Source organism: Amycolatopsis sp. NPDC049159 (genome assembly GCF_040648295.1).
Lineage (GTDB): Bacteria > Actinomycetota > Actinomycetes > Mycobacteriales > Pseudonocardiaceae > Amycolatopsis > Amycolatopsis pretoriensis_A.
This window is the reverse complement of the sequence record NZ_JBEZDL010000010.1, coordinates 57,672-115,342: the sequence shown is the minus strand read 5'-3', so window position 1 is coordinate 115,342 and position 57,671 is coordinate 57,672. Positions and strand designations below refer to the sequence as shown.

Genomic DNA, 57,671 nt, shown 5'->3' with positions numbered 1-57,671 from the left:
GGCGAATCGTGCCCGAGCACGGTCGCCGCCATGCCCCGGACCAGCTCCAGCACGGTCCGTTGCCGCTCGACGACCGACATTGCCAGCAGCCGCTCCCGAAACGCTTCCATCGTCCCGATAGCGGCGGCGTCGGCCTCCGCTTCGGCGGCGAGGATGCGCCGGACGTCTTCGATCCCGCCGAGCAGCGGGCTCGGCCGCGCCGAGGTGAACGCGGCGGTGAACCGCGCCCAGTCGACGTCGGCGACCGCGACGAAGGTGTCGCCGAGGTCGAGCGCCCGCTGCATCCCGCGCATCCCGGCCGCCGTCGCCATCGGGGACAGGCCGTGCCACTCGGGGTTGAGGTCCATCAGGTCCTCGACCACGACGCCGTCGTCGAGGACGTGCCGGGCGTCCCACACGCCCCAGGCGATCGACGTCGCCGTGCCGCCGTCCGCCCGCCGCCGCTCGGCGAGCGCGTCGAGGTAGGCCGACCCCGCCGCGTAGGCGCCGTGGTCGCCGCTGCCCCACACCCCGGCGATCGAGGAGAAGAGCACGAAGGCGTCGAGGTCGCGGCCGGCGAAGAGTTCGTCGAGGTGCGCGGCCCCGGCGACCTTCGCCGCGAGGACGTCGGCGAACTCGTCCACAGTGGACTCGGCCAGCGCGGTGAGCCGGATCAGCGCGGCGGCGTGCACCACCGACCGGATCGGCCCGTGGTCGGCCTCGGTCTTCTCGACCAGCGTCGCCAGTGCGTCCCGGTCGGCGACGTCGCAGGCCGCGACGGTCACGCCGACCCCGGCCTCGGTGAGTTCCGCGGCCAGCTCGGCCATCCCGGTCGCCGCGCTGCCCCGGCGGCTGGTGAGCACCAGGTGCTCGGCGCCGTCCGCGGCGAGCTTGCGGGCGATCACCGGGCCGAGCGCGCCGGTCGCGCCGGTGACCAGGACGGTGCCGCGCGGCCGCCACGGCGCGGGCGCGGTGGCCGGCTTGGCCGCGCGGACCAGCCGCCTGCCGAAGACGCCGTCGGCGCGGACGGCGACCTGGTCTTCCGGACCGGCGCCGGTGATGGTGGCGAGGCAGCGCCCGAGAGCGGCGTCGTCCGCGTCGGCGGGCAGGTCGACCAGACCGCCCCAGCGCTGCGGCTGTTCGAGGCCGAGCACGCGCCCGAAACCCCAGGTCTGGGCCTGCACCGGGTCCGGCGGGAGGTCCGCCGTCGTGACGCGCACGGCACCGCGGGTCACGCACCACAGCGGTGCGGTGATCCCGGCTTCGGTCAGCTTCTGGGACAGCACGAGGTTCGCGACGAGCCCCGCCGTGACGCCGGGCCGCAGTTCGGAGCGGTCGGCGGCGAGCAGCGAGACGACGCCGGTGAACTCGCCGGCGAGTTCTCCGTCCGGCCCGGCGACCACGACTTCGTGGCCGTGGCGGGTGAATTCCGCGAGGAGCGGGTCGCCGCCGTCCGCGGTGACGACCAGCCAGCGGCCCGGCTCGCCCGCGACCGGTTCGGCGGCCGGCTCCCACTCGACGGTGTAGCGCATCGAGTCCACAGCGGACTCTTCGGCGCGGTCGGCCCGCCAGCGCGCCAGCGCGGGCAGCACCGACGCCACCGCTTCGGAGTCGGCGCCGAGGACCGCGGCCAGCCCGGCCGGGTCGCCCGCGTCCACCGCGGACCAGAATCCGGCGTCTTCCGCCTTCGCCGCCGCGGGCAGCTGGAAGTCCAGCCAGAACCGCTGGTGCTGGAACGGGTACACCGGCAGCTCGACGCGCCCGGCCCCGGGGAAGACCCCGGCCCAGTCGACCGGCACCCCCTGGACGTACAACTCGCCGGCGGACAGCAGGACCCGGTCGGCGCCGCCGGCGTCCCGCCGGAGGGTGCCACCGGTGACGACCGGACGTTCGGCGCGCTCGGCCGTCCCGCCGATCGCCATCGTCAGCACCGGGTGCGGGCTGCACTCGACGAACACGTCGTGCCCGGACTCCAGCAGCGCTTGCGTGGCCTGCTCGAACTCCACGGTCTGACGCAGGTTGCGGTACCAGTAGGACGCGTCGAGCGTGGCGGTGTCGACCGGCTCGCCGGTCACCGTCGAGCAGAACGGCACCCGGCCGGGCACCGGGCGCACCGGGGCCAGCAGCCCGGCCAGCCGGTCCTCGATGCGGGACACGTGGGCCGAGTGCGAGGCGTAGTCCACCGGGATCCGCCGGACGCGCACCCCGTCGGCGGCGCAGGTGTCGTGGAAGCGGGTCAGCTCGGCCGCACCTCCGGACACCACGACCGCACCGGGCCCGTTCACCGCCGCGACCGAGAGGTCCGCGTAGTCCGCCAGCCGGGCACGCACGGCGTCGGCGCCGAGCGCGACCGAGACCATCCCGCCCCGGCCGGCGATCTCACGGATGGCCTGGCTGCGCAGGGCGACCACCCGGGCACCGTCCTCGAGGGACAGTCCCCCGGCGACCACGGCCGCGGCGATCTCGCCCTGGCTGTGCCCGAGCACGGCGTCGGGCCGGACGCCGAGCGACTCCCAGACGGCGGCGAGCGACACGAGGATCGCCCACAGCACCGGCTGCACGACGTCCACCTGCTCGATCGGCTCGCCCGCCTGGACGACGTCGAGCACCGGGAAGTCCACATAGGACGTCAGCGCGGCCGCGCACTCGGCCATCCGCGCGGCGAACACCGGGGAGGCGTCCAGCAGTTCCGCGGCCATGCCGGTCCACTGCGAACCCTGGCCGGGGAAGACGAACACGACCTTGCCGGGTGTCCCGGCCACGCCTTCCGCGACGCCGGGCCCGGTCAGCTTCCCCAGCCGGTCCCGCAGTTCGGCGACGTCCCGGCCCACGACGACAGCCCGGTGCGCGAACTCGGACCGCGTGGTCGCCAGCGAGAACCCGACGTCAGCCGGGTGCGCGGCGTCCACTCGCGACAGCAGGTTGGTGGCCTGTTCCCGCAACGCATCGGCGGTGCGAGCCGAGAGCACCCACGGGACCGCGGGCGGCGTCACGGGCTCGGCCGGCGTCGTTCCGGGCGCCTGCTCCAGGATCAGGTGCGCATTGGTACCGCTGACGCCGAAGGAGGAAACCCCGGCGCGGCGCGGCTTGTCGCCCGGTTCCCACGGCCGCGGCTCGGTGAGCAGCTCGACCGAGCCCGCCGTCCAGTCGATGTGGGTCGAGCGCTCGGCGGCGTGCAGCGTGCGCGGCAGGACGCCGTGGCGCAGGGCCATGACCATCTTGATCACGCCCGCGACCCCGGAAGCGGCCTGCGTGTGCCCGATGTTCGACTTGACACTGCCCAGCCACAACGGCTCGGCACGGTCCTGGCCGTAGGTGGCCAGCAGGGCCTGCGCCTCGATCGGGTCACCCAGCGACGTACCGGTGCCGTGCGCTTCGACGGCGTCCACATCGGACGGCTGCAGCCCGGCGACACTGAGCGCCTGCCGGATCACCCGTTGCTGCGACGGGCCGTTCGGCGCGGTGAGACCGTTCGACGCGCCGTCGGAGTTGACCGCCGAACCGCGGATGACGGCGAGCACCGGGTGGCCGTTGCGCTGGGCGTCGGAAAGCCGTTCCAGGACGACCATGCCGATGCCCTCGGCCATACCCATCCCGTCCGCGTCGGCGGAGAACGCCTTGCAGCGGCCGTCCTTCGCGAGCCCGCGCTGACGGCTGAACAGCACGAACGGCGCCGGCGACGCCATCACGGTCACGCCGCCGGCGATCGCCAGCTCGCTTTCCCCGCTGCGCAGCGACTGCCCGGCCATGTGCAGCGCGACCAGCGACGACGAGCACGCCGTGTCGAGCGTGACGGCCGGGCCTTCGGTGCCGTAGGTGTAGGCGAGCCGGCCGGCGGTGACGCTCATCGAGGTGCCGGTGAGCAGGTGCCCTTCGGTGCCTTCCGGCGGTTCGGCCAGGTTGGCGCCGTAGGACGACGTGCTCGCGCCGACGAAGACGCCGGTCCGGCTGCCGCGCAGGGTGGCCGGGGTGATGCCGGCGCTTTCGAACGCCTCCCACGACGTCTCCAGGAGCAGCCGCTGCTGCGGGTCCATCGCAAGGGCTTCGCGGGGGCTGATCCCGAAGAACGCGGGGTCGAAGTCCGCGACGCCGTCGAGGAAACCGCCTTCCCGCACATACGTCTTGCCGGGGGCGTCCGGGTCCGGGTCGAAGAGGCCGCCGAGGTCCCAGCCGCGGTCGGCGGGGAACCCGGAGATGCCCTCGCCGCCCGTGTCGAGCATCCGCCACAGGTCGTCGGGCGAGCCGACGCCCCCGGGGAACCGGCAGCTCATGGCGACGATCGCGATGGGCTCGTCGGTCCTCGCCGTGGTGACGGAGGCGGCGGTCTCCTGCTCGCCGCCGAGGTGCCGGGCCAGCGCTTCGGGGTTCGGGTAGTCGAAAACGAGCGTCGCGGGCAGCCGCCGTCCGGTGGCCGCCTGGAGGCGGTTGCGCAGCTCGATGGCGGTGACCGAGTCGAAGCCGAGGTCGCGGAACGCCCGGTCGGCGTCGACGTCGGCGCCGGAGTCGTAGCCGAGCACGGCCGCGACCTGCGCGCGGACGACCCCGAGGAAGTCGGTCGCCGCTTCCGGGGCGGCCTCGGCGACGAGCCGCCGGACCTCGGGGATCTCGCGGAACAGCGGGCTCGGCGTCCCGGACACGGCGACGACGCGGGCCCAGTCGATGTCGACGACGACCGCGCTGGTCTCGTCGTGGTCGAGCACGCGCTGCAGGGCCGCGATCGCCAGGTCGGGGTCCATCGCGGGGACGCCGCGAGAGAGCATGCGCTCCTCGACGGCGCCGGTGGCCATGCCGCCCGCGGCCCAGTGCCCCCAGACGACGGCGGTCGCGGGCAGCCCTTCGGCCCGCCGCCGGCGCGCGAGGGCGTCGACGAAGGCGTTGCCGGGGGCGTAGTTGCCCTGGCCCGCGGCGCCGAACATGCCGCCGAAGGAGGAGAACAGCACGAACGCGTCGAGGTCGTGGGTCAGCTCGTGGAGGTTGACCGCGGCTTCGGCCTTGACCCGCAGGACGTGCTCGACCTGCTCGAGGGTGAGCTGCTCGAGGAGCGCGTCGTCGAGCGCGGCGGCGGTGTGCACGACGGCGGTCAGCCCGGCGCCGTCCAGCAGCGCCGCGAGCGCCTCGCGGTCGGCTAGGTCCACAGTGGACACGCTGACGCGGCAGAGTTGTTCCAGTTCGGCCACCAGCTCGGGAGCGCCGGGCGCGTCGAGACCCCGGCGTCCGGTGAGGATGACGTGCTCGGCCCCGCCGCGGGCGAGCCACCGGGCGACGTGCGCGCCGAGGGCCCCGGTGCCGCCGGTGACGAGCACGGTTCCCCGGGGCCGCCACGCCTTCGCGGTGCCACCGCCGGTGGCGTGCGCCAGCCGCCGGGCGAGCACACCGGAGGCCCGGACCGCGAGCTGGTCTTCGCCGCCCGGCGCCGCCAGCACGGCGGCGACCTGGTCGGCGACGTCCCCCGTGGCGGGCAGGTCGATCAGGCCACCCCAGCGCGCGGGGTGCTCCTGGCCGACGACCGGGCCGAGGCCCCAGACGAGGGCCTGCTCGGGATCTTCGACGGGGTCGGCCGGGCCGGTGCTCAGCGCACCCCGGGTGAGGACCCAGAGCGGTGCTTCGACACCCGCGTCCCCGAGTGCCTGGACGAGGGTGACGGTGGCGGCGTGCGCCAGCGGGACGGCCGGGTACGCCGGGTGCCGGCCGGGTGCGGCGGCGAGCAGCGAGACGACGCCGTCGACGTCCTCGTGTCCGGCCAGCAGCGCGGCCAGCGCCGGGCGGTCGGCGGCCGGGTCGACGGGCAGCCGGGTGACCTCCGCCCCGCGCGCGGTGAGCGAGGCCTCGAGTGAATCGGTGCCGCCTTCGGGAACCACGAGCAGCCAGCGGCCGCTCAGCTGGGCCGCGGCGGGCTTCAGCGGCCGCCAGGTGACGCGGTAGCGCCAGCCATCCACAGTGGACTTGTCCTGGCTGCGCCGCCGCCAGGACGACAGGGCCGGCAGCACCGAGTCCAGGGCCGCACGCTGTTCCTCGTCGACGCCGAGTGCGCCCAGGTCCGCGCGCTCGAGCGCGTCCCAGAACCGGTCGTCGACCGGGTTCGCCGTGCGCGGTTCCGGGTCGCTCGGCCAGAACCGCCGGTGCCGGAACGGATACGTGGGCAGCTCGACCCGGGCCGCGCCGGTCCCGCGGAACGCCACCGTCCAGTCGACCGGGACACCGGCCACGAACGCCTCCGCCAGGGATCGGGCGAGCCGGTCGACACCGCCGTCGTCCCGGCGCAGGGTGCCGGTGGCCACCACCTCACGAGCGTCGGCCGTCTCCTCGACGCCCGCCGTCAGCACCGGGTGCGCGCTGCACTCGACGAACGCCGTGTGCCCTGATTCCAGCAACCCGCCGATGGCCTGGTCGAACCGCACGGGTTCGCGCAGGTTGCGGTACCAGTAGGCCGCGTCCAGCCCGGCGGTGTCCAGCACTTCCCCGGTCACCGCGGACACGAACGGAATCCGCCCGGACCGGGGCGTCACCTCGGCCAGTACCGAAGCCAGCTCGTCGGCCAGCAGCTCGACCTGCGCCGAGTGCGACGCGTAGTCGACGGCGATCCGCCGCGCCCGCACGTCCACCGAAGCCAGCAGTTCATCGAGCGCGGCGGCCTCACCGGACACCACGACTGACGACGGACCGTTCACCGCCGCCACCGAGATCCGCCCGTCCCACGGCGCGATCAGCTCCCGGGCCCGCTCGACCGGCGCGGCCAGCGACACCATGCCACCCAGGCCCGACAGCCGCAGGATCGCCTTGCTCCGCAGCGCGACCACACGAGCACCGTCCTCAAGAGACAGTCCACCCGCGACCACCGCAGCCGCGATCTCGCCCTGTGAGTGCCCGACGACCGCGTCAGGCTCGACGCCGTACGACCGCCAGACCTCGGCCAGAGAGACCATCACGGCCCACAGCACCGGCTGCACGACGTCGACCCGCTCCAGATCACCGTCGAGCGCGTCCAGGAGCTTCCAGTCCACAAAGGGCTCCAGCGCCGCCGCGCACTCGGCCATCCGCGCCGCGAACACCGGCGACGAACCGATCAGCTCCCGGCCCATCCCGGACCACTGGGAACCTTGCCCCGGGAACACGAACACCACCCGGCGCCCCGGCCGGGCCACCCCGGTGATCGCGTCGCCGTCGAGGACGACCGTGCGGTGCTCGAACAGTGCCCGGGTGGTGACCAGCGAGAACCCGACGTCCAGCAGATCGCCGCTCAGCGAACCCACCTGAGCTTGCAGAGCCTCCGCGCTCCGGGCCGAGAACACCCACGGCACCACCGGCGGCACCACCCGCTCGACCGCGGCCGGCTCCACCGCGGGAGCCGCTTCGAGGATCACGTGCGCGTTGGTCCCGCTGATCCCGAACGACGAGACCGCCGCCCGTCGCGGCCGGCCCGTCGACGGCCACGGCTCGGGCGCCGAAAGCAGCCGGATCGCGCCGGACGACCAGTCCACGTGCGGGGTCGGCGTCGCGGCGTGCAGGGTGCGCGGCACGGTGTCGTGGCCGAGCGCGAGCACCATCTTGACGACGCCGGCGACCCCGGCGGCGGCCTGCGCGTGCCCGATGTTCGACTTCACCGAGCCGAGCAGCAACGGGTGCGCGCGGTCCTGGCCGTAGGTCGCCAGCAGCGCGTCCGCTTCGATCGGGTCGCCCAGCGACGTCCCGGTCCCGTGCGCCTCGACGACGTCCACATCGGACGGCCGCAGCCCGGCGTTCGCCAGCGCGGCGCGGATCACCCGCTGCTGCGACGGGCCGTTGGGCGCGGTGAGGCCGTTGGACGCGCCGTCGGAGTTCACCGCGGTCCCGCGGACCACGGCGAGCACGGGGTGCCCGAGCCGCCGCGCGTCGGAAAGCCGTTCCACCAGGAGCATGCCGACGCCTTCGGCCCAGCCGGCGCCGTCCGCGTCGGCCGAGAACGCCTTGCAGCGCCCGTCGCGCGAAAGTCCGCGCTGGTGCGAAAACTCGACGAACGTGCCGGGGGTGGCCATCACCGTCGCGCCGCCCGCCAGCGCCATCGTGCACTCGCCCGAGCGCAGCGACTGGACGGCCAGGTGCAGGCCGACCAGCGACGACGAGCACGCCGTGTCGACCGTGACCGCCGGGCCTTCGAGGCCGAACGTGTAGGCGATCCGGCCCGAGGCGACGCTGCCGGAGTTGCCCACGCCGAGGAAGCCCTCGACGTCGTCCGGGCCGTCGGACAGGCGGGGGCCGTAGTCGTGGTACATCAGCCCGGCGAACACGCCGGTCCGGCTGCCGCGCAGCGTGCCGGGGTCGAGGCCGGCCCGCTCGAACGCCTCCCACGCCGCTTCCAGCAGCAGGCGGTGCTGCGGGTCCATGGCGAGGGCTTCCCGCGGCGAGATGCCGAAGAAGCCGGGGTCGAAGTCCGCGGCGCCGTCGAGGAACCCACCCGCGCGGACGTAGGTCTTGCCGGGCTTCGGCTCGGGGTCGTAGAGCCCTTCGACGTCCCAGCCGCGGTCTGCCGGGAACTCGCCGACGGCGTCGACGCCGTCGTCCAGCAGCCGCCAGAGGTCTTCCGGCGAGGTGACCCCGCCCGGGAACCGGCAGCTCATCCCGACGATCGCGATCGGCTCGTCCGACGCGGCCACCGTCGCCGTCTCCCGGGTGGCCGAGGCCCCGCCGAGTTCGGTCCGCAGGAACGCGGCGAGCGCGACCGGCGTCGGGTGGTCGAACACGAGCGCGGCGGGCAGCCGCAGCCCGGTCGCGGCCGAGAGCCGGTTGCGCAGCTCGACTGCGGTCAGCGAGTCGAACCCCAGGTCCCGGAACGCCATCGAGACGTCCACAGTGGACACTTCGGCGTGGCCGAGCACCACGGCGACCTGCGTGCGGACGATCTCGGTCAGCAGACGCTCGCGCCCGGCTTCGTCGAGCCCGGCCAGCCTCGACCGCAGGCCGGGATCGACCGCGGCCGCGCGGGCCGGGACCAGCTTGCGCAGCACCGGCGGCACCGGCTGGTCGCGCAGCGCGGCGACGTTCAGCTTCACCGGCACGAGCACGGCGTCGGCCAGCGTGCGGGCGGTGTCGAACAGCGCGAGGCCCTGCTCGTCGGCCAGCGGCGGGAAGCCGGCGCGGGTCATCCGCCGCCGGTCGAGGTCGGTCATCGCGCCGGTCATGCCGCCGCTGCGCGCCCACAGGCCCCAGGCCAGCGACTGCGCGCCCGGCCGTCGCCGCGCGAGGGCGTCGAGGACCGCGTTCGCGGCGGCGTAGGCGGCCTGCCCGGCGCTGCCGAGCGTGCCGGTCGCGGAGGAGAACAGCACGAACGTCGGGGCGTCGGTGAGTTCGTCCAGGACCAGCGCGGCATCCACCTTGGGCCGCAGCACCTTCTCGAAGTCCTCGGTGGTCAGCGACTCGACGACGCCGTCGGCGAGCGCACCCGCGGCGTGCACGACGGCGGTGACCTGCTCGTCTTCGAGGACCGCGGCGAGCTGCGCGCGGTCGGCGACGTCGCACCCGACGACGCGGACGTCCGCGTCGAGGTCGGCGAGGCCGGGGTGGGGCGCACCGGTGCGGCTGGTCAGCAGCAGGTGGCGGGCGCCGTACTCGGTGACGAGGTGCCGGGCCAGCAGCGAGCCGAGCGCGCCGGTGCCGCCGGTGATCAGGACCGTGCCGCTGACGTCGAACGCGGGCGCGGCCTCGGCGTCCGGCTGCTCGGCGCGGGCCAGCCGCGGTACGAGCACGACGCCGTCGCGCAGGACCGCTTCGGGCTCCTCCCCCGCGGCGAGCACGGCGAGGAGCGGGGTGAGGTCGTCGGTGTCGGTGTCCGCGAGCAGGAACCGGCCGGGGTGCTCGGCGCGGACCGAACGGACCAGGCCCCAGACGGCGGCGGCCGCGGGGTCTTCGCCGGTGGTCGCGCCCCGGGTGACGAACACCAGGCGGCCGTCGCCGTCCAGGTGGTCCTGGATCACCTGGAGCGCCTCGGCCAGGACGCGCCGGACGCTCCCGCCGACGTCGGCCGGATCGCCGGCGACGGGCACCAGCGTCAAGTCGGTGTCCACATCGGACGGCACCGTGACCGGTGTCCACTCCGGACGGAACAGCGAGTCGGTGACGAGCTGCTGCGCGGCGAGCGGCCGCAGGACCAGCGACGACACGGTGGCCACGGCGACCCCGGCGCCGTCGGCGATGTCGAGCGCGACGGCGTCGTCGCCGGCCGGCCGGATGCGGACGCGCAGGGTGGCCGGGCCGCCCGCGTGCAGGACCGCGCCGGACCACGCGAACGGCATCACGGCCCGCTCGCCGCCGCCGAGGGCCGCGGCTTGCAGGGCCGCGTCGAGCAGCGCCGGGTGCAGGCCGAACCGGGCCGCCTCGGGGGCGAGGTCCGCCGGGAGCGCGACTTCGGCGTAGAGCTCCTCGCCGAGCTGCCAGGCCGCGCGCAGCCCGCGGAACGCCGGGCCGTAGGCGAAGCCCTGGGCGGCGAACCGGTCGTGGAGGCCGTCGACGTCGAGGGCGTCGGCGCCGGTCGGAGGCCAGGTCAGCAGGTCCGTGCCCGCCGGCTCGGGGCCGCCGAGCACGCCGCTCGCGTGCCGGGTCCAGCCGTCGTCGCCGTCCCGGCTGAACACGCCGACCGGGCGGCGTCCGGTGCCGTCGGGCGCGCCGACCGAGACCTGGACCTCGAGGGCGCCCTGCTCGGGCAGCACCAGCGGGGTCTCCAGGACGAGGTCCTCGACGACCCGGGTGCCGGTCTCCTGCGCGGCGCGCGCGGCGAGTTCGAGCATCGCCGTGCCGGGCAGCACGACCGAACCGCGGACGACGTGGTCGGCCAGCCACGGGTGCGACTTCGGCGAAAGCCGGCCGGTGAACAGGTAGCCGTCGCCGTCGGCGAGCGCGACGACCGCGCCGAGCAGCGGGTGCCCGGCCGAACCGAGCCCAGCGAGGTCACCGGTGACGGCCGGGGCGTCGAGCCAGAACGGCGTCCGCTGGAACGGGTAGGTCGGCAGTTCGACGCCGGTCGCGTCGACGCCGTCGAACTCGCGGGCCCAGTCGACGGCGACGCCGTGGCCGAAGGCGGTGCCGAGCGAGGTGAGCAGCCGGGCGCGGCCGCCGTCGCCGCGGCGGAGGGTGCCGACCGCGGCGTCGTCGAGGCCGGGGACGAGCACCGGGTGCGGGCTGCACTCGACGAACACGGGCTTGCCGCCGAAGCCGCGCACGGCCCGGTCGAAGTGGACGGTCTGGCGCAGGTTGCGGTACCAGTACGCGGCGTCGAGCGCGGCGGTGTCGAGCAGGTCGCCGGTGACGGTGGAGTGGAACGGGACGTCACCGGCGACCGGGCGGATCGGGGCCAGCGCTTCGAGGAGCTCGGCTTCGATGCTCTCGACGTGGGCGGAGTGGGACGCGTAGTCGACGGCGATCCGCTTGGCCGGGACGTCCTGGGCCAGCAGTTCGTCGAGAGCGGCGGCGTCGCCGGAGACGACGACCGAGGACGGCCCGTTGACGGCAGCGATCGACAGCCGCTCACCCCACGGCGCGATCAGCTCTTCCGCGCGTGCCACGGGAACGGTGAGCGAAACCATGCCACCGCGGCCGGACAGCCGCAGGATCGCCTTGCTCCGCAGCGCGACCACGCGCGCGCCGTCCTCAAGCGACAGTCCACCCGCGACGACGGCGGCGGCGATCTCACCTTGGGAGTGCCCGATCACGGCGGCGGGCTCGACACCGTGGGAGCGCCAGACTTCGGCGAGCGACACCATGACGGCCCAGAGCGCCGGCTGCACGACGTCGACGCGCTGGAGGTCGCCGTCGAGGACGTCGAGCAGGTCCCAGTCCACGAAGGGCTTCAGCGCGGCCGCGCATTCGGCCAGCCGCGCGGCGAACACCGGTTCGGTCGCCAGGAGTTCCTGTCCCATCCCGGCCCACTGCGAACCCTGTCCGGGGAAGACGAACACGGCCCGGCGTGTCCCTCGCGCGGCTTCGGCGCCGACACCCTGCTCGGCCAGCGCGGTCAGCCCGGCCCGTAGATCCCCGGCGACGACGGCCCGGTGCTCGTACACCTGCCGCGTCCGCACGAGCGCGGCCCCGACGGCGGCTGGGTCACCGTCCACAAGTGACAGCAGGTTCCGGGCCTGGTCACGCAACGCCGGCTCACTGCGAGCCGAAAGGACCCACGGCACCACCGGATCCGCCACGGCGGGGGCGGGCTCGGGTCGCGGCCGGGCTTCGAGGATGACGTGGGCGTTCGTGCCGCTCACGCCGAACGACGAGACGCCCGCCCGCCGGACGTCGGTCTCCGGCCATTCCACCGGCTCGGTGAGCAGCTCGACCGCACCGGACGCCCAGTCGACGTGCGGCGAAGGCGCGTCGACGTGCAACGTGCGAGGCAGCACGCCGTGGCGCATCGCCTGGATCATCTTGATCATCCCGCCGACCCCGGCGGCGGCCTGCGTGTGCCCGATGTTGGACTTCAGCGACCCCAGCCACAGCGGCCGCTCCCGGTCCTGCCCGTACGTCGCCAGCAGCGCCTCGGCTTCGATCGGGTCACCCAGGGAAGTTCCGGTGCCGTGCGCTTCGACGGCGTCCACTTCGGACGCGGTCAGCCCCGCGTTGGCCAGCGCCGCGCGGATCACGCGCTGCTGGGCGAGACCGTTGGGCGCGGTCATGCCGTTGGACGCGCCGTCGGAGTTCACCGCGGTGCCGCGCACCACCGCGAGGATCGGGTGGCCGAGGCGCTCGGCGTCGGAAAGCCGTTCCAGGAGCAGGACTCCGGCGCCCTCGGCCCAGCTGGTGCCGTCGGCGGCGGCCGCGAACGCCTTGCAGCGGCCGTCCGGGGCCAGCGCCCGCTGCCGGCTGAACTCGATCAGCGCGGACGGCGTCGCCATCACGGCAACGCCCCCGGCGAGCGCGAGGCTGCAGTCGCCCTGGCGCAGGGCCTGCGCGGCCAGGTGGACGGCGACCAGCGACGACGAGCACGCCGTGTCGACGGTGACCGCCGGCCCTTCGAGCCCGAAGGTGTAGGCGAGCCGCCCGGACGCGACGCTGCCCGCGCTGCCGTTGCCGAGCAGGCCCTCGAAGCCCTCCGGGACCTGGTACATCCGGCCCGCGTAGTCGTTGTACATCACCCCGGCGAACACGCCGGTGCGGCTGCCGCGCACCGCGTCCGTGGTCAGCCCGGCCCGCTCGAACGCCTCGTGCGACACCTCCAGCAGGAGCCGCTGCTGCGGGTCGATGGCGAGGGCGTCACGCGGGCTGATGCCGAAGAACGCCGGGTCGAAGTGGTCGGCGTCGTGCAGGAAGCCGCCTTCGCGGGTGTAGACCTTGCCCGGCTCGTCCGGGTCCGGGTCGTAGAGCCCTTCGAGGTCCCAGCCGCGGCGGGCCGGGAAGCCGGTGACGGCGTCGCCGCCGCGGGCGACGAGGTCCCACAGTGCTTCGGGGGACCCGGCGCCGCCGGGGTAGCGGCAGCTCATCCCGATGACGGCGATCGGTTCGCCCGCCGCCGCTTCGAGCCGTCGGTTGACTTCCCGCAGCCGGTCGCTCTCCTTGAGCGACGCGCGCAGGGCTTCGACGATCTTGTCCGGTGCTGTGGCCATGGTGGTCGGTCTCCGCGGTTTCGTTCTGGTCAGGGAAGATCGAGGGCCAGGGAGACGAGGTCGTCCACGTCCATGGCGTCGATCGAGGCTTCGGCGGGTTCGGCGGTTCGGGTGAGACCGGCGGCCGGGTCGGCGAGCCGCAGCACCGCGTCGAGCAGTCCGGCTTCCCGCAGCCGGTCCACCGGGATCGCCGCGAGCACGGCGGCCAGGTCGGGCTCGGCCGGTTCGACGTGCAGCTCGGCTTCCAGGTGCGTCGCGAGCGCGGTCGCGTCCGGGTAGCTGAACACCAGCGTCGGGGGAAGCCGCAGGCCGGTTTCGGCGCCGATCCGGTTGCGCAGCTCGACCGCGGTGAGCGAGTCGAAGCCGAGGTCGCGGAACGCCTGCCGGGGCGGGACGGCGTCCGGGTCGGCGTGCCCGAGCACGGCCGCCACGTGGGCGCGGACGAACCCGACGAGCACGTCGAGCCGCCCGGCTTCGGGCACCGCGGCCAGGCGTTCCCGCAGCTGCGCGGGTGCGGCCGTGCGGGCCGGGGCCCGCACGAGACCCTTGAGCAGCGCGGGCACTTCGCCGCGCACCGTGAGGTCGAGCCGCATCGGGACGAGCGTCGCGCCGCCGTCCGCGCGAGCCGCGTCGAACAGCGCCAGTCCGTCCTTAGTGGACAGTGCGGTGACGCCGCCCCGGCGTTCGCCGTCGCCCATGCCGTCCGCCCACAGGCCCCACGCGAGGGACTGCGCGGGCAGGCCCGCCGCGCGGCGGTGGGCGGCGAGCGCGTCGAGGAACGCGTTCGCGGCCGCGTAGTTGGCCTGCCCCGGCGTGCCGAGGGTGCCCGCGGCCGAGGAGAACAGGACGAACTCCGTGACGTCGCCGGCCAGCTCGTGCAGGTGCCAGGCGGCGTCGGCCTTGGCCTGCAGCACGGTCTCGACCTGCTTCGGCGTGAGGGTCTCGACGACACCGTCCGCGAGCACCCCGGCGGCGTGCACCACCGCCGTGACGGGGTGTTCCGCGAGCAGCGCGGCCACCGCGTCCCGGTCGGCGAGGTCGCACGCGGCGAGCGTGACGTCCGCGCCGAGTTCGCGCAGCTCGGCGGCCAGTTCGGGGGCCCCCGGCGCGGCCTCGCCGCGTCGGCTGACCAGCACGAGGTGTTCGGCCCCGCGGGTGGCCAGGTGGCGCGAGACGGCCGCGCCGAGCGCTCCCGTCCCGCCGGTGACCAGAACGGTTCCGCCGGTCGCCGGGACTTCGCCGTCGCCGGCGCGGACGCGGGCCAGCCGGGGCACCAGGAGACCGCCGTCGCGGACCGCCGCCTGCGGTTCCCCGGTCGGCACCGGCACGGCGCCCGGGTCGTCCAGGTCGAGCAGCGCGAACCGGTCCGGGTGCTCGGCCTGCGCGGAGCGCAGCAAGCCCCACACCGCGGCCGCGGCGAGGTCCGGCACGTCTTCGCCAGGCCGGGTGGCGACGGCCCCGCGGGTCACGATGACCAGCCGCGCCCCGTCCCCGGCCACCCACTCCCGCACGGTGTCCAGCACGCTCGTGACGGTCTCCCGCACCACGTCCGGCACCGCGCCTTCGAGCCGTGGCACCGGCAGGAACACCACCTCCGGTCGTGAGCGGGAACCAGGGTTGGAACCCTGTTTCCCACTCACGACCTCGGCACCGGACCGCTCCAGGGCACTGACCAGGTCGGGATCGTCTCCGCGCACCTCGCACGTCGTGAACGGCGGCTCGGTGACCGCCGCCGGGACCCAGTCGACGCGGAACAGCGCGTCGCGCACGCCGAGGCCCTCGGCCGAGAACGGCCGCAGGGCCAGCACGTCGACGCCCCCCACCGGAGCACCCGTCCCGTCGGCCAAGGCGAGTGCGAACCCCTCCGGCACCGGGGTGAGCCGGACCCGCAGGCTCGTCGCCCCGGTCGCCGTGAGGTGCACGCCGGTCCAGGCGAACGGCAGCTTCGCGGTGCCGTCGCCTCGCAGCGCCGCCGTGTGGAGGGCCGCGTCGAACAGCGCCGGGTGCAGCAGGAATCCCGCCGGGACGTCGGGCAGGCCGACCTCCGCGAACAGCTCCTCGCCCCGCGTCCACGCGGCCCGCAGGCCCTGGAACGCCGGCCCGTAGCCGAACCCGGCCTCGGCGAACCGCGGGTAGACGTCGTCGACCGCGACCGGTTCGGCACCGGCGGGCGGCCACTCGGTCAAGGCCACCGCGGGCCTGGCGCCCTCGCTGACCGTGCCCTCGGCGTGCCGGGTCCACGGCTCGGCCGCGTCCCGGCGGGCGTGGACCCGCACCGGCCGCGCGCCGGCTTCGGGAGCACCGACCGTGACCTGCACCTGAACGCCCTGCTCCGGCACCACGAGCGGCGCTTCCAGGGTCAGCTCCGTGACGACGTCACAGCCGGCTTCTGCCGCGGTCCGCAGCACGAGCTCCAGCAGCGCGGTGCCCGGCAGCAGCGTGGTGCCGCCGACGGTGTGGTCGGCCAGCCACGGGTGCGTCCGCGGCGAGAGCCGGGCCGTGCCGAGGACACCGTCTTCGTCCGCCAGCGGCACGACCGCCGCGAGCAGCGGGTGGCCGGTCGCGGCCAGGCCCGCCGAGGTGACGTCGCCGGTCGGCGCGGCGGCCAGCCAGAACCGCTCGCGCTGGAAGGCGTAGGAGGGCAGGTCGACGTGCCCGCCGCCGGGGCCGAAGCCGGCGGCCCAGTCGACCGCGCCACCCCGGACGTACCGCCGGGCCAGCGCGGTGAGCAGCGTTTCCACCTCCGGCCGGCCGGCACGCAGCGTCGGGACGGCCTCGCCGTCGCCGACCATCGCGCTCAGCACGCCATCGGGGCCGAGTTCCAGGAAGTCCGTGGCACCGGTGGCGCGCAGGCCGTCGTGGAACCGGACCGGCTCGCGGACCTGACGGACCCAGTGCGCCGCCGTGGCCGGGTCGCCGTCCTCCACTGTGGACACGATCGGGATGACGGCGTCGGCGAAGGTCAGGCCCTCGACGACCTCTCGGAACTCTTCGAGCATCGGCTCCATGAGTCCACTGTGGAAGGCGTGACTGGTGTTGAGCCGCTTGGTCTTGGCGAACGTCGCCGCGTACTCGGTGACCGCGTCTTCCTCACCGGAGAGCACCACCGAGTCCGGTCCGTTGACCGCGGCCAGGGAGACGCCGTCCGGCAACCGGATGTCCACTTCGGACGCTTGGACGGCGATCATCACGCCGCCCTCGGGGAGTTCCTGCATCAATCGACCGCGCGCGGCCACGAGCGTGCCCGCGTCTTCGAGGCTCAGCACCCCGGCGACGTGCGCGGCCGCGATCTCCCCGACCGAGTGGCCCAGGACGACGTCGGGCCGGACGCCCCACGCTTCCAGGAGCCGGAACAGCGCGACCTCCAGCGCGAAGATCGCCTGTTGCGCGAACTCGGTGCGATCGAGTTCGGGGGTGTCGAGAACGGTCTTCAGCCGCGGGTCGAGGTGCGCGCAAACCGCGTCGAACGCTTCCGCGAAGACCGGGAACGCCTCGTACAGCTCACGTCCCATGCCCGGCCGCTGCGAGCCCTGGCCGGTGAAGAGGAACGCGGTCCGGCCGTCCGGCACGACGGCGCCGGTGACGACGCCGGGTTCGCCACGGCCGAGCGCGGCCAGCCCGGCCTCGACGTCGCCGACGACGACGGCGCGGTGGGCGTGCTGCGCCCGCGTGGTGACCAGCGCGTGCGCCACGGCCGGGAGCGGGTGGCCGGCCAGGTGCGCGCGCAGCCGGCTCGCCTGCGCGCGCAGGGCGGCCGGTGACTTGGCGGTGAGCACGACGGGCGGGCACGGGTGCGCCGGGACGGCCGTTTCGGCAGGTGCCGGACCGGCTTCGAGGATGACGTGGGCGTTGGTGCCACTGATCCCGAACGACGACACCGCGGCCCGCCGGACCCCTTCCGGCAGGCTGACCGGTTCGGTGAGGAGCCGGACGGCACCGGTGGTCCAGTCGACGTGCGGGGTCGGCTCGTCGACGTGCAGGGTCTTGGGGAGTACGCCGTGGCGCAGCGCCTGCACCATCTTGATCACGCCCGCGACCCCCGCGGCCGCTTGGGTGTGGCCGAGGTTGGACTTGATCGACCCGAGCCACAGCGGGGTTTCCCGGCCCTGCCCGTAGGTGGCGAGCACCGCTTGAGCCTCGATGGGGTCGCCGAGGCGGGTGCCGGTGCCGTGCGCTTCGACGACGTCCACATCGGACGGTTCGAGCCCCGCGGTCGCCAGCGCCGCCCGGATCACCCGCTGCTGCGAGGGTCCGTTCGGCGCGGTCAAACCATTGGACGCGCCATCGGAGTTGACCGCGGACCCGCGCACGACGGCGAGTACGTGGTGGCCGTTGCGCCGGGCGTCGGACAGCCGTTCCAGCACGAGGACCCCGACGCCTTCCGACCAGCCGGTGCCGTCGGCGGCGGCCGCGAAGGGCTTGCAGCGACCGTCCGGTGCCAGGCCGCGCTGACGGCTGAACTCGACGAACGTCGCCGGCGTCGCCATCACCGTGACCCCGCCGGCGAGCGCGAGCGAGCACTCCCCCTGCCGCAGCGCCTGGGCGGCGAGGTGCAGGGTGACCAGGGACGACGAGCACGCCGTGTCGACGGTGACGGCCGGGCCTTCGAGCCCGAACGAGTACGCGACGCGTCCGGAAAGGACACTGCCGGAGTTGCCGATGCCGACGAACCCTTCGACGCCCTCGGGCACGGTGGTCAGGCGGGCGCCGTAGTCGTGGTACATCTGACCGGCGAAGACACCGGTCCGGCTGCCGCGCAGCGAACCCGGGTCGATTCCGGCGCTCTCGAAGGCTTCCCACGACGTCTCGAGCAGCAGCCGTTGCTGCGGGTCCATGGCGAGGGCTTCGCGGGGGCTGATCCCGAAGAACGCCGCGTCGAATTCCGCCGCGTCGTAGAGGAATCCGCCCTCGCGGGTGTAGGTCGTGCCGGTGCGCTCGGGGTCGGGGTCGTACTCGAGTTCCCAGCCGCGGTCGGCCGGGAACTCGCCGATCCCGTCACGGCCTTCCGCGACCAGGCGCCAGAGGTCGTCGGGGCTGGTGACGCCGCCCGGGTAGCGGCAGCTCATGCCGACGATGGCGATGGGCTCGTCGACGGCCGCGATCACCGGCGCTTCCGAGTCCGCGCGTTCCCCGGTCAGCTCGGCTTCGAGGTGCTCGGCGAGCGCGGCGGGGGTGGCGTAGTCGAACACGACGGTCGCGGCGAGCCGCAGCCCGGTGACGGCGTCGAGCCGATTGCGCAGCTCGACGGCGGTCAGCGAGTCGAACCCCAGCTCGGAGAACGCCTGCCCAGCATCGACCGCGGCGGCCGACGCATGCCCGAGCACGGCGGCTGCCTCCGCCCGGACGACCTCGAGGAGGTTCTCGGTGCGAGGTGCCGAGGCGGCCCGCCGGATCGGCACCCGGACGAGCCCGCGCAGGATCGGCGGGAGGTGCTCGCCCCGGGCCCGCAGGCCGGCGTGGTCGAGCAGCACCGGCCAGAGCACGGGTTCGGCGTGCGAGAGGGCGGCGTCGAACATCGCCAGCCCGGTTTCGGTATCGATCGAGCGCATACCACTGCGCTCGATCCGGCGGCGCTCAGCTGCGGCGACTTGGGCCGCGGTATCGCCACTGCGCTCGATCCGGCGGCCCTCGGCCTCGGTATCGACCGGACGCACACCACTGCGCTCGACCCGACGCCGCTCGGCCGCAGCAACCCGGGCAGCGGTACCACCACCACCCTCGATCCGGCCGCCCCCGGCCGCCACGACCCGAGCAGCGGTACCACCACCACCCTCGGCCCGGCCGCCCTCGGCCGCCACGACCCGGGCCGCGGTATCGCCACCACCCTCGGCCGCGGTATCAACCGCACGCAGACCACCACCGTCAAAACGGCGGGCCTCGGCCTCGGCATCAACCGCACCCACGCCGCCGCCCTCGATGCGGCGCCGCTCGGTCGCTGCGAGCTCGGCGGCCATGCCGCCGTCCAGCCATGGGCCCCAGGCCAGCGATCGGCCCGGGAGACCGTGGGCCGCGCGGTGGGTGGCGAGTGCGTCGAGGTAGGCGTTCGCTGCCGCGTACCCCGCTTGCCCCGCGCTGCCGAAGCCGCCCGCGACCGAGGAGAAGAGCACCAGGTTCGCGTCCGGGGCCAGCTCGTGCAGGTGCCGGGCCGCATCGGCCTTCGGGGCGAGCACCGCGGCGAGGCGGGCCGGGTCCTGGGTGGCGAGGAGGCCGTCGTCGAGGACGCCGGCCGCGTGCACCACCGCGGTCGGGGGCAGCGTCTTGACCAGGTCCGCCACGGCCGCCCGGTCGGCGACGTCGCACGCGACCACGGTGACCTTCGCACCGGCGGCTTCCAGCTCGGCGACGAGGTCCTCGGCCCCGGGCGCGTCGAGGCCGCGGCGGGAGGTGAGCACCAGGCGCCCGGTCCCCTGCTCCGCGAGCCGGCGCGCGATGGCCGCGCCGAGGGCACCCGTGCCGCCGGTGATCAGGACCGTTCCCCGCGGGCCGGCGATCCGCACGGGGTCGCCGGCCGCTTCGGCGCGGGCCAGTCGCGGCACGAGGACGCGGCCGTTCCGGACCGCGGCTTCCGGCTCGCCGGGCAACGCGGGCAGCTCGTCGTCCGGGCCGAGGTCGGCCAGCACGAACCGGCCCGGGTGCTCCAGCTGCGCGGTCCGCAGCAGGCCGCGAGCCGCGGCGGCAGCCAGGTCGGTGATGTCCTCCCCCGGCCGCGTCGCCACGGCACCCCGGGTCACGACGACCAGGCGGGCCGTGGCGGAGCGCTCGTCGGCGAGCCAGTTCCGCACCAGCTCGAGAGCGTTCGCCACCGCCTCGGCCAGGTCACACGACTCCCACTCGACGGCGACCACCGGCACCGGCTCGGTGACGTCGGCCGGGACCCAGTCCAGGCGGTACAGGGGATGCGTGACCTGCGCAGCCGCCACCGGGCGCAAGGCCAGCGAGCGCACGCTCGCCACCGCGCGGCCGGTCTCATCGGCGAGGGTCAGTGTCACCGCGTCCGGGCCCGCGGGCTGGATGCGGACGCGTAGGGCAGCCGCACCGGCCGCCGTCAGGGACACGCCCGTCCACGAGAACGGCAGGTGCGGGCCGTCGACGAAGCCGCCGAGGCCGAGTCCGTGCAGAGCCGCGTCGAGCAGGGCCGGGTGGAGGCCGTAGTCCTCCGGCGCGTACTCCGACGGCAGCGCGACCTCGGCGTACACCGTCTCGCCGTCCCGCCAAGCCGCCCGCAGGCCCTGGAACGCAGGTCCGTAACCGAAACCCTGTTCCGCGGCGCGGTCGTAGAGGTCGTCCAGCGGCACCGCGACCGCGGGCGGCCATTCGGTGAGGTCTTCCCCTTCGACGGCTTCCGCGCTCACCTTGCCGGTGGCGTGCAGCGTCCAAACGTCCTCATCGGACTGTCGTGAGTGGATGGTCACCGTGCGATCGGATCCCACCGCCACGCGAAGAGCGACCTCGCCGCGCAGGACGAGCGGCGCGCCCAATGTCAGTTCGTCGACGACCGGCCAGCCCAGTTCCGCGCCCGCGCGCAACGCCAGTTCCGCGAACGCCGAACCCGGCAGCAACGGCGTGCCGAGCACCTCGTGCTCGGCCAGCCACGGCACCGTCCGGGCCGAAAGCGAACCCGTGAACACCGTCCCCGCGTCGGGCAGCTCGACGGCCGCGCCCAGCAGCGGGTGCCCGGGCGCGGACTGGCCGAGCGCCGTCACGTCCCCCGCGGCCGGACCGGCGTCGAGCCAGTACCGGCTGCGCTCGAAGGCGTAACCGGGCAAATCGACGGGAGTCGATTCGGCGAACACGGCCGACCACCGCGGCGTAACCCCGCTGACGTACAGCCGGGCCAACGCGGACATCGCCGACGCGACTTCGGCGCGACCGGCCCGCAGCACCGGAACGGCACCGTCGACCATCGCGCTCAGCACCGCGTCCGGCCCGATCTCGACGAACGTCCGCGCGTCCGTGGCCGCGACCGCATCAGCGAACCGGACACACTCCCGGACCTGACGCACCCAGTAGCCCGAGCCGTCGCCTTCCACAGTGGACACCCAGGGGATGACCGGTTCGGCCATGGCGAGCCCGTCGATGGCCGCCGCGAACTCGGCCAGCATCGGCTCCATCAGTGCCGAATGGAAAGCGTGACTCGTGTTGAGCCGCTTGGTCTTCGCGAACGTCGACGCGTACTCGGTCACGGCAGCTTCCTCGCCCGACAGCACCACCGAGTCCGGCCCGTTCACCGCAGCCAGGGAAACACCCCCCGGCAACTTGATGTCCGCTTCGGACGCCTGCACCGCGATCATCACGCCACCCTCGGGCAGCGCCTGCATCAACCGCCCCCGCGCCGCGACCAGCGTGGCCGCGTCTTCGAGACTCAGCACCCCGGCGACGTGTGCCGCCGCGATCTCGCCCACCGAATGCCCCACGACGACGTCGGGCCGGACACCCCACGATTCCACCAAGCGAAAGAGAGCCACTTCGAGAGCGAAGATGCCTTGCTGCGCGAGATCGGTATCCGCTGCCCCGGAGAGTTCCTTGACCCGCGGGTCGAGATAGGCGCAGGCAGCGTCGAAAGCAGCCGCGTAGACCGGGAAGGTCTCGTACAACTCCCGGCCCATCCCGGCCCGCTGCGAACCCTGCCCGGTGAACAGGAACGCGACCTTGCCGCTCTCGGCCTGTCCAACGTGGGCACCCGACCCCGCCGCCACGGCCTCGAGCCCGCGCAGCAGTTCGGCCCGGTCCGCACCGACGACCGCAGCCCGGTGGTCCAGCGCCGCGCGTCCGGTGGCCAACGTGCGAGCCACCGCCTCGACCGGCTGCTCCGGCGCCGCAATCAGCCGTCGTGCCTGCTCACGAAGAGCAGCCGGCGACTTGGCCGAGAGCACCCACGGCACGACCGGCAGCCCGGCCGACGCGACCACGGCATCAGGAGCCTCTTCCAGCACCACGTGCGCGTTGGTCCCACTGATCCCGAAGGACGACACGCCGGCCCGCCGAGGCCGGCCGGAAGCCGGCCACTCGACGGACTCCGTGAGCAGCCGAACCGCACCGTCGGTCCACTCGACGTGCGGGGTCGGCTCGTCGACGTGCAGTGTCTTCGGCAAGACCCCGTGCCGCAGGGCCTGCACCATCTTGATCACACCCGCGACCCCCGCCGCGGCCTGCGTGTGGCCGATGTTCGACTTGATCGACCCGAGCCACAGCGGCTCCGCGCGATCCTGCCCGTAGGTGGCGAGCACAGCCTGGGCCTCGATGGGATCCCCGAGTCGAGTACCGGTGCCGTGCGCCTCGACGACGTCCACATCGGACGGTGTCAAACCCGCAGTCGCCAACGCAGCGCGGATCACCCGCTGCTGCGACGGCCCGTTCGGCGCCGTCAAGCCGTTCGACGCACCGTCGGAGTTGACCGCCGAACCGCGGACCACCGCGAGCACGCGGTGCCCGTTGCGCCGGGCGTCGGACAGGCGTTCCAGAACGAGGACGCCGGAGCCTTCACCCCACCCGGTGCCGTCGGCCGCGGCGGCGAACGACTTGCACCGCCCGTCGGTCGAGAGTCCGCGCTGGCGCGAGAACTCGACGAACGTCGCCGGGGTCGCCATCACCGTGACACCCCCGGCCAGCGCGAGCGAACACTCGCCCGACCGCAGCGCCTGCGAAGCCAGGTGCAACGCGACCAGCGACGACGAACACGCCGTGTCCACCGTGACCGCCGGGCCTTCCAGTCCGAACGAGTACGCAATCCGTCCGGAAAGGACACTGCCGGAGTTCCCGATCCCGAGGAAACCTTCGACGTCCGCCGGTGCGGTCGTCAGCCGGGCGCCGTAGTCGTGGTACATCAAGCCGGCGAAGACGCCGGTCCGGCTGCCCCGCAGCGAATCCGGCGCGATGCCCGCGTGTTCGAACGCCTGCCACGACGTCTCCAGCAGCAACCGCTGCTGCGGGTCCATCGCCAGCGCCTCGCGCGGCGAGATCCCGAAGAACGCCGCGTCGAACTCGGCGGCGTCGTAGAGGAACCCGCCTTCACGGGTGTAGGTCGTGCCCGAACGCTCCGGGTCGGTGCTGTGTTCTACGTTCCAGCCGCGGTCTTCCGGGAAGAACCCGATGCCGTCGCGGCCTTCCGCGACCAGCCGCCACAGGTCGTCCGGCGAGGCGACGCCGCCGGGGTACCGGCAGCTCATGCCCACGATCGCGATCGGCTCGTCGGCCGGGACGACCGTCGCCGCAACTTCCGAAACCGAGGTGCCCAGCAGCTCCGCGCCGAGGTACGCGGCCAGCGCGTCCGCGCCGGGGTGGTCGAAGACGAGCGTCGACGACAGCCGGAGCCCGGTCGCCTCGGCGAGCCGGTTGCGCAGCTCGACCGCGGTCAGCGAGTCGAAGCCGAGGTCGCTGAACGCACGCGTGGCGTCGACGCGGGCACCCGGCTCGTGCCCGAGCACGGCCGCCGCTTCCGTCCGCACCAGGTCCAGCAGCAACGTCTCGCGCTCGGCCGCGGGTGCGGCGGCCAGCCGGTCGCCGAACGACGAAACCGGGCGGACGCGCCGGGCCGGGGTGCGCACGAGACCGCGCAACAACGCCGGCACCGGACCGCCGCGCAAGGCCGCGAGGTCCAGTCGCACGGGCAGGGTGACCGCCTGATCCGCGGACAACGCTGCGTCGAACAGCGCGAGACCGTCCTCGATGGACAGTCCGGCGCGGCCGTCGGCCATGCCGGTTTCCCAAGCACCCCAGGCCATCGAGCTGCACCGGAGACCGGCGGCGCGGCGGTGGTCCGCCAGCGCGTCCAGGTAGGCGTTGGCGGCAGCGTAGTTCGCCTGGCCGGCCGCGCCGAAGACGCCCGCGACCGACGAGAACAGGACGAGGTGCGCGTCGGGAACGAGTTCGTGCAGCAGCCAGGCCGCGTCCACCTTCGGCCGCAGCACGGCCTCGAGCCGCTCCGGTGTCAGCGAAGTGAGGACGCCGTCGTCGAGCACTCCGGCGGCGTGCACCACCGCCGAGAGCCCGGGCAGCGAGCCGGCCAGCGCCGAAACGGCGTCCCGGTCGGTGAAGTCACAGGCCACGACCTCGGCACCCAGCTCGGTGAGGGCCGCCGCCCCGGGGGCGGCCGGACCGCGGCGACCCGCGACGACGACGCGTCCGACGCCCCGGTCGAGGAGGTGCCGGGCGAGCGCGGTGCCGAGCGCGCCGGTGCCGCCGGTGACGAGAACCGTTTCCCACGAAGGGAAATCGGCCGCCGGCACGGCGGCGCGGGTCAGGCGGGGCACGAACACCCGGCCCTCGCGGACCGCGAACTGCGGCTCGCCGGCCGGGAACCGGGTCAGCCCCTCGACGTCGTCGGTGTCCACCAGCACGAACCGCTCGGGGTGCTCGGCCTGCGCGGCCCGGACCAGACCGCCCACGGCCGCACCCACGAGGTCGCCCCCGCCCCGCGTCACGACGACCAGGCGCTCGTCCGGCGCGGGATCCGCGGCGAGCCAGTCCTGCAGCTCGGCGAGCACCCGCGCGGTCTCAGCGTGCACCGCGGCGGGATCCGTACCGGCGTCGACGGTCAGGAACGCCGGCCGGATGTCTTCGGCCGTGCCGCCCGGCGGCAACTGCGGCCAGTCGAGGGCGAACAGCGACTGCCGCGGCACCGCCACGGGCCGCACGGTCAGCGCCTCGACCGCGACGACCGGCTCCCCGGCTTCGTCGCTGGCCACCAGCGTGATCGTCTCGGGACCGGTGGCCGACAGCCGGACACGCAGGGTCGAGCGGCCGCGCGCGGGCACCGTCACACCGGTCCAGCTGAACGGCACCCGGCCCGCACCGGTGTCCGGGAGGACGCCGAGCGCCATCGCGTGCAGCGCACTGTCGAGCAACGCCGGGTGCAGCGCGAACTTCCCCGCGTTGTCCAGGGGCAGGTGCACTTCGGCGAAGACGTCGGTTCCCCGCCGCCAGGCCGCGCGCAGGCCCTGGAACGCCGGGCCGTAGCCGAAGCCGCGGTCGCCGAACCGGGTGTAGAGGTCGTCGACGTCGACGGGTTCGGCACCCGCGGGCGGCCACTCGACCGCGCTGGTCGCGAGCCGGTTTCCGCTGGTCAGCGTGCCGGTGGCGTGCCGGGTCCAGGGCTCGTCGAACGCCGAACCGGCCGGGCGCGAGTAGATCCGCAGGGTGCGCGTGGCGCCGGGGGCGCCGACGGCGATCTGGACCTCGACGCCGCTGTCCGGGAGGGTGAGCGGCGCTTCGAGGGTGAGTTCGCCGATGCCGTCGCAGCCGGCCTGCTCGGCGGCGCGCAGGGCGAGCTCCACGAACGCCGTGCCCGGCACCAGCGTCGAGCCGAGCACCACGTGGTCGGCGAGCCAGGGGTGCGACCGCGGCGAAAGCAGGCCGGTGCACAGGAAGCCGTCGCCGTCGGCCAGCGCCAGCGCGGCCCCGAGCAGCGGGTGGTCGGGGTGGGTGAGCCCGGCGGCGGTGACGTCGCCGGGCGCGACGGGCGAGGCCAGCCAGAACCGCTCGTGCTCGAACGGGTAGTGCGGCAGCGGAAGGCGTCGTGCGCCACCGAAGAACGACGGCCAGTCGACGGCCGTGCCGTGGACGTGCAGGGTGCTCAGGCCGCGGATCAGCGTCGCGGCCTCGGGCCGGTCGGCGCGCAGCAGCGGGACGGCGCCGTCGGTGAGCGGGGCGAGGACCGCGGCCGGGCCCAGCTCGGCGAAGACGGTGACGCCCTGGGCGCGCAGCCGCTCGACGCCGTCGTGGAACCGGACCGGCTGCCGCACCTGGCGGACCCAGTAGTCCGCGTCCCAGGCCGCGTCCTCTTCCACAGTGGACACGAGCGGGATCGCCGGGGTGGCGTAGGAAAGTCCGGAGAGGACGGTGCGGAACTCGGCGAGCATCGGTTCCATCAGCGCGGAATGGAAGGCGTGACTGGTCTTGAGCCGCTTGGTCTTCGCGAACTTCGCGGCGACCGCTTCGACCGCTTCGGCGACCCCGGACAGCACCACCGAGTCCGGGCCGTTCACCGCGGCCAGTGAAACACCTTCGGGCAGCGGCAGGACTTCGGCTTCCGAGGCCTGCACGGCGAGCATCGCGCCGCCTTCGGGCAGGGCCTGCATCAGGCGGCCCCGCGCGGCGACGAGCGTGCAGGCGGCTTCGAGGGAGAGCACACCGGCGACGTGCGCGGCCGCGATCTCGCCCACCGAGTGCCCGAGGAGCAGGTCGGGCCGCACCCCCCACGACTCCAGCAGCCGGTAGAGCGCGACTTCGAGGGCGAAGATGGCCTGCTGGGCGAGTTCCGTCTCCGCCGACCCCGAAAGCTCTCGTACCCGCGGGTCGAGGTGTGCGCACACGGCGTCGAAGGCTGCCGCGTAGGCCGGGAACGCCCCGTACAGCTCGCGGCCCATCCCGGCCCGCTGCGAACCCTGGCCGGTGAACAGGAACGCCGTCTTGCCGCCGGGTTCGCCCTGGATGACGTCGAACTCGCGCAACGCCGCCCGAAGCGCGTCCTGCGAGCCGGCGACCACGACGGCCCGGTGGTCCAGCCCGCCCCGCGTGGCCAGCGCGGCCGCCAGCTCCGGCAGATCCGCGTCCACAGTGGATAATTGTTCGGCCTGCTCGCGCAAGGCGGACGCGGTCCGCGCGGACAGCAGCACCGGCGTGACCGGCAACGCGGTCAGCCCGGCCGGTTCGGCCGCCGGGGCCTGCTCGAGGATGACGTGGGCGTTCGTGCCGCTCATCCCGAACGACGACACGCCCGCCCGGCGCGGCCGCCCGGTCTCGGGCCACGGCACCGGCTCGGTGAGCAGCCGGACGTTCCCGGCCGTCCAGTCGACGTGCGGGGTCGGCTCGTCGACGTGCAGCGTCTTCGGCAGCACGCCGTGGCGCAGGGCCTGGATCATCTTGATCACGCCGCCGACACCGGCGGCGGACTGGGCGTGCCCGATGTTCGACTTCAGCGAGCCCAGCCACAGCGGGTGCGGCCGGTCGCGGCCGTAGGTGGCCAGCACGGCCTGCGCTTCGATCGGGTCGCCGAGCCGGGTGCCGGTGCCGTGTGCCTCGACCGCGTCCACATCGGACGGTGCGAGCCGGGCCCCGGCCAGCGCGTCGCGGATGACCCGTTGCTGCGACGGGCCGTTGGGGGCGGTGAGACCGCTGCTCGCGCCGTCCTGGTTGACCGCGGAACCGCGGACCACGGCGAGGACGTCGTGACCGTTGCGGCGGGCGTCGGACAGCCGTTCCAGCAGGAGCAGGCCGACGCCTTCGGCCCAGCCGGTGCCGTCCGCGGCGGCGGCGAAGGACTTGCACCGCCCGTCCGCGGCCAGCCCGCGCTGGCGGCTGAACTCGACGAACAACGTCGGCGAGGCCAGCACCATGACCCCGCCCGCGAGCGCGAGCGAACATTCGCCCGCGCGCAGGGCCTGGGCGGCGAGGTGCAGCGCGACCAGCGACGACGAGCACGCCGTGTCCACTGTGACCGCGGGGCCTTCGAGGCCGAACTGGTAGGCCAGCCTGCCGGAGATCACGCTGCCCGCGTTGCCGGTGAGCAGGTGGCCTTCGAGCCCCTCGGGGGCCACGGACCAGCCGCTGCCGTAGCCGGAGGAGGACGCGCCGACGAACACGCCGGTGCGGCCGCCGCGCAGGCCCGCCGGGTCGACGCCGGCGTCCTCGAACAGCGCCCACGCCGATTCGAGCAGGATCCGCTGCTGCGGGTCCATCGCGAGAGCGGCGCGCGGCGAGATGCCGAAGAAGTCCGCGTCGAACCCGGCGACGTCGTCGAGGAAACCGCCGGCGGCCGCGGTACTCGTGCCGCGACCGTCCGGATCGGACAGTGCGGCGAGGTCCCAGCCGCGGTCCGCCGGGAACGGTGTGACGGCGTCGCGGCCGTCCCGCACCAGGTCCCACAGGTCGTCGGGCGACGCCACGCCACCGGGGTACCGGCAGCTCATGCCGACGACGGCGATCGGCTCGGGTTCGCCGGACTCGACCTCCTGCAGGCGCGTGCGCGTCTGCTGCAGTTCGGCGGTCACCCGCCGGAGGTACTCGACCAGCCGGTCCTCGTTGGACACCGTCAGCTCCCCAGTGCGTTGTCGATGAAGTCGAAGAGGTCGTCCGCGGACGCCGTGGCGAGGCGGTCCGGGACGGTGGCGGCCCGCGCGGTGCCGGACCACTTGGCCAGCAGCGTCCGGAGCCTGCCGTGCACGGCCGCCCGCGCGGCGTCGTCCAGCTCGGCGGCCAGCAGGCGGGTTTCCAGGCTGTCCACTTCGGACAGCAGCCGGTCCGCGTCCGGCTCGGCGCCGGTGAGTTCGCCGCGCAGGTGCGCCGCGAGCTCGGCGGGTGAAGCGTGGTCGAAGACCAGGGTGGACGGCAGTCGCAGCCCGGTCGCGGTGGCGAGCCGGTTGCGGAGCTCGACCGCGGTCAGCGAGTCGAAGCCGACGTCCAGGAACCCGCGACCGGGGTCGACGCCGGTGCCGTCGGCGTGCCCGAGCACGGCGGCCATCGCCTCGCGGACCAGGTCGAGCACGATCCCGTCCTGCTCGGCCGGGGTCCGCCCGCCCAGCCGCCGCACCAGCCCGGCGGCGTCGGCCGCCTGGGTCGTGCGCGGCGCCCGCGCCCGGACGAGCCCGCGCAGCAGCGGCGGGACGTCGTCGCCGCGCAGGGCCGCCGGGTCGAGCCGCATGGGGACGAGCAGGCTCGCCGCGTCCGCGACCGCCGCGTCGAACAGGCCCAATCCGTCCTCCGTGGACAGTGGCAGCAGGCCGGAGCGGCTCATCCGGGCCCGGTCGGCCTCAGCGAGTTCTCCGGCCATGCCGGTTTCCCAAGCGCCCCAGGCGATCGAGGTGCCCGGCAGGCCGGCGGCCCGGCGGTGGGCCGCGAGCGCGTCGAGGTAGGCGTTGGCGGCCGCGTACGCGCCTTGGCCGGCGGTGCCCGCGAGACCGGACACCGAGGAGAACAGCACGAAGGCGGCGAGGTCGGCGTCGCGGGTCAGCTCGTGCAGGTGCCGCGCGCCGTCGGCTTTGGGGGCCAGGACGGCCGCGAGGTCGTCGTCGGTGAGCCGGTCGACGGTCGCGTCGGCCAGCACGCCGGCGGCGTGCACGACCGCGGTGAGCGGCAGCGTCTCGACCAGCTCGGCCACGGCGTCCCGATCGGCGACGTCGCACGCGGCGATCGTCACCTCGGGCAGCTCGGCGGCGAGTTCCCGCGCACCGGGCGCGGCCATCCCGCGCCGGCTGGCGAGCACGACGTGCCGGGCACCGCCGCGGACGAGGTGCCGGGCCAGCGCGGCCCCGAGCGCACCGGTGCCGCCGGTGATCAGGACGACGCCGTCCGGGTCGAGCGCGCGCGGGACGGTCAGGGCGAGCTTCCCGATGTGCTTGGCCTGGCTCAGGAAGCGCAGGGCGTCCGGCGTGCGCCGGATGTCCCACGCGCGCACCGGGAGCGGCCGCAGGTGGCCGGCGGCGAAGAGCTCCAGGACTTCGGTGAGCATCCGGCCGAGCCGCTCGGCCCCGGCTTCGGCGAGGTCGAAGGCGCGGTAGCCCGGTGCCTCGCGGACGTCGGTCTTGCCCATCTCGAGGAACCGGCCGCCGTCGGCGAGGAGCTTCCGGGAGGCGTCGATGAACTCGCCGGTCAGCGAGTTGAGGACGACGTCCATCCGGGGGAAGCGCTCGGCGAACTCGAGGGTGCGCGAGGAGGCCAGGTGGCTCGCCTCGACGTCGACGGCGGCGTGCTTGCCGGGACTGGCGGTGGCGTAGACCTCGGCGCCGAGGTACCGCGCGACCTGCACGGCGGCCATCCCGACCCCACCGGCGGCCGCGTGGATGAGGACGGACTCGCCGGGCTTGAGCTCGGCGAGCTCGACGAGGCCGTAGTAGGCGGTGAGGAAGGCGACGGGAGTGGTCGCGGCTTGGGCGAAGCTCCAGCCGGCGGGAAGGGGTTTGAGAAGGCGGTGGTCGGTGGTGGCGTGGGTGGCGAAGGTGCCGGGGAAGAGGCCGAAGACGCGCTCGCCGGGGTGGAGGGTGGTGACGCCGGGGCCGGTTTCGGTGACCACACCGGCGGCTTCCTGGCCGAGCGGGACGGGACCGCCGGGGTAGCGGCCGAGGACGTTGAGGAGGTCACGGAAGTTGACCCCGGCGGCCCGGACGGCGACGCGCACTTCACCGGGGGCGAGCGGCGCGGGGCGGGTGGAGTCACACACCTCCCCGGCGGCGAGCGGCGCGGGGCGGGTGGAGTCACGCACCTCCCCGGCGACGAGCGGTGCGGGGTGGGAGGCGTCGCGCACTTCGCCGGGGGCGAGCGGTGCGGGGTGGGTGGCATCCGCACCCTCCCCGGCGACGAGCGGCGCGGGGCGGGTGGAGTCACGCACCTCCCCGGCGACGAGCGGCGCGGAGCGGGTGGCATCCGCACCCTCGGCGGCGACGAGCGGCACGGGGCGGGTGGCATCCGCACCCTCCCCGGCGACGAGCGGCGCGGAGCGGGTCACGCCACGCACCTCCCCGGCGACGAGCGGCGCAAGGCGGGTCACGTCACGCACCTCCCCGGCGACGAGCGGCGCAAGGCGGGTCACGTCACGCACCTCCCCGGCGACGAGCGGCGCGGAGCGGGTGGCATCCGCACCCTCGGCGAGCGAACCCGCCGGGCTTGCGGCCTCGCGGTGCGAGGTGATGTCCGCGCCGGTGCCGAGCGAACCCGCGGGGCCCGTCACAGTGCCCGCCGCCGCGGGGAGCGGGACCGCTGTGATGCCGTCGACCGTGCCTGGGGCGGTCACCACCAGCTGCCAGTCGCCCGGGGGCAGGTCGAGGCTTGGCGCTGTGCCCCTGGCGATGCGCGGGACCAACAGCCGCCCAGCGCGGACCGCCAGCTCCGGCTCGCCGTCCGGCAGCAGCTCCGGGGACGGGGAGTCGTCGAGGTCCAGCAGGCGGAAGCGGCCCGGGTGCTCCGTCCGGGCGGCGCGGACCAGGCCCCACGCCGCCGCCGCGGGCAGGTCGGGCACCTCGTCGCCGTCCGCCGCCGCGACCGCTCCCCTGGTCACGAACACCAGCTCGCCATCGCGGTCGCCGGACAGCCACGCGCGGATCGCCGCCAGGACCGTCGCCGTCGTCGTGCGGACGTCCGCCGGTTCGACCGGGGAGAACACCGGCGACACCGCCGCCGTACCGGGCTCGGCCTCGCGCCACTCCAGGCGGAACAGCGCGTCGCTCACCTGCGGGAGCACCGGACGCAGCACCAGCGATGCCACCGTCAGCACCGGCCGGCCCTCACCATCCGCGACCGTCAGGGACACCGTGCCCGGCTCGATCGGCGTCAGCCGCACCCGCAGCGACGCCGCGCCCGAACTGTGGCGGGTCACTCCCGTCCACGTGAACGGGAGGCGGCCCTGGCCGTCGTCGGGGAGGAGGCCGCCCAGGCCCAGGCCGTGCAGGGCCGCGTCCAGCAACGCCGGGTGCACGCCGAAGCGGGCCGCCGCGTCGTGGTCGGCGGCCGGCAGGGCCACCTCCGCGAACACCGAACCTTCGTGGAGCCACGCGGATCGCAGTCCCTGGAACGTCGGGCCGTACGTGAAGCCCCGGTCTTCGAAGCCCTGGTACAGGTCCGTCACGTCCACTTCGGACGCTCCGGGCGGCGGCCACTCGCCGAGCTCCTCGGCCGCCGAAGCGCTGTCGGACAGGGTGCCGGTCGCGTGCCGCGTCCACGGCTCGGAGTCACGTCGCGAGTGGACGGTGACCGGACGGCGGCCGGTGTCGTCGGCCGAACCGATCGCCACCTGGACGCGTACCGGTTCCGTCAGCGCGAGCGGTGCCGCGATCGTCAGCTCCTCCAGAGTCCCGCAACCGGCTTCGGCACCCGCGCGGAGGGCGAGTTCGACGAACGCCGTGCCGGGCAGGATGACCGTGCCGTGCACCGCGTGGCCCGCCAGCCACGGCGACTTCCGCGTCGACAGGACGCCCGTGAGCACCTGGCCGCCGGATTCGGGCAGCTCCACCGCCGCGCTGAGCAGGGGGTGGCCGAGCGTGCCGGGCTGCCCCTCGGCGGCCGCGTCCAGCCAGAACCGCTCGTGCTGGAACGCGTACGTCGGCAGATCCGTGCGGATCGGACCGGCGCCCACCACCCGCGCCCAGCCGACGTCGAGGTGGGCGAGCGCGGTCAGGACGCCGCTCTCCTCCGGGCGGCCGGCGACGAGGGTCGGGATCGCCCCGTCGACCATCGGCGTCAGCACCGCGTCCGGGCCCAGCTCGACGAACCCGGTCACCCCCGAAGCCCGCAGCCGATCGACGGCCTCGGCGAACCGGACCGGCTCCCGCACCTGCCGCACCCAATACCCCGGCGTCACCACCAAATCGTCCACAGTGGACACGAACGGGATGACCGGTTCGGCGCACACCAGCCCGTCGATCGCCGCGGCGAACTCGGCCAGCATCGGCTCCATCAGTTCCGAGTGGAACGCGTGGCTCGTGGTGAGCCGCTTGGTCTTCGCGAACGTCGACGCGTACTCGGTCACCGCGGCTTCCACGCCGGACAGCACCACCGAGTCCGGGCCGTTCACCGCGGCAAGCGACACACCGGCAGGAAGCTCGATGTCCTCTTCGGACGCCTGGACCGCGATCATCACACCACCCGGTGGCAGCGCCTGCATCAACCGGCTTCGCGCCGAAACCAGCGCGCAAGCGTCTTCCAGCGACAGGATCCCGGCGACGTGCGCCGCCGCGATCTCACCCACCGAATGGCCGGCGACGAAGTCCGGCCGGACACCCCACGACTCCAGCAGCCGGAACAGTGCGACTTCCAGTGCGAAGATGCCCTGCTGGGCGAACTCGGTCTCGGCCGAGCCGAGGAAGCCGCGAAGCCGCGGGTCCAGGTGCGCGCACGCCGCGTCGAACGCCGCCGCGTAGACCGGGAAGGCCTCGTACAGCTCCTGGCCCATCCCGACGCGCTGCGAACCCTGACCGGAGAACAGGAAAGCGACCTTGCCGACGCCCCCGGGTCGGACCACTTCGGCGACGGGCCGTCCCTCGGCGAGCCCGGCCAGCCCGCGGCGGAAGCCCTCGACGTCCGCGGCGAGCACGACCGCCCGGCATTCGAGCGGCGCCCGGCCCGTGGCGAGCGTCCGCGCGGTCGCGACGAGATCCGGACCGGTTTCGAGGAACGACAGCAGCCGGGAAGCCTGCGCCCGCAGGCCTTCCTCGGTCCGCGCAGAAACCAGCCACGGCACCACGGCACCGGAGAACGTCTCGGCCGGGTCGGCGGTACGGGGCGCTTCCTCCAGCACGATGTGCGCGTTGGTCCCGCTGATCCCGAACGACGACACCCCAGCCCGCCGTACCCGGTCGGATGCGGGCCAAGCAACCGACTCCGTCAGCAGCCGAACCGAACCCGCCGACCAGTCCACTTGGGACGACGGCGAATCGACGTGCAACGTCCGGGGCAGCACACCGTGCCGCAACGACTCGACCACCTTGATCACCCCGGCGACCCCGGCCGCCGCCTGGGTGTGCCCGAGGTTCGACTTCACCGAACCGAGCCACAACGGCTCCGCCCGGTCCTGCCCGTAGGTGGCCAGCAGCGCTTGCGCCTCGATGGGATCTCCCAGGCGAGTCCCGGTTCCATGGGCCTCGACGACGTCCACATCGGACGGCGTCAGTCCCGCCGTGGCCAAGGCGGCCCGGATCACCCGCTGCTGCGACGGCCCGTTCGGCGCGGTCAGCCCGTTCGACGCGCCGTCGGAGTTCACCGCGGAACCGCGCAGCACGGCGAGCACCGGGTGGCCGAGCCGCTGGGCGTCGGAAAGCCTTTCCACCAGTAGGAGCCCGGCGCCCTCGCCCCAGGCGGTGCCGTCGGCGGCGGCCGCGAACGGCTTGCAGCGGCCGTCGGTGGCCAAGCCGCGCTGCCGCGAGAACTCGACGAACCCGATCGGCGTCGACATCACCGTCACACCGCCGGCCAGTGCCAGCGAACACTCACCCGAGCGCAGCGCCTGCGCCGCCAGGTGCAGTGCCACCAGCGACGACGAACACGCCGTGTCGACGGTGACCGCCGGTCCTTCCAAGCCCAGCGCGTACGCGACGCGGCCGGAAAAGACGCTCGCCGAGCTGCCGGTGCCGAGGTAGCCCTCGACCTGGTCGCGGGCGTTCATCAGCAGGGTGCCGTAGTCCTGGCCGTTGGTGCCGACGAACACGCCGACCCGGCTGCCGCGCAACGCCGACGGGTCGAGCCCGGCGCGTTCGAACGCCTCCCACGACGTCTCCAGCAGCAGCCGCTGCTGCGGGTCCATCGCGAGGGCCTCGCGCGGGCTGATCCCGAAGAACGCGGCGTCGAAACCGGTCACGTCGTCCACAAAGGACCCGTGCCGGACGTAGGACCGGCCCGGGGTTTCCGGGTCGGGGTCGTACACGGCATCGACGTCCCAGCCGCGGTCCGCCGGGAAGGGCGCGACCGTGTCCCGGCCTTCGGCCAGGAGGTCCCAGAGGTCTTCGGGCGAGCCGACGCCGCCGGGGAAGCGGCAGCTCATCGCGACGATCGCGATCGGCTCGTCGGCCGCACCGCGCTCGACGAGTTCGGTGGTAGCGGTCGCGCCGCCGAAGTGCGACGCGAGGTGGCCGACCAGCGCGGCCGGGCTCGGGTGGTCGAAAACGAGCGTGGCGGGCAGTTTCAGGCCGACCGCGGCGCCGAGCTTGTTGCGCAGCTCGACCGCGGTCAGCGAGTCGAACCCCAGGTCACGGAGGGCGCGGGCCGGGTCGATCCGGTCCGGCTCGGCGAACCCGAGCACGGCGGCGATCTGCGTGCGCACGATCTCGAGCAGCCGCCGGTCCCGCTCCCCCGGCGCCAGACCCGCGAGGCCGGGCTCGGCGGCGTCGGTCCCGGTGCGCGGGAGCAGGTCGGCGAGCAGCCGCCCGGGCTCCTGCGCGGCCGTCCAGTCGACGTCGGCGACGACGACGGCCGTGTCGTCGAGGTCGAGGACCCGCTGCAGGCCGTCGAGGGCCAGCTCCGGCGGCATCGGCGGGACCCCCCGCTGCCGCAGCCGCGTCTCCAGGCCGCCCTCGGCCATGCCGCCGCCCGCCCAGTGGCCCCAGCCGATCGACGTCGCCGGCAGCCCGAGGCCGCGGCGGTAGCGCGCGAACGCGTCGAGGAAAGCGTTTCCCGGAGCGTAGTTCCCCTGGCCCGCGCCGCCGTAGGTGCCGGCGAGGGACGAGAACAGCACGAACGCGTCGAGGTCGAGGTCGCGGGTCAGCTCGTGCAGGGCGAGCGCGGCCTCGGCCTTGACCCGCAGCACGCGCCCGACCTGGTCGAGGGTGAGCTCGTCGAGCACGGCGTCGTCGAGCACGGCGGCGGTGTGGACCACCGCGCGCAGCGGCGCGTCCGCGGGCAGGTCGCCGAGCAGCGCGCCGAGCGCGTCGCGGTCGGCGGCGTCGCACGCGGCGAGGGTGACCCGGGACCCGAGGCCGGTCAGCTCGGCTGCCAGCTCCGCGGCGCCTTCGGCGGCACGGCCACTGCGGCTGACGAGCAGCAGGTGCGGGGCCCCTTGGGCGGCCAGCCGCCGGGCGACGTGGGCGCCGAGCGCGCCCGTACCGCCGGTGATCAGCGTGGTGCCTTCGGGACGCCAGGTGCGCCGGACGCTCGTGGCGGCCGGCCGGGTGAGACGGCGGGCGAAGACGCCGTCGGGCCGGACGGCGAGTTCGTCCTCCGGGCCGGTCAGGGCGCCGAGGAACAGGTCGACGGTGGCGTCGCCGGTGTCGGCGGGCAGGTCGGCGAGGCCACCCCAGCGGCTCGGCTGCTCCTGGCGGACGACCTGGCCGAGGCCCCAGACGAGGGCCTGCTCCGGGTCGGTGACCGGGTCCGCGGCGCCGGTCGAGACCGCGCCGCGGGTGACCATCCACAGGGGAACGTCGGTGTGCACGAGGGCCAACGCGGCGGCGAGCCCGGCAGGAACGTCCGGGTGGTCCGGAGTCCGCCCGGCCGGGGCGACGGCGATGATGCCGGTGACACCGGTGACATCGCCGGGTTCGGCCGTGCGGATCACCTCGGCGCCGTGGCGGGTGAGGCCTTGAGCGATGCGGTCGGCGAGGTCGTCGTCCGGGCCGCACACGACCCAGGTACCCGCCACAGTGGACGGTTCGACGGGGACGAGCCGCCAGGTGACTTCGTAGCGCAGGTCGTCGACGGCCGGGCGACGGCTGGGCGCGGCCTCGGACCAGTAGCGGTCGCGCTGGAACGGGTAGGTGGGCAGGGTGACGCGGCGGGTGCCGGTGTCCGCGAACAGCCCGGCCCAGCCGACGTCGGCACCGCGGGCGAACGCCTCGCCCAGCGAGGTGAAGACCCGGGTCAGGCCGCCGTCGCCCCGGCGGAGGGTGCCGACCGCGGCGGCGGCCGCCCCGGCCTCGTCGATGGTCTCTTCGACGCCGACGGTGAGCACGGGGTGGGCGCTGCACTCGACGAAGACGGTCGCGCGCAGGCCGAGCAGGGTCGAGACGGCCTGGTCGAACCGGACCGGTTCACGCAGGTTGCGGTACCAGTAGGCCGCGTCCAGCTCCGCCGTGTGGAGCACCTCCCCGGTCACCGCGGACACGAACGGGATCCGCCCGGAGCGCGGCTTCACCTCGGCCAGCACGGAAGCCAGCTCGTCGGCCAGCAACTCGACCTGCGCCGAGTGAGAGGCATAGTCGACAGCGATCCGGCGCGCCCGGACGTCCACCGACGCCAGCAGCTCGTCCAAAGCGCCGGACTCACCGGACACCACCACGGACGACGGGCCGTTCACCGCGGCGACCGAAATCCTTCCGTCCCACGGCGCGATCAGCTCTCGCGCCCGCTCGACGGGCGCGCCCAGCGACACCATGCCGCCCAGTCCGGACAGCCGCAGGATGGCCTTGCTCCGCAAGGCAACCACTCGTGCACCATCCTCAAGGGACAGTCCACCCGCGACCACCGCGGCCGCGATCTCACCCTGCGAATGCCCCACCACAGCGGCGGGCTCGACACCGTACGAGCGCCACACCTCCGCCAGCGACACCATGACCGCCCACAGCACGGGCTGCACGACGTCGACCCGCTCCAGGTCGCCGTCGAGGGCCTCCAGCAGGTCCCAATCCACGAATGACGACAGCGCTGCAGCACATTCGGCCATCCGCGCCGCGAACACCGGCGAGGAACCGAGCAGCTCCCGGCCCATCCCGGTCCACTGCGAGCCCTGCCCGGGGAACACGAAGACGACGTCGCCCGGGTCGGCCGGCTCGCTGACACCGTCGACGACCGCGTCCAGCCCGGCGGCGTCGAGGACCACGGCCCGGTGTTCGCGCACCGACCGCGTGGTGGCCAGCGCACGGCCGACGTCGACCGGGTCACCGTCGTGGTTTCGCAGCGCACGCGCGAGATCGCGCAGCGCCGGACCGGTCTTGGCCGACAGCACCCACGGCACCACGGGCAGCGACGAGGACGGTTCGTCCGCCTCGGCCGGGACCGCTTCGATGAGCACGTGGGCGTTGGTCCCGCTGACCCCGAACGACGACACCCCGGCCCGCCGCGGCGCGCCGGTTTCCGGCCACGGCACGGCTTCGGTCAGCAGCCGGACCTGCCCGGCCGTCCAGTCCACGTGCGACGAGGGCGCGTCGACGTGCAGCGTGCGAGGCAGCACGCCGTGCCGCATCGCTTCGATCACCTTGATCACCCCGCCGACCCCGGCAGCGGCCTGCGTGTGCCCGATGTTGGACTTCAGCGAGCCCAGCCACAACGGCCGGTCGCGGTCCTGGCCGTACGTCGCCAGCAGCGCCTCGGCTTCGATCGGGTCGCCCAGGGAAGTCCCGGTGCCGTGCGCCTCGATGACGTCCACATCGGACGGTGCCAGCCGCGCGGAGGCCAGCGCGGCCCGGATCACCCGTTGCTGCGACGGGCCGTTCGGCGCGGTGAGGCCGTTGGACGCGCCGTCGGAGTTCACCGCCGAGCCGCGCAGCACGGCGAGCACGGGGTGGCCGTGGCGGCGGGCGTCGGAAAGCCTTTCCAGCACGAGCATCCCGGCACCCTCGCCCCAGGCGGTGCCGTCGGCGGCTTCGGCGAACGCCTTGCAGCGGCCGTCGGCCGCGAGCCCGTTCTGCTGGCTGAACTCGACGAACCCCTCGGGCGTCGTCATCACGGTGACCCCGCCGGCGAGAGCGAGCGTGCACTCACCCGCGCGCAGGGCCTGCGCCGCGAGGTGCAGGGCGACCAGCGACGACGAACACGCCGTGTCGACGGTGATCGCCGGGCCTTCGAGCCCGAAGGTGTAGGCGATCCGGCCGGAGAACACGCTGGCCGCACTGCCGGTGAGGAGGTACCCGGACAGGGCCTCGATCTGCTCCTCGGACGGGCCGGAGATCTGGGCCATGCCGCCGACGAACACGCCGGTGCGGCTGCCGCGCAGGCCGTCGACGGGCAGGCCGGCGCGCTCGAACGCCTCGTGCGCGACCTCGAGGAGCAGCCGCTGCTGCGGGTCCATGGCGACGGCTTCACGCGGTGAGATCCCGAAGAACTCGGGGTCGAAGTCCGCGGCCTCCGCGAGGAACCCGCCCTCGCGGACGTAGCTGTGCCCGGGCCGGGGGCCGCCGGGCCGGTAGAGCCGCGCGGTGTCCCAGCCGCGGTCGGCGGGGAAGCCGGAGATCGCGTCGGTCCCAGCGGCGACCAGGTCCCACAGCCGTTCGGGCGTGTCCGCCCCGCCGGGGTACCGGCAGGCGGTGCCGACGATCGCGATCGGCTCGCCGGCCTTCTCTTCGGCCTCACGCAGCCGCGCGCGGACGTCGTGCAGGTCCGCGGTGACGCGCTTGAGGAAGTAGCGGAGCTTGTCTTCACTCGACATGGGTGGTCCTCGGGGAACAGGGAGTCGTCGGCGGCATCAGGAGATGCCGAATTCGGTGTCGAGCAGGCGGAACATCTCGTCGTCGTCGGCCGAGTCGAGGCGTTCCGCGATCGATTCGCGGTCCTCGCGCCACTGGGCGAGCAGGACCTCCAGGCGAGCCAGCGCCCGGCCGCGGTCCTGGGCACCCGCCGAAGTCAGGCCGGCTTCGAGGCGGTCCAGCTCCTCGGCGAGGCCGTCGGGCGCGGGCTCGACGCGGGTGCGCAGGTGCGCGGCCAGCGCTTCGGCCGTCGGGTGGTCGAAGACCAGCGTGCTGGGCAGGGCGAGCCCGGTCGCGCGGGACAGCCCGTTGCGCAGCTCGACCGAGGCCAGCGAGTCGAGGCCGAGGTCGCGCAGCGGCTGGCGGACGTCCACCGACTCCGGTGTCGCGTGCCCGAGCACCACGGCGATCTCGCCGCGCACGATGTCGAGCAGCAGCCGGTCCAGCTCGGGACCCTGGGCGGTGCCGAGGATCTCCGCGACCGCGCCGCCGGCCGCCGGTTCGAGCGCCAGGACCTCGCGGACCTCGGGCAGCTCGCCGAGCAGCGGGCTCGGGCGCTGGGCGGTGAACGCCGGCACGAACCGCGTCCAGTCGACGTCCGCGACGACGACCGTGGGCTCGTCCCGCTCGACCGCCGCGATCAGCTCGGCGACCGCGCGCTCCGGCGGCAGCCCGGGCACCCCGCGCCGCGCCATCCGGACGCCGGCCTCGCCCTCGGCCATGCCCGGCCCGGCCCACGGGCCCCAGGCGATCGACGTCGCGGTCAGGCCGCGGGCCCGGCGTGATTCGGCGACGGCGTCGAGCGCCGCGTTCGCCGCGGAGTACGCGCCCTGGCCGCCGCTTCCCCAGGTGGCCGCGATCGACGAGAACAGCACGAACGCGTCGAGCGGGGTGTCCCCGAGCAGCTCGTCGAGGTGGGCCGCGCCCAGCACCTTCGCCGCGCGGACGCGGGCGAACTCGGCCACGGAGGTGCCGGCCAGGTGCTCGGGATCGGCCGCGCCGGCGGCGTGGACCACCGCGGACGGCGGGAATTCGGCCAGCAGCGCGGCCAGCGCGGCCCGGTCGGCGACGTCGCACGCGCGGACCGTCACCCGCGCGCCGAGCGCGGTCAGGTCCTCGGCGAGCCCGGGTGCGGCCTGGCCACGACGGCCGGTCAGCACCAGGTGCTCGGCGCCGCCGGCCGCCAGGCGCCGGGCGACGTGCCCGCCGAGCGCGCCGGTGCCGCCGGTGATCAGCACCGTGCCGCGCGGGCGCCACTCGCGGACCGTCCGCCCGGTCGTCCGCACGAGCCGCCGTCCGAACACCCCGGACGGCCGCACCGCGATCTGGTCCTCGCCGCCGCCGAGCACGAGGTCGGCGCCGTCCGCGAGGTCGACGCACCCGCCCCAGCGGCGCGGGTGCTCCAGCCCCACGACGCGGCCGAGACCCCAGATCCCGGCCGCGGCGGGGTCCACCGGCTCGCCCGGTCCGACCTGGACGGCGGTGCGCGTGACGCACCACAGCGGCGCGTCCCGGCCCGCGTCCCCGAGGGCCTGGACCAGCACGAGGACGTCCTCGGCGGCGGTGAGGTACGACAGCACGCCGTCGGTCTCCGGCAGCCGCGCCGCGAGGTCCGCGCGGCTGATCCCGGCAGGCACCTCCAGCACCGTGACGCCTTCGGGAAGCCGCACGTCGCTGCCTTCGGGGACGACGGCGAGCCACCAGCCGTCGAGCGCGGCCGGGGTGTCGATCGGCTGCCAGGCCACGCGGTACCGCCAGCCGGTGGTCCCGCCGTCGGCTTCGCCGCGCCAGCGGGCGAGCGCGGGCAGCACGGCGTCCACTGTGGAGCTTTCGACGCCGAGGGTTTCGGCCAGCCCGGTGCCGTCGCCGTCGCGGACGGCGGCCCAGAACCGCGCGCCGGCCGGGTCGGCCGCCGGGGGCGTACCCGGGTCGAGCCAGTACCGCTCGCGTTCGAACGGGTACGTCGGCAGGTCGACCCGCGTGGTCGCCGAACCCAGGATCGATGTCCACTGTGGACTCTTGCCCTGGACGTGCAGGCGGGCCACCGCCGTCAGCAGCGTCTCGGCTTCGGGCCGGTCCGCGCGCAGCACCGGCACGGCGTCCTCGACCAGCGCCGCCAGCACGGCGTCCGGGCCGATCTCGACGAACGTCGTGACGCCGTCGGCGCGCAGGGCCTCGACGCCGTCGGCGAACCGGACGGTGGCTTCGACCTGCCCGATCCAGTACTCCGCCGTCTCCGGGCCGATCCCGCCGGTGGGGACGAACGGGAGTGCGGGCGCGGCGAAGGACACCGTTCCGAGTGCCGCGCGGAAGCCCGGCAGCATCGGGGCCATCAGCGGCGAATGGAACGCGTGGCTCGTGGCGAGCCGCTTGGTCTTGGCGAACCGCGCCGCCACCTCGGCGACCGCGGCCGCTTCCCCGGACAGCACCACGGCGTCCGGCCCGTTGACCGCGGCCAGCGAGACCCCGGCCGGCAGCGGCCGGACGTCCTCTTCGGACGCTTGCACCGCGATCATCACGCCGCCCTCGGGCAGCGCCTGCATCAGCCGGCCTCGCGCGGTGACCAGCGTGACCGCGTCTTCGAGGGTGAGGATGCCGGCGACGTGGGCGGCGGCGATCTCGCCGGCGGAGTGGCCCAGCACGGCGTCCGGCCGCACGCCCCACGATTCGAGCAGCCGCACGAGCGCGACCTCGACCGCGAAGATGCCCGGCTGCGCGAACTCGGTGCCGTCGAGCTCGGGGCCGCCCGCGAAGACGACCTCCCGGACCCGCGGATCCGGGCACGCGGCGTCGAACGCGGCCGCGAACGCCGGGTAGGTCCCGTACAGCTCGCGACCCATCCCGGCCCGCTGGGAACCCTGGCCGGTGAACAGGAACGCCGTCCGGCCGGGTCCGGCTTCCCCGGTGATCGCACCACGGCCGCCGCGGATCGCGGCGAGCCCGGCGGCACGTTCCTCGGGCGTGGCCGCGAGAACGACCGCCCGGTGCGCGAACGCGGCCCGGCCGGAAGCGAGGACCCGCGCGACCTCCACGGGATCGGCGTCGACCTCGAGCAGTTGCCCGGCCTGCGAGCGCAACGCCGTCTCGGTGCGCGCCGACAGCAGCCACGGCACCGGGCCCGTGAACCCGTCCGGTGCGGCGGTGCCCGCCGGGTGTTCGAGGATCACGTGGGCGTTCGTGCCGCTGACGCCGAAGGACGACACGGCGGCGCGCCGGACGTCCGTCTCCGGCCACGGCGTGGTGCCGGTCAGCAACGCGACCGCACCGGCCGTCCAGTCCACCTTGGCCGACGGGGTTTCGAGGTGCAGGGTCCGCGGCAGGACGCCGTGGCGCATGGCCTCGATCATCTTGATGATCCCGCCGACCCCGGACGCGGCCTGCGCGTGGCCGATGTTCGACTTCAGCGACCCGAGCCACAGCGGCGCCGTCCGGTCCTGGCCGTAGGTGGCGAGGACGGCCTGCGCCTCGATGGGGTCACCCAGCACCGTGCCGGTGCCGTGGGCTTCGACCGCGTCGACGTCCGAAGCGGACAGTCCGGCGTTGGCGAGTGCCTGCCGGATCACCCGCTGCTGCGACGGCCCGTTGGGCGCGGTGAGGCCGTTGGACGCGCCGTCGGAGTTGACCGCCGACCCGGCGACCACGGCCAGCACCGGGTGCCCGAGCCGCCGCGCGTCCGAAAGCCGCTCCAGCAGCAGCATCCCGGCGCCCTCCGCCCACGCCGTGCCGTCCGCGGTGTCCGAAAAGGACTTGATGCGGCCGTCCGGCGCGAGCCCGCGCTGGCGGCTGAACTCGACGAACGCGCCGGGGCTCGACATGACCGTGACCCCGCCGGCGAGGGCGAGCGTGCATTCGCCCGCGCGCAGGGACTGCGCCGCGAGGTGCAGCGCGACCAGCGACGACGAGCACGCCGTGTCGACGGTCAGCGTCGGGCCTTCGAAGCCGAACGTGTAGGCGATCCGTCCGGAAAGGACACTGGCCGCGGTGCCGGTGCCGAGGTTGCCACCGACGTGCTCGGGAGCCTCGTGCAGCGGCGGCCCGTAGTCCTGGGACGCGGTCCCGGTGAACACGCCGACGGCGTCACCGCGAACCGCGCGCGGGTCGATGCCCGCGTGCTCGAACGTCTCCCAGGCGACTTCCAAGAGCAGCCGCTGCTGCGGGTCCGTCGCCAGGGCCTCGCGGGGGCTGAGCCCGAAGAAGCCGGCGTCGAACCCGGCGGCGTCGGCCAGGAACCCGCCGTGCCGGACGTAGGTCTTGCCCGGCCGGCCGGGTTCCGGGTCGTGCAGCCCGTCGACGTCCCAGCCGCGGTCGGCGGGGAACGCGCTGATCGCGTCGGTGCCGCTCAGCACCAGGTCCCACAGCTGGGCCGGGGACGCGACGCCGCCCGGGTAGCGGCAGCCCATGCCGACGACGACGATCGGGTCGGCCGAGCCCGCGTGGGCGGTGATCGCCCCGGCCGGCGACTCGCCCGCGAGCCACGCGGCGAGCGCGGCGGGGGTCGGGTGGTCGAAGACGAGCGTGGCGGGCAGCGTCAGCCCCGTCGCGGTGCCCAGCCGGGAGCTGAGTTCGACGGCGGTCAGCGAGTCGAAGCCCAGGTCGGCGAACGCGCGCTCGGCGTCGAGGGCTTCGGGGTGGCCCAGGACGGCCGCGGCCTGCGCGCGGACCAGGTCGGTCAGGTTCCCGCCCGCTACGGGAACTTCCGCGCGGACACGAGCCGGCGTGCGGCCGTCCGCGGTGAGCCAGTAGCGCTCGTGCTGGAAGGCGTAGGTCGGCAGGTCGGTGCGCCGCGCACCGGCGAAGAAGGCGGTCCAGTCGACCGGGACGCCGTGCGTGTGCAGGGTGGCGACCGCCGTGAGCAGGGTGGCCGGCTCGTCGCGGTCCGGGCGCAGCGCGACCGCCGTCACGGCGTCGGTGAGGCCGCGGGCGATCGCGGTGAGCACGCCGTCGGGGCCGAGTTCCAGGTAGGCCGTGACGTCCTGCCCGGCCAACGTCGCGACGGCGTCGGCGAAGCGGACCGGCTCCCGGACCTGCGCGGTCCAGTAGTCCACTGTGGACATATTGGCGGTCTGTCCGGTGCGGGTGGACACCAGCGGGACGACCGGCGGCCGGAAGTCCAGTGTCCGCACGGTTTCCGCCAGCGGCTCGAGGACCGGGTCCATCGCGGCGGAGTGGAAGGCGTGGCCCGTGGTGAGCCGCCGGGTCCGGCGTCCCCGGGCCGCCCAGTGCGCGACCACGTCCGCGACGGCGTCTTCCGGGCCGGAGACGACGACCGCGGCCGGCCCGTTGACGGCGGCCAGGTCGACGTCCGGCGGCAGGTCGAGTTCGGCTTCCCCGGCCTCGATCGCGGCCATGGCACCGCCCGCGGGCACCGCCGCCATCAGCCGGCCGCGCGCGGCGACCAGCGCGGCCGCGTCGGCGAGGGAGAGCACGCCGGCCAGGTGCGCCGCGGTGATCTCGCCGAGCGAGTGCCCGGCGACGACGTCCGGGCGGATGCCCCACGACTCGACGAGCCGGGCCAGCGCGACCTCGACCGCGAACAGCCCGGCCTGCGCGTGGTCGGTGCGGTCGAGCAGCGTGCCGACGTCGGCGAAGACGACGTCCTTGAGCGGCGGCGCGCCGTCCCGGCGGGCGTCGATCTCGGCGCAGACGGCGTCGAACGCGGCGGCGAACGCCGGGAACGCGGCGTACAGCTCGCGGCCCATCCCCGGCCGCTGGGCGCCCTGGCCGGTGCACAGGAAGGCCAGCTTGGTCTCGGCGCGAGCCTGGCCCTGGACGAGCCCGGCGGCGGGCAACCCCGCAGCCAACGCGGCCAGCCCGGCAGGCAGCTCCCCGACGACAACGGCCCGGTGCTCGAGCTGCGCCCGGGTCGTGGCCAGCGAAAACGCGACGTCGACGCTCGGCTCGACCCCACCCAGCCGAGCAGCCTGAGCCCGCAACGCCTCGGGCGACTTGCCCGCCAGCAGCCACGGCCCCAAGCGCCCCAAAGTGGCGTTCGGTGCGTCAGACGCAACCAACGCCACATCGGGGCGCTCGGGGGCCTCCTCGACGATCACGTGGGCGTTGGTCCCGCTGACCCCGAACGACGAGACCCCCGCACGGCGCGGGCGGTCGCCGGCGGGCCACGGCTGGGCTTCGGTCAGGAGGGACACCGCGCCGGCCGTCCAGTCGACGTGCGGTGAGCGCTCGTCCGCGTGCAGGGTGCGCGGCAGCTTCCCCGCGCGGAGGGCGAGGACCGTCTTGATGATCCCGCCGATCCCCGCCGCGGCCTGCGCGTGCCCGAGGTTGGACTTGAGCGATCCCAGCCACAGCGGCGTTTCCCGGTCCTGGCCGTAGGTGGCCAGCAGCGCCGAAGCCTCGATCGGGTCCCCTAGCACGGTGCCGGTGCCGTGCGCCTCGACCGCGTCCACATCGGACGGCAGGAGTCGCGCGTCGGCCAGCGCGGCCCGGATGACCCGCTGCTGCGCGGACCCGCTGGGCGCGGTGAGGCCGTTGGACGCGCCGTCGGAGTTGACCGCCGAACCCGCCAGCACGGCCAGGACGTCGTGGCCGTTCGCCTGCGCGTCCGACAGGCGTTCCAGCACGAGGACGCCGACGCCCTCGGCCCAGCCGGTGCCGTCCGCGCCGGCGCCGAAGGACTTGCAGCGGCCGTCCGGGGCGAGTCCGCGCTGGCGGCTGAACTCGACGAACCCGCCGGGTGTGCTCATCACCGACACGCCGGCGGCCAGCGCGAGCGTGCTCTCCCCCGCGCGCAGCGACCTGATCGCCAGGTGCACCGCGACCAGCGACGCCGAGCACGCGGTGTCCACCGTGAGCGCCGGGCCTTCGAGCCCGAACGCGTAGGCGATCCGTCCGGAAAGGACACTGGCGGCGAGCCCGGTCAGCAGGTGGCCTTCGACGTCGGCGGGTGCCTCGTGCAGCCGCGGCCCGTAGTCCTGGCCGTTGGTGCCCGCGAAGACGCCGGTTCGGCTGCCGCGCACGGAATCCGGTGCGATGCCGGCCCGTTCGAACGCCTCCCAGGCGGCTTCGAGCAGCAGGCGCTGCTGCGGGTCCATCGCCGTGGCTTCGCGCGGGCTGAGGTCGAACAGCGCCGCGTCGAACCCGGCGACGTCGTCGAGGAACCCGCCGTGCCGGACGTAGCTCGTGCCGGACGCCGACGCGGGATCGGCCAGCTTCGCCAGGTCCCAGCCGCGGTCGGCCGGGAACTCCGTGACGGCGTCGCGGCCCTCGTCGACCAGCGTCCACAGGTCATCGGGCGAAGCGACACCGCCGGGGTACCGGCAGCTCATCCCGACGACGGCGATCGGCTCGTGCGCGCGGTCCTCGAGCTCCCGGACCCGGCCGCGGGCTTCGCGCAGGTCGCCGGTGGCGCGCTTGAGGTAGTCGAGGAGCTTCTGTTCGTTCGTCACTTGGCGGCACCCAGTTCTTCGTCGAGCAGCGCGAACATCTCGTCGGCCGTGGCGCCCGCCAGTTCCGCCGCGGCGGCCGGCCCGGCCGCGACGAGCGTCCGGAGCCGGGCCAGCACGTGGTCGCGCGCGGCGCCGTCGAGGTCGCGCAGGCCGGCCTCGAGCGCGTCGAGGTGGCGGTCGAGGCCGGCCGACGGCGTGTCCGCCAGCGAAGCCAGCAGGTAGTCGGCCAGCGCAGCGGCGGTCGGGTGGTCGAACACCACCGTAACCGGCAGCTCCAGCCCGGTCGCCGCGGCGAGGCGGTTGCGGAGCTGGACGCCCGCCGCCGAGTCGAAGCCCAGCTCGCGGAACGACCCGGCCGGCCGGACGTCGTCGGCCGAGGCGTGGCCGAGCACGGCCGCCGCGGCGGAACGGACGAGTTTCACCAGCGCCCGCCGCCGCTCGGCGCCGGTCAGCCCCACCACTTTCACGTGAAAGTGATCTGGAGGGGGCTCCTCCGGATCACTTTCACGTGAAAGTGATGGTGGTGTGGTGGTGAGCCAGTGGTTGCGGTGGTCGAACGCGTACGTGGGCAGGTCGATCCGCCGTCCCGCCGGGAGTGCCCAGTCGACGTCGATCCCGCGGACGGCCAGTTCGGCCAGCGCCAGCCGGACCCGGCCGAGGCCGCCGTCGCCGCGGCGCAGCGCACCGGCGACGACCGCGCCCGGCGCCGTCTGCTGCATGCCCAGCGTGAGCACGGGGTGCGGGCTGAGCTCGACGAACGCGGTCCAGCCCTCGGCCAGCGCGGCCCGCAGCGCCGGGTCGAACAGCACCGGCTGCCGCAGGTTCGTGAACCAGTACTCCGCGTCCAGCCCGGTGGTGTCGAACGCCGACGCGGTCACCGTCGAGAGGAACGGGACCTCGGCCCGGCGCGGCCGGATCGGCGCGAGGTCGGCGAGGAGCCGCTCCCGCAGCGAGTCGACCTGCGCGGAGTGGGACGCGTAGTCCACCGGAATCCGTTTCGCGTGCTCGCCGCACTTCTCGGCGAGTTCGTCCAATGCGGACGGTGCGCCGGACACGACGACCGACGCGGCCCCGTTGACCGCGGCGATCGACAGCCCCGGTGCCAGCAGCTGCTCGACCTCGCCGACCGGGCGCCGCACGGACACCATGCCACCCTGGCCGGACAACGCGGCGAGTGCCTTGCTGCGCAGCGCGACCACCCGCGCACCGTCCGAAAGGGACAGTGCACCGGCGACGCAGGCGGCGGCGATCTCACCCTGGCTGTGCCCGAGCACGGCCGCGGGCCGCACGCCGTGGGACTCCCACAGCGCCGCCAGCGACACCATCACGGCCCACAGCGCGGGCTGGACGACCTCGACGCGGTCGAGCTCGTCGCCGCGGCGCAGGACGCGCAGCAGGTCGAAGTCGGTGAACGGCACCAGCGCGGCCGCGCACTCGGCCAGCCGGGCGGCGAACACCGGCGACGTTTCCAGCAGCTCACGGCCCATCCCGGCCCACTGGGAACCCTGGCCGGGGAAGACGAACACCGCGTCCGGCCCGGCGTCGGCGATCCCGGTGACCACAGTGGACGACTCCTCCCCGGCGGCGAGCGCCGCGAGCCCCCGGCGCCGGTCCTCGCCGAGCACGACCGCGCGGTGGCCGAACCGGCTGCGTGAACTCAGCAGCGAGTGGGCGACGTCGAGCGGGTTCTCGTCCACAACGGACAGCAGCCGGGCGGCCTGGCCACGCAACGCCTTGGCGCTCCGGGCCGACAGCACCCACGGTGCCGAGGGAACGTCCGGCGACGAGACCGCCGGTTCGGCCGCGGGCGCCTCCTCCAGGATCACGTGCGCGTTGGTCCCGCTGACCCCGAACGACGACACCCCGGCCCGGCGCGGGCGATCCCCCGCGGGCCACGGCCGCGGTTCGGTCAGCAGCGACACCGCGCCCGCCGTCCAGTCCACGTGCGGTGACGGCTCGTCGGCGTGCAACGTCTTCGGCAGCACGCCGTGCCGCAGCGCCAGGATCATCTTCAGCAGCCCGGCGACGCCGGCGGCGGCCTGGGTGTGCCCGAGGTTCGACTTGACCGACCCGAGCCACAGCGGCTCCGCCCGATCCTGTCCGTACGCGGCGAGCACCGCCTGGGCTTCGATCGGGTCGCCCAGCGCGGTACCGGTCCCGTGCGCCTCGACGACGTCCACATCGGACGGTGCCAGCCGCGCGTCGGCGAGCGCCTGCGCGATGACCCGCTGCTGCGCGGGACCGTTCGGCGCGGTCAGGCCGTTCGACGCGCCGTCGGAGTTCACCGCCGAGCCGCGCACCACGGCCAGCACCGGGTGCCCGAGCCGGCGCGCGTCGGAAAGCCGTTCCAGCAACAGGACCCCGGCGCCCTCGGCGAAGCCGGTGCCGTCGGCGCCCGCGCCGAACGCCTTGCAGCGCCCGTCGGCGGAAAGCCCGCGCTGGCGGGAGAATTCGACGAACACCGACGGCGTCGCGAGCACCGTCGCCCCGCCCGCGAGCGCGAGCGTGCACTCGCCCCGGCGCAGCGCCTGCACCGCCAGGTGCACGGCGACCAGCGACGACGAGCAGGCGGTGTCGAGCGTCAGCGCCGGGCCTTCGAAGCCGAAGGTGTAGGCGATCCGGCCCGAGGCCAGGGAGCCGGAGGTGCCCATCAGCACCCGGCCGGCGAGGTCCGCGTCGGCCGCGCCGGTGCCGTAGTCGGCGTACATCGTCCCGGCGAACACGCCGGTCCGGCTGCCGCGCAACGACTGCGGGTCGATGCCGGCGCGTTCGACGGCTTCCCAGGACAGTTCGAGCAGCAGCCGGTGCTGCGGGTCGGTGACCTCGGCGGCGGCCGGGGACATGCCGAAGAACCCGGCGTCGAACGCGCCCGGCTCGGTGAGGAACCCGCCGTGGCGGGTGCTGGAGTGCCCCGGTTCGTCCGGCCGGTGCAGGCTTTCGACGTCCCAGCCGCGGTCGCCGGGGAACTCGGTGATGGCGTCGGTGCCGCCGTCGAGCAGCCGCCAGAGGTCCTCGGGCGTGGTGACGCCGCCGGGGTACCGGCAGCCGGTGCCGACGACGGCGATCGGCTCCTCGGCGGCCCGCAGCTTCTCGCGGGCCTGGTGCAGTTCGAGGGTGACCCAGCGGAGGTTCTCCAGCACGCGGTCGTCGTGCTCAGCCATGGTTGCCCAGCTCCTTGGAGATGAAGTCGAGTAGTTCGTCGGCCGAAGCGGTGCGCAGGTGCTGCGCCGGGTCGCCGGGTTCGGGTTCGGGCCGCCGCAGGCGGGCGCCGAGGGCGTCGAGCCGGGCCAGCACCGTGGCCAGCACCGACTCGTCGACGTCGGCGAGGGCGTGCTCGAGGCGCTCGACGTGGTCGAGCGCCTCCGGGCGGGCCGGGCCGGTGACCAGCCCGCGTTCGAGGTGCGCGGCGACGGCCGACGGCGTCGGGTGGTCGAAGACGAGCGTCGCGGGCAGCCGCACCCCGGTCGCGGCGGTGAGCCGGTTGCGCAGCTCGACCGCGGTCAGCGAGTCGAACCCGATCTCGGCGAACGGCTGGGCGGGGTCGATCGCGGCCGTCCCCTGGTGCCCGAGCACCGCGGCGACCTCGCCCCGGACCAGGTCGAGCAGCACCTTCGGCAACTCTGCGGCGGGGACGTCGGTCAGCTCGATCCGCGCTTTCGCCGGGGTGGCCGGAGCGCGGACGAGCCCGCGCAGCAGCGGTGGGACCTCGCCGAGCCGGGCCGCCGACGTCTCCAGCCGGACCGGGTACAGCACCGCCTCCCCGGCCGCCCAGGCCGCGTCGAAGAGGTCCAGGCCCTGCCGGTTCGACAGCGGCAGCACGCCCGTGCGGCCCAGCCGGCCCAGGTCGGTGCGGTCCAGCCCGCCGGTCATCGTGCTCGCCTCGGCCCACAGGCCCCAGCCCAGCGACAACGCCGGCAGCCCGTTCGCGCGGCGGTGCCGGGCGAGCGCGTCGAGGTAGGCGTTCGCGGCCGCGTAGTTCGCCTGCCCCGCGGTGCCGAGCGTGCCCGCGACCGAGGAGAACAGGACGAAGCTGCGCAACGGGAGTCCCGCGGTCAGCTCGTGCAGGTGCCGGGCGGCGTCGACCTTCGGCCGCAGCACGGTGTCGAGCTGCCCGGCGGTGAGCGCGGAGAAGGTCGCGTCGGCCAGCACCCCGGCGGCGTGCACGACCGACGTCAGCGGGCGCTCGGCCGGGATCGCCGCGAGCACCTCGGCGAGCCTGTCCCGGTCGGCGGCGTCCGCGGCGACGACCTCGGCGGCCGCGCCCAGCTCCGCCAGCTCGGCGACGAGCTCGGCCGCGCCGTCGGCTTCCGGTCCCCGGCGGCTGAGCAGCAGCAGGTGGCGGGCGCCGTGGGCGAGCACGAGGTGCCGGGTGACGAGCCGCCCGAGCGTGCCGAGCGCCCCCGTCACGAGCACCGTGCCGGCCGCGTCGAGCAGCGGCCCGGTGGCGGCGCGGACGTCCGCCCGGGCGAACGCCGGGACGTACGCGACCCCGGCCCGCAGGGCGAGCTGCCCCTCCCCGGTGCCGAGTGCGGCGGGCAGGGCTTGCCGCGAACGCGGATCGTCGTCGACGTCGGCCAGCACGATCCGGCCCGGGTGCTCCGCCTGCGCCGACCGCAGGAGCCCCCAGAGCGCGGCGCCGGCGGGGTCGTCTTCGGTCGCGCCGCTGGTCAGCACCACGAGCCGGCCGTCGGCGGGCGAGTCCAGGAACTCGCGCACGAGGTCCAGGTGCCGGGTGAGGACTTCGCGGACTTCGCCGGTGCCGGCGGACACCACCACGTCGCCCTCGACCGGCGCGCCGGTCTCGACCGGCTGCCACGCGAGGCGGTAGAGCGAGTCCGAACCGGCCGCGAGCTGCGCGGGCGAGAACGGGCGCAGGGTCAGCGCTTCCGCCGTCAGCACCGGGCGGCCGTCCTCGTCGTCCACCGCCAGCGACACCGCGTCCGGGCCGGCCGGGGAAAGCCGGGCCCGCAGCGCCCGGGCGCCGGACGCGTGGGCGGTGACGCCGGACCACGCGAACGGCAGCCGGGGGGCGTCGTCGGCGAAGAAGCCGCCGAGCCGGACCGCTTGGGCCGCGGCGTCGAGCAGGGCCGGGTGCACCACGAAGGTGCCGGGCTCGGCCGGGCTGATCTCGGCGTGGACGTCGTCACCGGACCGCCAGGCCCGGGCCAGGCCCTGGAAGGCGGGGCCGTAGTCGAAACCGTCTTCGGCCGCGGTGACGTAGAACTTCTCGACGTCGATCTCGGTCCCGGCAGGTGGCCAGGTCAGCGGCGGGCGGACCGCGGTGGTGGCCGGGCCGAGGGTGCCCGAGGCGTGCCGCGTCCAAGGCCCGTCCTCGGTGCGGGCGAAGATCTTCAAGGCGTCTTCGCTGACGGTGACCTGGACGAGCACGGCGCCGCGGCGCGGCAGGACGAGCGGCGCTTCGACGGTCAGATCTTCCACGGTGGCACCGGTTTCGCGCGCCGCGTGCAGAGCGAGGTCGAGGAACGCGGTGCCGGGCAGCAACGGCGTGTCGAGGACGGCGTGGTCGGCGAGCCACGGCATCGCCCGCAGCGACAGCCGGCCGGTGAACAGCCGGACGTCCGGGTCGGCGAGGCGGGTCGACGCGGCCAGCAGCGGGTGCCCGGCCGCGTCGAGGCCGAGCCCGTCGACGCCGGCGGGGGTTTCGCCCGCGTCGAGCCAGAACCGTTCGCGCTGGAAGGGGTAGGTCGGCAGGGCGGCGCGGGTGCCCGCGGGCAGCACCCAGTCGACCGGCACGCCGTGGACGTGCGCCTCGCCGAGTGCCGCGAGCACGCGGACCGGGCCGCCGTCGTTCCGCTTGAGCGTGCCGAGGGCGGTGGTGGTCTCGGCGAGGGCGCTGACGAGGACCGGGTGCGGGCTGCACTCGATGAAGACGTCGTGGCCCGTTTCGGTGAGGTTTTCTGTGGCGCGCGCGAATTCGACGGGCTGACGGAGGTTGCGGTACCAGTACGCGGCGCCGAGGTCGGCGGTGTCGGTGAGTTCGCCGGTCACGGTGGAGTGGAAGGGAATCTCGCCCGACCGCGGCCGCACCGGGGCGAGCACGCGGGCCAGCTCGTCTTCGAGGACTTCCACGTGCGGCGAGTGGGAGGCGTAGTCGACGGCGATCCGCTTGGCCGGGACGTCCGAAGCCAGCAGCTCGTCGAGCGCGTCGGCGTCACCGGAGACCACGGTCGAGGCGCCGCCGTTGACCACGGCGACCGCGAGCCCCGGCCAAGGAGCGATGAGTTCCCGCGTCCGATCGGCCGGAGCGGCCACGGACACCATGCCGCCGCGTCCCGACAGCGCCAGCAACGCCCGGCTGCGCAGCGCGACCACGCGGGCACCGTCCGAAAGCGACAGTCCACCCGCGACGACCGCGGCGGCGATCTCGCCCTGGGAGTGGCCCACGACGGCGGCGGGTTCGACGCCGTGCGCTCGCCAGACGGCGGCGAGCGACACCATCATCGCCCACAGCGCGGGCTGGACCACGTCGACCCGCTGCAGCGCCTCGGCGTCGCCGAGGACGTCCAAGAGGTGCCAGTCCACAAAGGAGTCGAGGGCGGCCGAGCACTCGGCCATCCGCTCGGCGAACACCGGTTCGGTCTCGAGGAGTTCCCGGCCCATCCCGGCCCACTGCGAACCCTGACCGGGGAAGACGAACACGACCCGGCGCCCCGGCCGCGCCACACCGGCGCCGGTCCCCCGCTCGGTGAGCGCGGTGAGCCCGGCCTTCAGGTCACCGGTGACGACGGCGCGGTGGTCGAACGCCGATCGCTCGACCAACGCCCGCGCCACGCCGGCGGGATCGCCGTCCACAAGGGACAGAAGGCGCCGGGCTTGCTCACGCAGTGCGGGTTCCGTGCGGGCCGAGAGCACCCACGGGACCGGCTCGTTCGCTGTCGCGGACGGCTCCGGTTCCGGAACGGCTTCGAGGATCACGTGCGCGTTGGTGCCGCTGATGCCGAACGACGACACCGCCGCGCGCCGCGGCCGTGCGACCTCGGGCCAGGCGCGGTTCCCGGTGAGCAGCTCGACCGCGCCCGCCGTCCAGTCGACGTGCGGGGACGGCTCGTCGACGTGCAGCGTCTTCGGCAGCACGCCGTGCCGCATCGCCTGAACCATCTTCACGACCGCGCCGACACCCGCGGCGGCCTGCGTGTGCCCGACGTTCGACTTGAGCGAACCCAGCCACAGCGGCGTTTCCCGGCCCTGGCCGTACGTCTCCAACAGGGCCTGCGCCTCGATCGGGTCGCCGAGCGGGGTGCCGGTGCCGTGCGCCTCGACGGTGTCCACATCGGACGTCGCCAAGCCCGCGGTCGCGAGCGCGGCGCGGATCACGCGTTGCTGCGACGGGCCGTTCGGGGCGGTGAGGCCGTTCGACGCGCCGTCGGAGTTGATCGCGGACCCGCGCAGCACGGCGAGCACCGGGTGCCCGTTGCGGCGGGCGTCGGACAGGCGTTCCAGCAGCAGCATCCCGGCGCCCTCGGCCCAGGCGGTGCCGTCGGCGGCGGCCGCGAACGGCTTGCAGCGGCCGTCCGGGGCGAGCGCGCGCTGGCGGCTGAACTCCACGAACGAGCCGGGAGTGGCCATCACCGCGACGCCGCCCGCGAGCGCGAGGCCGCATTCGCCCTGCCGCAGGGCTTGCGCGGCGAGGTGCAGCGCGACCAGCGACGACGAGCACGCGGTGTCGACCGTGACGGCCGGGCCTTCGAACCCGAAGGTGTAGGCGACGCGGCCGGAAACGACGCTGCCGGACCCGCCGGTGAACGAGTAGCCCTCCGCTTCCTCGGGCAGCGGGGCCAGGCGCGCGGTGTAATCGTGGTACATCGCGCCCGCGAAGACGCCGGTGCGGCTGCCGCGCAGGCCGAGCGGGTCGATCCCGGCGTTTTCGAAGGCCTCCCAGGAGGTTTCGAGCAGGAGGCGCTGCTGCGGATCCATCGCGGTGGCCTCGCGCGGGCTGATGCCGAAGAACTCGGCGTCGAACTCGCCCGCGTCGTGCAGGAACCCGCCACGGGTGGTGTACGTGCGGCCGGGGCGGTCGGGATCGGCGTCGTACAGCGCCGCGACGTCCCAGCCGCGGTCGACCGGGAACTCGCTGATCGCGTCCCGGCCGTCGACGACCAGCTGCCACAGCTCGTCCGGGCCGGTCACGCCCCCGGGGAAGCGGCAGGCCATGCCGACGATGGCGATCGGGTCCCCCGCGACGGCGGTCTGTGTGGCGGCTTCCGCGGTTTCCTCGCCGCCGCCCAGTTCCGCGTGCAGGCGGTCGATCACCGCGGCCGGGGTCGGGTGGTCGAACAGGAGCGTGGCGGGCAGCCGGAGCCCGGTCGCGGCGGCCAGGCGGTTGCGCAGCTCGACCGACGTGAGCGAGTCGAACCCGATCTCCTTGAACGCCCGGCCCGGCTCAACCGCGGCCGGGTTCCCCAGCCCGAGCACGGCCGCGACCTCGGCGCGGACGACGTCGGCGATCCCCTCGACGGTCACCGCGGTCTTCGTCGCACCGCGGCCGGCGCGCAAGCGGACGACGCTCCGCAGCAACGACGGCACCGTCCCCGCGGCACGCAGTCCGGCTTCGTCGACGCGCAGAGGCACGAGCAGCGCGTCTGCGGCGCCGCGGGCGGTGTCGAACAGGTCGAGCGCGTCCACAGTGGACAAGGTGCCGACGCCGGTGCGGGACATCCTGGTCCGGTCCGCGGCGGCCAGCCCGCCGCCCATGCCGTCCGCCGTCTCCCACAGGCCCCACGCCAGCGCCGTGGCCGGAAGTCCCTGCGCACGCCGATGTCCAGCGAGTGCGTCGAGGAAAGCGTTGGCGGCGGCGTAGTTGGCCTGCCCCGCCGTGCCGAGCAGGCCGGAAACGGAGGAGAACAGCACGAACTCGGTCAGCTCGCCGGCCAGCTCGTGCAGGTTCCAGGCGGCATCGACCTTCGCGCGCAGGACGTCGTCGAGCTGCTCGGTGGTGAGCGTCTCGACCGGACCGTCGGCGAGAACACCGGCGGCGTGGACGACCGCGGTCACCGGGTGTTCGGCCAGCAGCGCGGCCAGTGCGTCGCGATCGGCGACGTCGCAGGCAGCGAGGGTCACCTCCGCGCCCAGCGCCTCCAGTTCCGCGACCAGTTCTCCGGCGCCTTCCGCGGCGGGACCGCGACGGCTGACCAGCAGCAGGTGCCGGACGCCCTGTTCGGCGAGGCGCCGGGCCAGCGCGCGGCCGAGACCGCCGGTCGCGCCGGTGACGAGCACGGTGCCGTGCGGAGCCGGGACCGCGTCCGGCACGGTGGCCCGGGCCAGCCGCGGGACGAGCACGACGCCGTCCCGGTACGCCAGTTCCGGTTCGCCGGTGGCCGCGATGGCGGCGATTTCCGACGGCGTCAGCTCGGTGTCGGTGTCCAGGAGCACGAACCGGCCGGGGTGCTCGGTCTGGGCCGAGCGGACCAGCCCGCGCACCCCGGCGTCAGCGAGTTCGCTGGTCACGAAGACGAGCTGGGCGCCGTCGAAGCGGGCGTCGGCGAGCCAGGTGCGGATCAGGCCGAGCGCGTGGTTCGTGGCGGTGCGCACCCGGTCCGGCACCGCGCTTGTGCCGGACTCGGGGCGCACCGCCACGAAGTCGGGGACCTCGGCCAGGTCGAGGCCGGTGGTGAGCACGCAGGTGGCCGCCGTGGCGGGGGCGGGCACCGGCGTCCAGGCGACGCGGTAGAGGTCGTCGCGGGAGACGGTGGCCGTCAGCTGGTCCGCGGCGACGGGCCGCAGGGACAGGGCACCGACTTCGGCGACCGGAGCACCTTCGGTGTCTACAATAGACATACCAGCGGCCGTGGTGTAGCGGACGCGGATCGTGCTCGCGCCGGCCGCGTGCAGGCGGACGTCGTGCCAGGAGAACGGGATCCGGCCCGCCTCGACGCCTTCCGGGTCACCGAAGGCGACGACGTGCAGGGCGCCGTCGAGCAAGGCGGGGTGCAGGCCGTAGTCCGCGGCCTCGGCGACGCGGTGCTCGGGCAGCGCCACTTCGGCGAACAGCTCGTCGCCTCGCCGCCAGACCGCGCGCAGGCACCGGAATTCGGGACCGTAGCCGAACCCGGCGGCGGCGATCCGGTCGTACCGGCCGTCGAGGTCGACGGGCTCGGCGCCTTCCGGCGGCCAGACCGGCTCCGGCGCGGGCACGGCTCCACCGGCGGAGACGGACCCGGCGGCGTTGCGGGTCCAGCCCGCGGTCACCGACGGCTGGTCGGGCCGCGACGAAACGGCCACCGCGCGGCGGCCGGACTCGTCGGGCGCGCCGAGGGAAACCTGGAGCTGGACGCGGCCGTCCGCGGGCAGGACCAGCGGGGTCTCCTGGACGAGCTCGTCGAGCCGGTCGCAGCCCGCCTGCCCGGCGGCGAGCAGCGCGAGTTCCACGAAAGCACTGCCGGGCAGGAGGTTCGCGCCGAGCACGACGTGATCGGCCAGCCACGGCTGGGTCCGCACGGACAGGAGGCCGGTGAACAGGACACCGTCCGTGCCGGCGACCTCGGCGCCGCCGCCGAGCAGCGGGTGGCCGGTCGGGGTGAGGCCCGCGGCCGCGACGTCGGCGCGCAGCGAGCGTGGCGGGAGCCAGAAGCGCTGCCGCTCGAAGGGATAGGTCGGTAAGTCTACTGTGGACTTACTTGGAATCGCTTCGCCGAGCACGGCCAGCACCGGGTACACGGCTTGGACGTCGTCGCGGCCGGAGCGGAGGGTCGGGAGGAAGTCGCCGTCCGGCAGGCAATCGCGGCCCATGGCGGTCAGGACGCCGTCGGGCCCCAGCTCGACGAAGGTGGTGACGCCGTCGTCGGCCAGGCGGGCGACGGTGTCGGCGAAGCGGACGGTGCCGCGGACGTGCCGGACCCAGAACTCCGGCGTCGCGGGATCGCCGTCGACCTCCAGCGGGATGCGCGCCGGGCGGAACG

The 57,671-nt window shown here is 74.8% G+C and carries 6 protein-coding genes (2 of these 6 cut by a window edge); all 6 read right to left on the bottom strand.

Annotated features, from left to right (window positions below):
• Tightly spaced (at most 36 nt apart), the 6 genes in view from AB0B33_RS19955 to AB0B33_RS19930 form a layout consistent with a single transcriptional unit that may run on beyond the window.
• On the bottom strand, window positions 1-13,541 hold the 5' portion of the coding sequence (locus AB0B33_RS19955; protein WP_360773682.1) for a type I polyketide synthase. 391 nt of this gene lie to the left of the window's left edge; only the first 13,541 of its 13,932 coding nucleotides appear in the window; it begins with the start codon at window positions 13,539-13,541; its stop codon lies off the left edge, out of view.
• A 29-nt stretch (window positions 13,542-13,570) separates the two neighbouring features.
• Window positions 13,571-28,567 (bottom strand): type I polyketide synthase, encoded by a 14,997-nt coding sequence (locus tag AB0B33_RS19950; protein WP_360773680.1) that lies wholly within the window; start codon window positions 28,565-28,567, stop codon window positions 13,571-13,573.
• Between the two features lie 2 nt (window positions 28,568-28,569).
• Window positions 28,570-39,315, bottom strand: a complete 10,746-nt coding sequence (locus AB0B33_RS19945; RefSeq protein WP_360773677.1) for an SDR family NAD(P)-dependent oxidoreductase — start codon at window positions 39,313-39,315, stop codon at window positions 28,570-28,572.
• 36 nt (window positions 39,316-39,351) lie between these two features.
• On the bottom strand, window positions 39,352-46,755 hold the full coding sequence (locus tag AB0B33_RS19940; protein ID WP_360773674.1) for a type I polyketide synthase: 7,404 nt from the start codon (window positions 46,753-46,755) through the stop codon (window positions 39,352-39,354).
• Entirely contained in the window at window positions 46,752-49,916 is a 3,165-nt protein-coding gene (locus AB0B33_RS19935; RefSeq protein WP_360773671.1) for an acyltransferase domain-containing protein, read from the bottom strand. The genes AB0B33_RS19940 and AB0B33_RS19935 overlap by 4 nt, the downstream gene beginning before the upstream one ends.
• Window positions 49,909-57,671, bottom strand: partial view of a type I polyketide synthase gene (locus tag AB0B33_RS19930; protein ID WP_360773668.1) — the 3' portion only. 4,972 nt of this gene lie beyond the right edge of the window; only the last 7,763 of its 12,735 coding nucleotides appear in the window; its start codon lies off the right edge, out of view — the gene reads right to left on this strand; it ends in the stop codon at window positions 49,909-49,911. The genes AB0B33_RS19935 and AB0B33_RS19930 overlap by 8 nt, the downstream gene beginning before the upstream one ends.

What these genes read in the sequence shown, in the direction of transcription:
- AB0B33_RS19945 (WP_360773677.1), bottom strand. Translation starts at nt 39,315, where the DNA reads ATGTCGAGTGAAGACAAGCTCCGCTACTTCCTCAAGCGCGTCACCGCG.
- AB0B33_RS19935 (WP_360773671.1), bottom strand. Translation starts at nt 49,916, where the DNA reads ATGGCTGAGCACGACGACCGCGTGCTGGAGAACCTCCGCTGGGTCACC.